This is a genomic window from uncultured Desulfovibrio sp. (assembly GCF_910584445.1).
Classification (GTDB): domain Bacteria; phylum Desulfobacterota; class Desulfovibrionia; order Desulfovibrionales; family Desulfovibrionaceae; genus Desulfovibrio.
Genome location: NZ_CAJUBO010000018.1, coordinates 1 through 56975 on the forward strand (window position 1 = coordinate 1; position 56975 = coordinate 56975).

General features: G+C 69.6%; 51 protein-coding genes (1 of these 51 running past the window's edge). 27 read left to right on the forward strand and 24 right to left on the reverse strand.

Going from position 1 to position 56975, the window contains the following annotated elements:
• Positions 1–83: 83 nt before the first annotated feature.
• Complete coding sequence (locus QZ294_RS08725) at positions 84–719, reverse strand: serine/threonine protein phosphatase (protein WP_297049060.1); 636 nt, start codon at positions 717–719, stop codon at positions 84–86.
• A 22-nt stretch (positions 720–741) separates the two neighbouring features.
• Complete coding sequence (gene glpX, locus QZ294_RS08730) at positions 742–1725, reverse strand: class II fructose-bisphosphatase (protein ID WP_297049062.1); 984 nt, start codon at positions 1723–1725, stop codon at positions 742–744.
• Positions 1726–1740: 15 nt separating this feature from the next.
• On the opposite strand from glpX, the gene ilvC reads away from it, so the two are divergent.
• Positions 1741–2964 carry a ketol-acid reductoisomerase gene (gene ilvC, locus QZ294_RS08735; protein WP_297049065.1) on the forward strand — a complete coding sequence of 408 codons (1224 nt, stop codon included), beginning with the start codon at positions 1741–1743 and terminating at the stop codon, positions 2962–2964.
• A gap of 105 nt (positions 2965–3069) precedes the next feature.
• On the opposite strand, the gene QZ294_RS08740 is transcribed toward ilvC, so the two are convergent.
• The 10 genes from QZ294_RS08740 to QZ294_RS08785 all read right to left on the reverse strand — a co-directional run bounded on the left by QZ294_RS08740 (position 3070) and on the right by QZ294_RS08785 (position 12368).
• Positions 3070–3639 (reverse strand): DapH/DapD/GlmU-related protein, encoded by a 570-nt coding sequence (locus tag QZ294_RS08740; protein WP_297049067.1) that lies wholly within the window; start codon positions 3637–3639, stop codon positions 3070–3072.
• Positions 3640–3818: 179 nt separating this feature from the next.
• A complete protein-coding gene (locus QZ294_RS08745; RefSeq protein WP_297049070.1) occupies positions 3819–4817 on the reverse strand; it encodes an ABC transporter ATP-binding protein in 999 nt (332 codons plus the stop codon).
• Entirely contained in the window at positions 4798–5700 is a 903-nt protein-coding gene (locus QZ294_RS08750) for a VacJ family lipoprotein (RefSeq protein WP_297049072.1), read from the reverse strand. The genes QZ294_RS08745 and QZ294_RS08750 overlap by 20 nt, the downstream gene beginning before the upstream one ends.
• A 106-nt stretch (positions 5701–5806) precedes the next feature.
• Positions 5807–6457, reverse strand: a complete 651-nt coding sequence (locus QZ294_RS08755) for a phospholipid-binding protein MlaC (protein WP_297049074.1) — start codon at positions 6455–6457, stop codon at positions 5807–5809.
• On the reverse strand, positions 6454–6906 hold the full coding sequence (gene mlaD, locus QZ294_RS08760) for an outer membrane lipid asymmetry maintenance protein MlaD (protein WP_297049076.1): 453 nt from the start codon (positions 6904–6906) through the stop codon (positions 6454–6456). Before mlaD ends, QZ294_RS08755 begins: the two co-directional genes overlap by 4 nt.
• A gap of 84 nt (positions 6907–6990) precedes the next feature.
• The gene (locus QZ294_RS08765) at positions 6991–7806 is read right to left on the reverse strand and encodes an ABC transporter ATP-binding protein (RefSeq protein WP_297049078.1); all 816 of its coding nucleotides are present in this window, start codon (positions 7804–7806) and stop codon (positions 6991–6993) included.
• Positions 7807–7819: 13 nt separating this feature from the next.
• Positions 7820–8632 (reverse strand): ABC transporter permease, encoded by an 813-nt coding sequence (locus tag QZ294_RS08770; RefSeq protein ID WP_297049165.1) that lies wholly within the window; start codon positions 8630–8632, stop codon positions 7820–7822.
• 9 nt (positions 8633–8641) lie between these two features.
• Positions 8642–9643: an SPOR domain-containing protein gene (locus tag QZ294_RS08775; RefSeq protein WP_297049080.1), complete on the reverse strand. Its 1002-nt coding sequence runs from the start codon at positions 9641–9643 to the stop codon at positions 8642–8644.
• Positions 9644–9654: 11 nt separating this feature from the next.
• Positions 9655–11310: an arginine--tRNA ligase gene (gene argS / locus QZ294_RS08780; protein ID WP_297049082.1), complete on the reverse strand. Its 1656-nt coding sequence runs from the start codon at positions 11308–11310 to the stop codon at positions 9655–9657.
• Positions 11311–11354: 44 nt separating this feature from the next.
• Positions 11355–12368, reverse strand: a complete 1014-nt coding sequence (locus QZ294_RS08785) for an ACP S-malonyltransferase (RefSeq protein WP_297049084.1) — start codon at positions 12366–12368, stop codon at positions 11355–11357.
• Between the two features lie 149 nt (positions 12369–12517).
• Here QZ294_RS08785 and QZ294_RS08790 point away from each other — a divergent pair, with 149 nt between their 5' ends.
• Both QZ294_RS08790 and QZ294_RS08795 read left to right on the forward strand, forming a co-directional pair.
• Positions 12518–13294: an RsmG family class I SAM-dependent methyltransferase gene (locus tag QZ294_RS08790; RefSeq protein WP_297049086.1), complete on the forward strand. Its 777-nt coding sequence runs from the start codon at positions 12518–12520 to the stop codon at positions 13292–13294.
• Complete coding sequence (locus QZ294_RS08795; RefSeq protein WP_297049088.1) at positions 13287–15608, forward strand: STT3 domain-containing protein; 2322 nt, start codon at positions 13287–13289, stop codon at positions 15606–15608. Before QZ294_RS08790 ends, QZ294_RS08795 begins: the two co-directional genes overlap by 8 nt.
• Here the strand turns inward: QZ294_RS08795 and QZ294_RS08800 are convergent.
• Positions 15602–16072 carry a 23S rRNA (pseudouridine(1915)-N(3))-methyltransferase RlmH gene (locus QZ294_RS08800; protein WP_297049090.1) on the reverse strand — a complete coding sequence of 157 codons (471 nt, stop codon included), beginning with the start codon at positions 16070–16072 and terminating at the stop codon, positions 15602–15604. The two genes, QZ294_RS08795 and QZ294_RS08800, sit on opposite strands and share 7 nt — an antisense overlap.
• On the opposite strand from QZ294_RS08800, the gene QZ294_RS08805 reads away from it, so the two are divergent.
• The 4 genes from QZ294_RS08805 (at position 16071) to nadE (ending at position 21174) form a co-directional block, all read left to right on the forward strand.
• A complete protein-coding gene (locus QZ294_RS08805) occupies positions 16071–16775 on the forward strand; it encodes a Sua5/YciO/YrdC/YwlC family protein (protein WP_297049092.1) in 705 nt (234 codons plus the stop codon). The two genes, QZ294_RS08800 and QZ294_RS08805, sit on opposite strands and share 2 nt — an antisense overlap.
• A 97-nt stretch (positions 16776–16872) precedes the next feature.
• A complete protein-coding gene (locus QZ294_RS08810) occupies positions 16873–17361 on the forward strand; it encodes an NUDIX hydrolase (protein ID WP_297049094.1) in 489 nt (162 codons plus the stop codon).
• A gap of 2 nt (positions 17362–17363) precedes the next feature.
• Positions 17364–19226, forward strand: coding sequence for a UbiD family decarboxylase (locus QZ294_RS08815; RefSeq protein ID WP_297049096.1), 1863 nt, complete (start codon positions 17364–17366; stop codon positions 19224–19226).
• Positions 19227–19407: 181 nt separating this feature from the next.
• The gene (gene nadE, locus QZ294_RS08820; RefSeq protein ID WP_297049098.1) at positions 19408–21174 is read left to right on the forward strand and encodes an NAD(+) synthase; all 1767 of its coding nucleotides are present in this window, start codon (positions 19408–19410) and stop codon (positions 21172–21174) included.
• Positions 21175–21191: 17 nt separating this feature from the next.
• Here the strand turns inward: nadE and QZ294_RS08825 are convergent, their stop codons facing one another.
• The 7 genes from QZ294_RS08825 to QZ294_RS08855 form a co-directional block, all read right to left on the reverse strand.
• Complete coding sequence (locus QZ294_RS08825; protein WP_297049100.1) at positions 21192–22325, reverse strand: methyltransferase; 1134 nt, start codon at positions 22323–22325, stop codon at positions 21192–21194.
• A 17-nt stretch (positions 22326–22342) separates the two neighbouring features.
• Entirely contained in the window at positions 22343–22834 is a 492-nt protein-coding gene (ilvN, locus tag QZ294_RS08830; RefSeq protein WP_297049103.1) for an acetolactate synthase small subunit, read from the reverse strand.
• A gap of 169 nt (positions 22835–23003) precedes the next feature.
• On the reverse strand, positions 23004–24704 hold the full coding sequence (gene ilvB / locus QZ294_RS08835; protein WP_297049105.1) for a biosynthetic-type acetolactate synthase large subunit: 1701 nt from the start codon (positions 24702–24704) through the stop codon (positions 23004–23006).
• Positions 24705–24932: 228 nt separating this feature from the next.
• Positions 24933–25163: a DUF465 domain-containing protein gene (locus tag QZ294_RS08840; RefSeq protein ID WP_297049107.1), complete on the reverse strand. Its 231-nt coding sequence runs from the start codon at positions 25161–25163 to the stop codon at positions 24933–24935.
• A gap of 65 nt (positions 25164–25228) precedes the next feature.
• A complete protein-coding gene (locus QZ294_RS08845; protein WP_297049108.1) occupies positions 25229–25531 on the reverse strand; it encodes a YggT family protein in 303 nt (100 codons plus the stop codon).
• A gap of 57 nt (positions 25532–25588) precedes the next feature.
• Positions 25589–26242: an HAD family hydrolase gene (locus tag QZ294_RS08850; RefSeq protein WP_297049110.1), complete on the reverse strand. Its 654-nt coding sequence runs from the start codon at positions 26240–26242 to the stop codon at positions 25589–25591.
• Positions 26242–27114, reverse strand: a complete 873-nt coding sequence (locus QZ294_RS08855) for a hypothetical protein (RefSeq protein WP_297049112.1) — start codon at positions 27112–27114, stop codon at positions 26242–26244. The genes QZ294_RS08850 and QZ294_RS08855 overlap by 1 nt, the downstream gene beginning before the upstream one ends.
• Before the next feature lie 364 nt (positions 27115–27478).
• On the opposite strand from QZ294_RS08855, the gene ilvD reads away from it, so the two are divergent.
• The 15 genes from ilvD to QZ294_RS08930 all read left to right on the forward strand — a co-directional run bounded on the left by ilvD (position 27479) and on the right by QZ294_RS08930 (position 46581).
• Entirely contained in the window at positions 27479–29161 is a 1683-nt protein-coding gene (gene ilvD, locus QZ294_RS08860) for a dihydroxy-acid dehydratase (protein ID WP_297049114.1), read from the forward strand.
• Positions 29162–29193: 32 nt separating this feature from the next.
• Positions 29194–31359 carry a ribonuclease catalytic domain-containing protein gene (locus tag QZ294_RS08865; RefSeq protein WP_297049117.1) on the forward strand — a complete coding sequence of 722 codons (2166 nt, stop codon included), beginning with the start codon at positions 29194–29196 and terminating at the stop codon, positions 31357–31359.
• Positions 31360–31386: 27 nt separating this feature from the next.
• On the forward strand, positions 31387–31986 hold the full coding sequence (gene plsY, locus QZ294_RS08870; RefSeq protein ID WP_297049119.1) for a glycerol-3-phosphate 1-O-acyltransferase PlsY: 600 nt from the start codon (positions 31387–31389) through the stop codon (positions 31984–31986).
• A 140-nt stretch (positions 31987–32126) separates the two neighbouring features.
• Entirely contained in the window at positions 32127–33581 is a 1455-nt protein-coding gene (locus tag QZ294_RS08875) for a pyridoxal-phosphate dependent enzyme (protein WP_297049121.1), read from the forward strand.
• 458 nt (positions 33582–34039) lie between these two features.
• Complete coding sequence (locus tag QZ294_RS08880) at positions 34040–35101, forward strand: N-acetylneuraminate synthase family protein (protein WP_297049123.1); 1062 nt, start codon at positions 34040–34042, stop codon at positions 35099–35101.
• Complete coding sequence (locus QZ294_RS08885; RefSeq protein ID WP_297049125.1) at positions 35077–36906, forward strand: LIC12162 family protein; 1830 nt, start codon at positions 35077–35079, stop codon at positions 36904–36906. The genes QZ294_RS08880 and QZ294_RS08885 overlap by 25 nt, the downstream gene beginning before the upstream one ends.
• Entirely contained in the window at positions 36903–37982 is a 1080-nt protein-coding gene (locus QZ294_RS08890; protein ID WP_297049127.1) for a tetratricopeptide repeat protein, read from the forward strand. The genes QZ294_RS08885 and QZ294_RS08890 overlap by 4 nt, the downstream gene beginning before the upstream one ends.
• A 318-nt stretch (positions 37983–38300) precedes the next feature.
• A complete protein-coding gene (rplM, locus tag QZ294_RS08895) occupies positions 38301–38735 on the forward strand; it encodes a 50S ribosomal protein L13 (protein ID WP_297049129.1) in 435 nt (144 codons plus the stop codon).
• 20 nt (positions 38736–38755) lie between these two features.
• Complete coding sequence (gene rpsI / locus QZ294_RS08900; protein ID WP_297049131.1) at positions 38756–39148, forward strand: 30S ribosomal protein S9; 393 nt, start codon at positions 38756–38758, stop codon at positions 39146–39148.
• Positions 39149–39265: 117 nt separating this feature from the next.
• Positions 39266–41140, forward strand: coding sequence for a YcaO-like family protein (locus tag QZ294_RS08905; protein WP_297049134.1), 1875 nt, complete (start codon positions 39266–39268; stop codon positions 41138–41140).
• Positions 41141–41189: 49 nt separating this feature from the next.
• Complete coding sequence (ilvA, locus tag QZ294_RS08910) at positions 41190–42785, forward strand: threonine ammonia-lyase, biosynthetic (RefSeq protein ID WP_297049136.1); 1596 nt, start codon at positions 41190–41192, stop codon at positions 42783–42785.
• 243 nt (positions 42786–43028) lie between these two features.
• The gene (locus QZ294_RS08915) at positions 43029–43430 is read left to right on the forward strand and encodes a cytochrome c3 family protein (protein WP_297049138.1); all 402 of its coding nucleotides are present in this window, start codon (positions 43029–43031) and stop codon (positions 43428–43430) included.
• A 287-nt stretch (positions 43431–43717) separates the two neighbouring features.
• On the forward strand, positions 43718–45283 hold the full coding sequence (locus QZ294_RS08920; protein WP_297049140.1) for a hypothetical protein: 1566 nt from the start codon (positions 43718–43720) through the stop codon (positions 45281–45283).
• A gap of 378 nt (positions 45284–45661) precedes the next feature.
• Positions 45662–45853: a hypothetical protein gene (locus QZ294_RS08925; RefSeq protein ID WP_297049142.1), complete on the forward strand. Its 192-nt coding sequence runs from the start codon at positions 45662–45664 to the stop codon at positions 45851–45853.
• Positions 45850–46581 (forward strand): ubiquinone/menaquinone biosynthesis methyltransferase, encoded by a 732-nt coding sequence (locus QZ294_RS08930; RefSeq protein ID WP_297049145.1) that lies wholly within the window; start codon positions 45850–45852, stop codon positions 46579–46581. Before QZ294_RS08925 ends, QZ294_RS08930 begins: the two co-directional genes overlap by 4 nt.
• A gap of 8 nt (positions 46582–46589) precedes the next feature.
• Here the strand turns inward: QZ294_RS08930 and QZ294_RS08935 are convergent, their stop codons facing one another.
• Positions 46590–46784, reverse strand: coding sequence for a DUF2065 domain-containing protein (locus QZ294_RS08935; protein WP_297049147.1), 195 nt, complete (start codon positions 46782–46784; stop codon positions 46590–46592).
• A gap of 70 nt (positions 46785–46854) precedes the next feature.
• Here QZ294_RS08935 and QZ294_RS08940 point away from each other — a divergent pair, with 70 nt between their 5' ends.
• From QZ294_RS08940 to QZ294_RS08955, 4 genes are read left to right on the forward strand one after another with little or no spacing between them, the layout of a single operon-like run.
• Positions 46855–48168 (forward strand): nucleotide sugar dehydrogenase, encoded by a 1314-nt coding sequence (locus tag QZ294_RS08940; protein ID WP_297049149.1) that lies wholly within the window; start codon positions 46855–46857, stop codon positions 48166–48168.
• A gap of 1 nt (position 48169) precedes the next feature.
• Entirely contained in the window at positions 48170–48934 is a 765-nt protein-coding gene (gene mqnB / locus QZ294_RS08945) for a futalosine hydrolase (RefSeq protein ID WP_297049151.1), read from the forward strand.
• A 39-nt stretch (positions 48935–48973) separates the two neighbouring features.
• Positions 48974–49945, forward strand: a complete 972-nt coding sequence (locus QZ294_RS08950) for a polyprenyl synthetase family protein (RefSeq protein WP_297049154.1) — start codon at positions 48974–48976, stop codon at positions 49943–49945.
• Positions 49946–49991: 46 nt separating this feature from the next.
• Positions 49992–52994, forward strand: a complete 3003-nt coding sequence (locus QZ294_RS08955) for an AIR synthase-related protein (RefSeq protein ID WP_297049156.1) — start codon at positions 49992–49994, stop codon at positions 52992–52994.
• Between the two features lie 82 nt (positions 52995–53076).
• On the opposite strand, the gene QZ294_RS08960 is transcribed toward QZ294_RS08955, so the two are convergent.
• From QZ294_RS08960 to QZ294_RS08970, 3 genes are all read right to left on the reverse strand, one after another.
• Positions 53077–53544 (reverse strand): methionine-R-sulfoxide reductase, encoded by a 468-nt coding sequence (locus tag QZ294_RS08960; RefSeq protein ID WP_297049157.1) that lies wholly within the window; start codon positions 53542–53544, stop codon positions 53077–53079.
• A complete protein-coding gene (gene galE, locus QZ294_RS08965) occupies positions 53528–54514 on the reverse strand; it encodes a UDP-glucose 4-epimerase GalE (protein WP_297049159.1) in 987 nt (328 codons plus the stop codon). The genes QZ294_RS08960 and galE overlap by 17 nt, the downstream gene beginning before the upstream one ends.
• 102 nt (positions 54515–54616) lie before the next feature.
• Positions 54617–55288: an adenylate kinase gene (locus QZ294_RS08970; RefSeq protein ID WP_297049161.1), complete on the reverse strand. Its 672-nt coding sequence runs from the start codon at positions 55286–55288 to the stop codon at positions 54617–54619.
• 280 nt (positions 55289–55568) lie between these two features.
• Between QZ294_RS08970 and QZ294_RS08975 the strand changes: the two genes are divergently transcribed.
• Positions 55569–56975, forward strand: partial view of a class I SAM-dependent RNA methyltransferase gene (locus QZ294_RS08975; protein WP_297049163.1) — the 5' portion only. The gene runs 222 nt beyond the window's last position; 1407 of the gene's 1629 nt are visible here — the first part of the coding sequence; it begins with the start codon at positions 55569–55571; the stop codon falls past the right edge of the window.

A 56975-nucleotide genomic window follows, 5' to 3' on the forward strand; every position in this document is an offset into this window, starting at 1 on the left:
CCTTCGCTCCGCTTCGGGCGGCCAGCGGAAAAACCTCTTTTCCTCGCTGAAAAAACCATAACGGGGTTTAATGAAGCCTGAGCCTAGGGCCGGATGGGCGGGGCATCGCCCCCGGCCGTCAGCAGGATGCCGAGATGCCTGCGTACCAGGGCCAGTTCCTCCGGCGTGACGGAGGGCATGTCCGCCGGGCGCGTGCCGCGCATGTCATTGCCTTCCTCCACGATGACCAGGGCCGCCGCCAGGCGCCCCATGACGCAGAAAAAGCGCGCGGGCTGCCAGCCCTGGCTGGTGACCCATTCCGCCGCCCGCGGGGAATACAGAAAGTCCGCCTTGCCGCCGCGCACCACGGGATGCGCCTCCTCGTGGCCGTCTCTCGCCCAGGCGCGGAAGCGGGGCAGGATCTCCGCAAAGGCGAGCACTTCCTTTTCCGTCACGGCGGGCTGCCCGGCATAGACAGTGGACGCCGCCGCGCCCTTGCGCGAGCGCGGGGCTTTGGCCTTCGTCCTCTTCCGGACGGCGGGCGCGGACTCCCGGGGCGCCGTGGCCGCCGCGCCGCTCACGCCCGCGCCCTCTCTGGCCGCCTCCATCTGGGGCGTATCCGCCGAAAGCGCGGAAAGGGGGGACCCCACACCGAACAGAAGGACCACAGCGGCGCACAGCCCGGCGAGCCGACGCGCCGGGGCATCCGGCATTCCGCGCAGGAAGGACATCACCGGCATCGCAGTATCCGCCCGCGCCGGCTCAATAGCGCACCGCGCTGATCTTGCCGAGCCGTTCCATATTGTGGAAGGACTCCACATAGCGGATGGTGCCGGTCTTGCCGCGCATGACCATGGAGTGCGTCACCGTGTGCCGGGCGCTGTAGCGCACGCCATGGAGAAAGTCGCCGCCGGAAATGCCCGTGGCCGCGAAAAAGCAGTCGTCGCTGCGGACAAGGTCGTTGACCGTGAGCACCTCGCGCAGGTCGATGCCCGCCTCGTTGATGGCTTCCTTTTCCACATAGGACTGCGGATCCAGCCTGGCGAGGATCTGGCCGCCCATGGCCTTGATGGCGCAGGCGGAGAGCACGCCTTCGGGGGTGCCGCCGGTGCCCATCATCATGTCCACCTCGGAACGCGGGTCCACAGCCATGAGGGCGCCGGCCACGTCGCCGTCGGTCTGGAGCTGGATGCGCGCCCCGGCCGCGCGGACCTCCTCGATGAGCCGCTGGTGGCGCGGCTTGTCGAGCACGAAGATGACAAGATCCTGGACGCTCTTGCCGAGCGCGCGCGCCACATTGTTGCAGTTGTCGCGCACGGGGGCGTCCAGGTCCACCACGTCGCGGGCCTCGGCGGGCACCACGAGCTTCTGCATGTAATAGCTCGGCCCGGGGTTGAACATGCTGCCCTCCGGCGCCACGGCCACCACCGAGATGGCGTTGGGCCGGCCATATGCCAGGAGATTGGTGCCCTCCACGGGGTCCACCGCCACATCCAGGCGCGGCCCGGCGCCCTGGCCCACCTTTTCGCCGTTGTAGAGCATGGGGGCGTGATCCTTCTCGCCCTCGCCGATGATGACGGTGCCGTCGATATGCAGGCTTGCGAAGCTGACGCGCATGGCATCCACCGCCGCGCCGTCGCCGGCCTCCTTGTTGCCGCGTCCGAGCCAGCGCGCGGAGGCGAGGGCGGCAGCCTCGGTGATGCGGACAATGTCCAGGGCCAGGTTTCGTTCCGGTGCTTCAGGCATGATGCTCTCCTCGGCGTGGGATATGCGCGGATACGCGGCGGAAACCGCCGCTTTGCCCACCATAGCCCACTGCGCGGACCCGTTCAAGCAAAAAGCCGGTCGGCGCCGTTCCTCCCCCGGATCCGGCCGCAGCGGCGGCAGGCCGCGTCAGGCTTGACAAAAGGTTGCGCCGGGGCAAAAAAGAAAGACCCGTCGCGGCGGTACCGCGCAGTCAATGCAGCAAAGGACAGAACCATGAAAGTGTACTACGATCAGGATGCGGATCTCAACGTTCTCAAGGGGAAGACCGTCGCCGTCATCGGCTACGGCAGCCAGGGCCACGCCCACGCGCAGAACCTGCGCGACTCCGGCGTCAAGGTGGTGGTGGGCCAGCGCCCGGGCAGCGCCAACTACGAGCTTGCCAGGGAGCACGGCTTCACGCCCGTCTCCGCCGCCGAAGCCGCGGCCCAGGCCGACCTGATCATGGTTCTCCTGCCCGACGAAGTGCAGGCCCAGGTCTACGAGCAGGACATCAAGCCCCATCTCACCAAGGGCAAGGCCCTGCTTTTCGCCCATGGTTTCAATATCCATTTCAGCCAGATCCAGCCGCCCAAGGATGTGGATGTCTTCCTCATCGCGCCCAAGGGGCCGGGCCATCTCGTGCGCCGCACCTTCACCGAGGGCGGCGGCGTGCCCTGCCTGGTTGCCATCGAGCAGGACGCCACGGGCAGCGCCCTCAAGACGGCCCTGGCCTATGCCAAGGGCATCGGCGGCACGCGCTCCGGCGTCATCGAGACGACCTTCCGCGAAGAGACGGAGACCGACCTCTTCGGCGAGCAGGCCGTGCTCTGCGGCGGCCTTTCCGCGCTCATCCAGGCCGGTTTCGAGACCCTGGTCGAGGCCGGCTACCAGCCGGAAATGGCGTATTTTGAATGCCTGCACGAAATGAAGCTCATTGTGGACCTCATCTACGAGGGCGGACTCTCGCGCATGCGCTATTCCATCAGCAATACCGCCGAATACGGCGATTACGTCTCCGGCCCGCGCCTCATCAACGACAGCGTGAAAAAGGAAATGAAGGGCGTCCTCAAGGACATCCAGAGCGGCAAGTTCGCGCGCGACTTCATCCTTGAGGCCCGCGCCCGCTACCCCATGTTCCTCACCACGCGCCGCAACGAGTCGCAGAAGCAGATCGAAAAGGTCGGCAAGGAACTGCGCGGCATGATGACCTGGCTCAAGAAGGACGGCAAGAAAGACTAGCGCCTCTCCCGCGCGCCGGCGCGGGCGGGCCACGAAAAAGGGGCGTCGAAAGACGCCCCTTTTTTCGTGACCGTTCACTGGCGGCCTGCGGGCCGCCGCGCGGCCTCACTCTATCTCTTTGAGCAGGCGCGCGGGCACGCCCCCGGCCACGGTGCCGGGCGCCACATCGCCGCGCACCACAGCCCCGGCGGCCACCACGGCCCCGGCGCCGATACGCACGCCCGGCAGGAGGATGGCCCCTGAGCCGATCCAGACGTCATCCTCCACCACGATGGGCGCAAGCTCGTGGGTCAGCCGGTCTTCCCGGCGCAGGCCGTGATTGATGGTCGCCATGAGCACATTGTGCCCCACAAAGACGCCATCGCCCAGGGTGATGCCGCCCTGGTCCTGAAAGCAGCAGCAGGCATTGATGAAAACGCGCCGCCCCAGACGGATGTTCTTGCCGAAATCCGAATAGAACGGCGGGAAAAGGCGGAAGCTTTCATCCACGGGACAGCCCGTGAGGCGCTCCATGAGGGCGCGGATCTCTTCCATGGGGCGATAGCCATTGTTGAGTTCCGCCGTGATGCGGCGCGCCTCTTCCGAATAGTGGTGCATGCACTGGTAGGCGTCTGTTCCGGCCACCAGATCGTGCCCGGCCTCCAGGTGGGCGAGCAGTTCCTGCAATTCCATCATGGCGTGGCCCTCCTTCAGATAGAGCATTCTGCTGTGGAAAATATCCGCACGACAGAGATCTTCAGCGGGTTTCACCGCCGTCATTCCGGCGAAAAAGCGTGATTTTCCGCCGTATCACGGCGCGGGCGCCCGCTCCCGCATCCGCCGGACCATCCGCGCGATCCCCTTGCGAAAACGCTCTACGGCGCGACCCGCCAGCAGGCCACGCCATGCGTCCCTTCCGTCACCAGGGGGGGCGCCGCTTCGGCGCAGCGCGGCATGGACTCGGCGCAGCGCGGTGCGAACGGACAGCCCGGCGGCATGGCGGTCAGCGCGGGCACGCTGCCGGGGATGGTCGTCAGCCGGGGCAGCCCCATGGACGCCCGGCCGGGTGCCGCGGCCATAAGGCCGCGCGTATAGGGATGGAGAGGACGGGAAAAGAATTCCCGCGCGGGCGCCCGCTCCACGAGCATGCCCGCGTACATGACGCCCACGATGTCCGCCATTTCCGCCACCACGCCCAGATCATGGGTGATGAGCAGGACGGCCATGCCCCGTTCCCGGCTGCGGGCGCGGATGAGGCGCAGGATCTGCCCCTGGATGGTGGCGTCAAGGGCCGTGGTGGGTTCGTCCGCCAGCAGCAGCTCCGGGCCGCAGGCCAGGGCCATGGCGATCATCACCCGCTGGCGCATGCCGCCGGAAAGCTGATGCGGATACTCGTCGTACCGGCTTTCCGGCGAGGGGATGCCCACCTCGCCGAAGAGGCGCACGGCCTCGCGCCGGGACTCGGCGCGGCCCATGCCCAGATGGAGGCGCAGGGGTTCGGCGGTCTGCACGCCCACGCGCACCACGGGGTTGAGCGAGGTCATGGGTTCCTGGAAGATCATGCCCACGCGGCGCCCGCGGATGCTCCGCAACGCCCGCTCCGGCAGGGCGAGCAGGTCTTCGCCCCGAAGCAGGACACGGCCGCCGAGCACGGCATCCTCCGGCGTGAGCCGCAGGATGGAGCGCGCCGCAAGGCTTTTGCCGCACCCGGATTCGCCCACCAGGCAGGTGATGCCGCCGGCCGGCACCTCCAGGTCGATGCCGCGCACGGCCGGGAGCAGGCGCCCCTCCGCGACGAAATGGACGGAAAGCTCCTCCAGCCGCAGCAGCGGGTGGGCGACGTCCTCCGCGCCGTCAGCGCCTGACCTGGGCATTGCGGAACGTGGCGTAGGCTTCGCGCATGGCAAGATAGGGGTCCACCGCGATGCTTTTCAGGTCTTCATAGGTGGGCAGCACATCGTTCAGGGCATTGAAGCGGAAGCCCAGCTCCGCGCCGGTGGCGAGTTCCCACGGGCGGACATAGAAGAGCGGATCGGTGAAGCAGTCCCCCACGCGGCCGATGGTATCGCGCAGCGAACTGGGACCGATGAAGGGCCAGACCACATAGAAGCCCTGCCCAATGCCCCAGCGGCCCAGGGTCTGGCCGAAATCCTCGCCCGAGGGGTCCACCGGGACGATGGTCTTCTTGCCGCGCGCCACATCCGCGAAGCCCGCGCTCGACATGGTGTTCATCATAAAGCGGCCAAATTCCACCCCGGCCTCGAAAAAACGGAACTGGAGGAGATTGTTGATGAATCTCGTGGGGAAGAGCAGGTTGGAAAAGAAGTTGTTCAGCCCGGTGCGGATGCATTCCGGCATGATCCAGGTCCAGCCGGTATAGGCGGGCTTGGCGATGTACATATAAAAGATATCGTTGAAATGGAACCAGAAGCGGTTCCACGGCTCGATGGGGTCGGCGATGGCCGCCACCGGCTCGTCGTCATAATCGTCAAGGCTGTCCGAAGCCTTCATGGACGAGTACGGATGCACGGTGATGGACCCGGCGGGCAGCGTCGCGCCCCCGGCATACACGGCCGAGGGCGCCAGCGGGCCATCGGCCGCGCCGGCGGCCGCCCGTTCCAGCCCCGGCGCCAGCGCGGCCGCACGGGCCGTGGGCGCGGACGCCACGCCGGCATCGTCGGTCCCCGGCGCAACGGCGACAGGCCGGATGCCCGCCTCGGGAGCGGTGGCGGATGCCGGGGCATTGCCCAGTGTCACGCCGCCCCCGCCGTCGGCCCGGATGGCATCCGGCAAAAGGCAAAGACTCAACAGGCATGCCGCCGTCAGAAGGAAGACATGCCCCCGCGCGGCCGGGCGCGGGCCGCTATTTCGACTGCTGTTCGCGCACTTCATTGGCTTTTTCGAGCACCTTGGCGGTGAGCTGGTCCGGCGTGGCGGTATTGAGGATGCCCTGGAACTGGGTGCGATAGTTCTTGACCAGGCTGATGTTCTCGATGATCACGTCATAGACGCGCCAGGAACCGTCCTTGGGCAGCATGCGGTAGTTGACGGGCGTCTTCTTGCCGTCCTTCATGGTGATGACGGTCTGCACCTCCACGCGCCTGCCGTCGGGCGCGGCCATCTCGCCGACATACGCCACCTGTTCGCCGTTATAGCCCGTGACCTTGTTCAGATAGGTATTGAGCAGCAGCTCGGCAAAGGCGTCGCTGAAGCGCTTTTTCTGCTCCGGCGTGAACGACCGCCAGCGAGGCCCCACGGTGCGCGAGGAAAATTCGCCGAAATCAAAGACGTGGAAGACCTCGTCCTCGACCTTCCGGCGCAGGGGTCCGCGCGTGGCCGGGTTCACCCAGTCGGGATTCTTGATGTTGTCCAGCACGCGGCTGATGGCCGTTTCCAGGGTCTGGCGCGGCCCGGGGGCGGCGGCCACGGCCGGGGAGGTCGCCGCCAGCAGAAGCGCCGCCACAAGGCAGGCGGGCAGGAAGAGGCCGGAACGCGACACGGGGACCAGTCTCATTTCACACCTCCAAAGGCATATTTGCTGATCAGCGATTCCAGGTCCATGGGCGATTCCGTCTCGGTGATGACACCGCCTGGACCCAGAAGCGTCTCCGAGCCGCCCCGCGACAGGCTGACGTACTTGTCACCGATGAGACCGCTTGTCTTGATGGAGGCGATGCTGTCATCCGAAAGGTGCAGGTCATGGTCAAGCCGAAGCTCCACAATGGCCTGCGTACGCATGGGGTCCGGGTCGAGCCTGATATTCACCACGCGGCCCACGGGCACGCCCGCAAGCTCCACATCGGCGCCGGCGCGCAGGCCGGTGGCGGAATCGAAGCGCGCGGAAAGCTCGAAACCCTTTTGCGAAAACAGTTCCATGCGGCCGAGCTTGATGGCGAGGTAGCCCACGCACACAAGGCCGAGAATGACGAAGATGCCCACTGCGGTTTCACGGATGCTGTTCATGCGGCGCAGGTTCTCCATGGGCGCCGGAAGGCGCGAATCGATATACGTTATCGGCGCGAACGGCGGGTGTCAATCGGCGCCCGCTCACGAACGCAGCCATTTTTCCAGCGCGGCCCGCACCTCGGGGTCGGGCGGCTGGCGCAGGTCCAGCTCCTCCGCGCCCGCCTCGCGGCGCAGGAACTGACGCAGATATGCGTCCCCGCTCGCCTCCAGTTCGGCCAGGGTGCCCGCGAACACGGCCCCCCCATCGCGCAGCACGAGCACATAGTCCGCGATGCGGCGCAGGCTGGCGAGGTCATGGCTCACCACCACGAGCGTCATGTCCGCATACTCCGCATGCAACGAAAGGAGCAGATCATCCATGCGCGCGGCGGTGATGGGGTCGAGTCCCGAGGTCGGCTCGTCGCACAGGAGGATGCGCGGCTCGGCGATGATGGCCCGCGCCAGGCCCGCGCGCTTTCGCATGCCGCCGGAAAGCTGGTTGGGATAATACTCGGCGAAGCCGTCCAGCCCCACCATCCGCAGGACGCGCAGGGCCGCCTCGCGCAGCAGCCGCCGCGGCAGGCGCACATGCTCGCTCAACGGCAGCGTCACGTTCTGCGCCAGGGTGAGCGCGCCCAGCAGCGCGCCATCCTGGAACAGGACGCCCATGCGGCGCCGGATGCGGCGAAACTCTTTGCGGTCGAGCCTGAACAGGTCCTGCCCGCCGATGCGGATCTGCCCGCTGATGGGACGCGCGAGGCCGATGATGTGGCGCAGCAGCGTGGACTTCCCGCAGCCGGAGCCGCCCAGGATGACCGAGACCTTGCCCGCCGGCAGGGTCGCGGTGATGCCGCTCAGGACGGCTGTCGTGCCGTAGCCCACGGCAAGGTCGTGAAACTCGATGTCCCAGGCGTCCATACTTCCGACTCCCTTACAGCAGGAAGGAGGTCAGCACATAATCGGCAGCGAGGATGAGCACGCAGGAAATGACCACCGCCGAGGTGGTGGCGTTGCCCACGGCCTCGGGTCCGACGCTGTCGCGGCGCAGATGCGCGTAGTACCCCTGATGGCAGCAGACCGTGGCGACCAGAAGCCCGAAGACCAGGGCCTTGATGAAGCCGCCGGAAACGTCGTTCATGGTCACGGCATGGGAGATCTTGTAAAAATACACGCCCTCGTTGATGCCGAGCATGCACACGCCCGTGAGATAGCCGCCCACGATGCCGATGACGTCAAAAATGGCCGTGAGCAGCGGAAAGGAAATGAGCGCGGCCGCAAGGCGCGGGCTGACCAGATAGCCCATGGAATTGATGTCCATGACATCCAGGGCGTCCACCTGGTCCGTGATCCGCATGACGCCGATCTCGGCCGCCATGGCCGACCCGGCCCTGCCCGTGAGCATGATGGCCGTGAGCACCGGCCCGAGTTCGCGGATGAGCGTCAGCGAAACGGCGGAGCCGAGCAGGCCCACGGAACCGAACTGGACCAGGGTGTAATAGCCCTGAAGCCCCAGCACCATGCCGCAGAAAATGCCGATGAGCAGGATGACGAACAGCGACTGGTAGCCGATGACGTAGATCTGGCGCACCGTACGCGGGAAAATGCGGATATTGGCAAAAATCTGCCCCAGCCCGGAAAGCATGAAGAGCGTCATGCCGCCCACGGCGTCCACGCCGCGCAGGCACCGGCGCCCCAGGGCGCGCGGGAACCGGGCAAGCCCGGTGGCACTCGCAGTCGATGTCATGTCCGGCATTTAAGGCGCACTCCTGCGGCGGCCCTTGCCGCCCGTTTTTTCCGCCACCGGCTTCTTTTCCAGCAGAATGGGCCTGCCAAGCCCCATGGCCGCCAGTTCCCCGCGCACACGGTCGGCATCGCGCACGCTCCCGCGCACGGAAACGAGCACCAGCCGCACCTTGCCGCTCTGGCGCACGCGCGCGCGCAGCCCCGCCTCTTCCAGACGGCCGCGCAGGCGCTCCGCATCGGCGGGTCCACGGAAGGCCGCCGCCTGAAAGACATGGTCAAAACGCGGCTCGTCCGGCTGCCGGACGGGCGCCGCTGCGGCGGCCCGGGCGGGCGCAGCGGGAGCCGCGGCCTGCCGCGGCGCGTTCCCCTCGCGGATGCCCCAGGCCGCCAGGCTCTCGCCCTGCGGCCGGCTGAAGGGATAGGCGGGCGCGGACGGAGGGACGGGAGCCGCAGGCGCGGGCTGTCCCGCATTGGCGCCGGTGGGGGCGTTCCCGGGCGCGCCGGCAGCCGTCACGGGCGGCTCCCCGTCAGGGACGGGGGCGCCTGCGGCCGCGCGCGCTTCCGCCCCCGGAGCCGTCGGCGGGAGCGGGGGCGCACCGTCCCCGGACGCGGCGCCCTCCGGCGCGGGAGACAGGGCCTCCGCCCCGGGCAGGGGCGCGGCGGCGTCCGCGGCGCCAACGGTCGGGGAGGAGCCGGGCAGAAGCAGCCCGGCCACACTTTCCACGCCGCGTTCCGGGTCTTCGCCGCGCCCCACCATGTAGCCCATGAAAAACGACCAGCCCACCGCGGCCGCCAGGGCAAGGCCCAGGGCCGCCGTGGCGGCGGCCGAAAGATCGAGCGTCCGGCGCGGGCCGTCGGAAGGCCGGGCATCGCGCGGACCCCGGCGGTTTTCCGCCGGGCGGCGGCCGGAAGCTTCCGCGCGGACGGAGCGCTCGCGCCGTCCCTGCGGCGCGGAGGCGTCCGCGCCCGAGAGCAGGTTCTTCTGAAAGATCTTGCGCAGGGGCTGGGCCATGCCGTCCGCCGCTACATGCTTTCCGGCGCGCTCACGCCCAGGAGGAAAAGACCGTTGCGCAGGGTCTGGCCCACGGCCCGCAGCAGGGCGAGCCGGGCCACGGCGCGAGGCTCGTCATCGGGCAGAAGTATCTGGTGACGCGCGTAGTAGGCGTGCAGCGATCCCGCCAGGTCCATGAGGTAGCGGCTCACATGGTGCGGCGCCAGGTTCTGCGCCGCCTGGGCGAGCATGTCCTCAAAGGCGGCCATCTGCCGCAGCAGGGCCATGTCCTCCGGGGTGTCCAGCGGCGCCAGGGCCGCCTCGTCCGTGCGCTCCGGCAGGGTCAGGCCCTGCGCGGCCGCGCGCCGCAACAGCGAGCTGATGCGCGCATGGGCATACTGGACATAGTAGACCGGATTGTCGAGATTGCGCTGCTTGGCAAGCTCCAGATCGAAATCCAGCGGGCTGTCGCTCTTGCGCGAGAGGAACAGGAAGCGCGCCGCATCCGGTCCCACTTCGCGCAGGACCTCCTCCAGCGTCACGAACTCGCCCGCGCGCGTGGACATGCTGACCAGCTTGCCGTCGCGCAGCAGGTTGACAAGCTGGATGAGCACCACGTCGAAGCTCTCCCGGGCTTCGCCCATGGCCGCCACGGCCGCGCGCATGCGCGGGATGTAGCCGTGGTGGTCGGCGCCCCAGACATCCACGAGCCAGTCATGGCCGCGCCGGTACTTGTCGTGATGATAGGCGATGTCCGAGGCGAAATAGGTCAGGCTGCCGTCGGACTTCCGCAGGACGCGGTCCTTGTCGTCCCCGAGGCGCGTGGTGGCGAACCACAGGGCGCCGTCCCGCTCATAGGTGTATCCGGCCTTTTCCAGGGCGGCAAAGGCCGCGTCCACCGCGCCGCCGTCCACCAGGCTCTTTTCGGAAAAATACCGGCCGTGCTCCACGCGAAAGGCCGCCAGGTCCGCCCTGATGCCGCCCAGGATCTGCTCCACCGCATAGGCGCCGCAGCGCGCGCGGGACTCGTCCTCGGGGAGGTCCGCAAGCGCCGGTTCCCGCCGGAGCAGATCCGCCGCCAGATCGCGGATGTAGTCGCCCCGGTACCAGTCTTCGGGAAATTCCACGGCCCGGCCCGCCAGCTCCTGCAGGCGCAGCCAGACGGAAAGCCCGAGCAGGCGCATCTGCCGCCCGGCGTCATTGAGATAATACTCCGTCTCCACGGCATAGCCGGTCTTGCGGAGCAGGCGCGCCAGGCTGTCGCCCACGGCCGCGCCCCGGCCATGGCCCACATGGAGCGGCCCTGTGGGATTGGCGGATACATATTCCACCAGCACCTTGCGCCCCTTGCCGGCATCGCTCTCGCCGTACGCCGCGCCCGCGGACTCCACCTCCGCCACGGCGCGCCGCCAGAAGGACGGACGGAACGTGACGTTGCAAAAGCCCGGACCCGCCACTTCCGCATGCTCGATATCCGCGCAGAGCGCGGGCAGGCGGGCGGCAAGCTCCTGCCCCAGTTCGCGCGGATTGCGCTTCGCCGCGCGGGCGAGGAGCATGGCCGCGTTGGTGGAAAGATCCCCGTGCTTCGCCTCGCGCGGCGGTTCCACCACGAGCTTGTCGGGCCAGGGAAGATCCAGTTCCTTCAGCGCCGCCGCGAGGGCGGCGCGCAACGTGTCAGCGGCGCGCATGGCATGGTCCCGGAGAAAAGGCTTCCCGCTGTGCCGGGAAGGTATTACATGGCATAGTTGAGGATACCCGAAAGCGAATCCACGAGGTCCACGCGCAGGTGGTCGCTCTGGGCGGCAATGGCCGCGAGCGACGGACCCACCATCTTGCCGAGCACGGCCTTGGGGCTGATCTCCAGCCACCAGCGCACGCCCGCGAGGTACAGGTTGCGGAGCAGGTCCACCCAGAACACCGGCGTGACCATCTGCCGCAACAGGCTTTTTCTGGCGCTTTCCCCGTCGTGGACGGGCCTGCCGTCCACATTGCAATAGACGGGAAAGCGCGGCGCGTTCCACACGGTCTTTTCCAGCAGCGGCGCGAGTTCCCTGTTGGCCTCGGCCATCATGGGGCTGTGAAAGGCGCCGCTCACTTTAAGCTCCACGCCGCGCCCCTTGCGCTCCTTCGCCTTTTGCACGGCCAGGGCCACGGCTTCCCTGGCGCCGCTGACCACGGTCTGCTGCGGGGTGTTGCGGTTGGCGGCCACAAGGAGCGCGCCGCTTTCCGCCGCCGCCTCTTCCACGATGGCGGCCACGGCGTCCATGTCCAGCTTGACGATGGCGGCCATGGCGCCCCTGCCCTCGGGGTCCGCCTCGGCCATGAGCCGCCCGCGCAGGGACGTGATCTCAAGGACGCTTCTGGGCGAAAGCACTCCGGCGGCGGCCAGGGCGCTGAATTCGCCCAGGCTGTGCCCGGCGGCGGCAAACGGCGCGAGGGACGCCCCGAAGCGCTCCGAAAGCGCGCGCCAGAGATTGCAGTTGACCACCGTGAGCGCGGGCTGCAGGGCGCGGGTGTCGCTCATGGCGGACTCGTCGCCCTCCCAGAAAATCTCCCGCAGGGGCAGGCCGCTGATGCGTTCGGCCTGCTTCCAGAAGTCCATGGCCTCGGAGGAGGCTTCGGCGAGGTCGCGGCCCATGCCCGCCACCTGCGAACCCTGACCGGAAAAGATCAGGGCCGGACGGCCACAATCGGGCGCGGGGGAAAGTTCCGTGTGCATTTCGGGCTGTGTGCTGGCGTGCGTCATTTCATCTCCGAAAACGGGCGCTTGGTCCGCGTGCAAAGCTCTTTTTTCTACGCTATCGGGCCGGGGCTTGCAAGCGCTCTCTCGCCGGGCTATCACAGCCCCGGAACGCCGCTCCCGGGCAGGGGGCGGAGACAGGTTCCGGAGGCTCCATGACGGAACGTCGCGCGCACCAGAAAAGCAGTCCGGGCCGCCCCCGAGGGGGCGCGGCGAGGGTTTCCGGCGGTCCCGTGCGGGACGCCGTGGAACGCCTGCCGCCGGGCCTTGCCGCCCAGACGCCCGCGGCCCTGCTCGCGGCGCTGCCGGAACGCCTTGGCCGGTATGTGGACATGCTCTGCGCCTGGAACGATGCCGTCAATCTTACCGGCGGCAGGGACCGGGAGGACGTCCTTGCGCGTCTCGTGCCGGACAGCTTCCATCTGGCGGCCTTCCTGCGCGGCCCCGCGCTGGCGGCGGCCGCCGACGCCGCCGGGCCGGACGGTCCCCGCGTCTGGGACCTGGGCGCGGGCGGCGGCCTGCCCGGCATTCCCCTGCGTATGGTCTGGGAGCGCGGGACATACACCCTGGTGGAAGTGCGCCAGAAACGCGCCCTTTTTCTCGCCAATGCGCTCGCCGCGCTGCGGCTCGCGCGCACCCGCGTTTTCCGCGGACCGGCGGAACAGCTTTTCGCCGAACAGCGGGAAGGCGCGGACGTGATCCTCTCCCGCGCCTTCCTGCCGTGGCCGAAGCTGCTGGAGTTCTGCCGTCCGGCCCTCCGGCCCGGCGGCGTGCTCCTCATCTTCGCCGCCGCGCCCTGCGGCGAACTTCCCGCCCCGTGGCGGCCACTGGCCCAGACGTCCTATGCGGCAGGCGCGAGCCGCCGCTGGCTCTGGGCCGTGCAGGCGCCGTCCCGCGCGGAGGAAACCTGCGCGGAGGGCAGCCATGCCTGAGCCTGCGCGTTCCATGTCCCCGGTCCTGCGGCACTGGGGCGGCGGCCTGGCCTGCTTCCTCCTCACCGTGGGCCTCGCCTTCGGCCTGCGGATGCTGGAATGGCCCTCGTGGCAGAACCCCGAATACCGCCTTGGCGGGGAAATGCTCCTCGCCACGCACGACGCCTATCACTGGGTGGCCGGGGCCGAGGGCTTCGGCCTGGCGGTGGACCATCCCATGGCGCGCATGCTGCGCCTCATGGCCGACGCGAGCGGCCTGGCGCCCGCTGTGGTGGCATTCTGGTTTCCCCCTGCGCTGGCGAGCCTGGTGGCGGGGATCGTCTTTCTGTGGGCCTGGGCGCTGGGCAGCATGCAGGCGGGGGTGGCCGCCGGGCTTGTGGCAAGCATGGCGCCCGGCTTTCTGGGCCGCACCCTGCTCGGCTATTACGACACGGACCTCGTCACCCTGTTCTTCCCCCTGCTCATGACGCTCGCCCCGGCCTGCTGGGCCATGCGCTACATGCTCCTGCCGCAGATGGTGCTGCGGCGGCTGCGCGCGCCCGCCGGGCTTGCGGCCCTGCCCGGCGCGCTCCTGCCCGCGCGTCTTCGGCGGCGCCGCGCCGCTCCCGCCGGGGGGGCGCCCCTCCTCCGGGAGGCGCCGCGGCCCGGCGATCCGCTGCGTCCCGTGTGGATCGTCCTTCTCGGGCTTTCCGGACTCCTGTCCTGGTGGGCGCAGGAATGGCATTCGGTCTTCCCCTACCTTCTGCGCTACAACGTGGCCCTGCTGGGCTGCATGGCGCTGGTCCTCGGCCCGGGGGGACGGCGCGGCCCGCTCTTTCTCGGCGCGCTCGCCTACGCCCTGCCCGCGCTCGGCGGCCTCGCGGGCTGCGTCTTCGACCTCATCCTGCTTGCCACGCACGCGCCCGAGGGCCGGGTCCTGCGGCGCTTTCTCCTGCACCCGCGCACCGTGGCCCTGCTCTGGCTCTGCGTGGGCCTGCTCCTGATGCGCGGCGAGATCCTGACCACGCTCCTCACCCATGCCGACGCCTACCTCAAGCACAGCGGCGACACGCGCGGCGCCGGCCCGGCGGCGCTTGTCTATCCGTCGGTGGCGCAGTCCATCATTGAGGTCCAAGACCTGAGCTTCGCCGCGCTCTTCCCGTATTTCCACCCCTGGGCGGAAGCGGCCATCGCGGGCCTTGCGGGCTTTCTCCTCCTGCTCTTCCGGCGCCCCGGCGCGCTCTTTCTGCTGCCCCTGGCGGCCCTGGCCCTGCTGAGCACGCGGCTCGGCGGCAGAATGGTCATGTTCGGCGCGCCCGTGGTGGCCCTGGGGCTGACCGTGCCGCTCGCCTGGCTGACGCGCCGCCTCCTGCCGCGCGCCCTGCCGGGCGCGGCATCCGCCTGGATCGCCGCCGTCATCGCTGTGGCGCTGTTCGTGGCGCCCTTTGCGCCCATGATCCCGACTCTTTCCCAGGGACCGATCATCAACCGCCGCCACGCGGCGGCCCTGGCCCAGGCCCGCGCCATCACGCCCGAAGACGCGCGCCTCTGGCTCTGGTGGGACTGGGGCTACGCGGCCCACTATTTCGCGCGCCGCGCCACCATCGCGGACGGCGCGCAGCACGCGGGTCCTTCGCTCTATCTGCCCGCGGCGGTCTTTGCCACGGACAACGCCCGCTTTGCCCGTCAGATCATCCGCGAGACCTCGCGGCAGGGCAACGAGCCGGGCCGCGTCTTCGCCGGGCTGGACAGCGCCGGGGCGCAGGCGCTCATGGACAGGCTGCGCTCGCCGGGAACGCCGCTGGTGCCCGGCCGCGGGCGCCAGTTCATCATCGCCAGCTTCGAGATGCTCCGGCTCGGCTTCTGGATCAGCAATTTCGGCAACTGGAACTTCGTCACCCGCCACGGCGAGGGCGGCGCGCTCTCCATCGTGCCCCAGGCGCTCGCCTACCGCCTCAGGACGGGCGAAGTGCGCCTCATGGACAGCGGCAGCATCATCTACCCGGCCTCCATCGCCGTGTTCGACGAGACCGGCGTCACGCGGCGCAACTATGTGCAGGAGTGGTTCGACGCCCACCCCGACGCCAGCGCCCGCGCGCAGCAGGCGTTCCTCGCCGGGCGGCGCAACGTGCATTTTCTCTTCAACCGCGTGACGGACGAAAAACTCGCCATGGACGAGGGCATCTTCAGTTCGCTCATGGTCAGGCTCCTGCTCTGCGACCCGCAGGACCCGCGCATCTCGCCGTACTTCAAGCTCGTGTACGACAACGTGTTCGCGCGCATCTACGAAGTGCTGCCCGCGGACGGGGATGCTCCCCGCGCGCCCGCTCAATGATGGTAGGGGACCTTGCGCAGGATGCACTCGGCCCGGTACAGCTGCTCGAGCAGAAGGACGCGGGCGAGTTCATGCGGCCAGGTCATGGCCGAAAGGCTGAGGCAATGGGCGCAGGCGTCCCGCACCCCGGGGGACAGGCCGAACGCGCCGCCCACCACGAAACAGGGGCGCAGCGCCGCCTCGTCAAAACGGCGCAGCAGGGCCGCCAGGCTGGGCGAATCCAGGGGCCGCCCCCCCTCGTCCAGCGCCACGGCCGCCGCTTCGCGGCCCAGGGCCTCCACGAGGCGGCGCCCTTCCTGCGCCATGCGCTGCCCCGGGGCAAGCGCGGCATCGCCGTCGCGCACCTCGACCATTTCCACACGCCGCCAGCGATCGAGGCGGTGCTGATAGTGGGCCGCCGCCTCGCGCCAGAACGGCGTTTTCAGCCTGCCCACACACAGGAGCCGCACCATTTTGCCAGCCATGCCGTCACTTCCTCACGCCCGCGCGCCGCGCGGGGAACTCCGCAGCCTCAGCCTTGAGGAGGCCGCCCGCCGCCTCGCCGCGGGCGGCATCGTCATCTTTCCCACCGAAACCTTGTACGCCATCGGCTGCCGGGCAGACAAGCCCGATGCCTGCGCCCGCCTCTGCGCGCTCAAGGGGCGCCCCGCCGGCTCCCCCCTCCCCCTGCTGGCCGCCGATGCGGCCCAGGCCGCCCGCGCCGTCCGGCTGGAGGCGGCGCCCCTGCCGCTTTTGCGGCGCTTCTGGCCCGGACCGCTGAGCCTTCTGCTCCCCGCCCTGCCGGAGCTGGCGCCGCAGGTCCGCAATGCCGCCGGCCTGGCCGCCCTGCGCGTCACCCCGCACCCCCTGGCCGCGCGCCTCGCCGCGCTGGCGGGCGGCGCGCTCACCGCGAGCAGCGCCAACTTCAGCGGCGGAACGCCGGCGGCCCGCGCCCGGGACCTGGATGCGGCCCTGCTGGCGGCCCTGGCGGCACCGGAAGCCGCGGCGCACGGCCCCGCCGGCGGACTGCTCGTGGCCCGCGCGCCGGAAGAGGAACCCCGGGGGGGGCTACCCTCCACGCTCGCGCTGCCGCTTTCCGGCTCCGGGGGGCCACGGCTGCGCCTGCTCCGGCAGGGAGCCGTCAGCGCCCAGGCCCTCATGGCGGCGGGCTTCCGGCTGGAAGCCTGAAGGACCAGACGGCGCGCCTGCCCGCATGCCGGCCGCCGGGGCGCCCCGCTTGCGGAAGACGCGTCACTGACATACCATCGGCCCGCAGGAGCGTTCCATGAAAAAAACCGTCCTCTGCCCGCATTGCGGCAAGCCCTACAGCTGCTGGCGCAATCCCTCGCCCACCACGGACGTGGTCATCCACGAGCCGGGACGGGGCGTGGTCATTATCCGCCGCGCCAATGCGCCGCTGGGCTTTGCCCTGCCCGGCGGCTTCATCGAGGAAGGCGAACAGGCCGAAGCCGCCGCCGTGCGCGAGATGCGCGAGGAGACGGGGCTTGATGTGCGCCTCACCGGCCTGCTCGGCGTCTATTCCCGCCCGCATCGGGACCCGCGCCAGCATACCCTGAGCGTGGTCTTCACCGGACGCCCCACCGACCCGGAGGCGCTGCGCGCGGGCGATGACGCGGCGGCGGCGGCCTTTTATCCGCTGGAGGCGCTCCCCTCCCCGCTGGTGTTCGACCACGCGCGCATCCTGGCGGACTTTGCCGAAGCGCTCGCGGGGCGGCGGCGGCTCGCGCCCGTGGAACCGCCGGAGGACGACTAGCCGTGGGCTATGCCGGACTTCAGGAATGCGTGCGCGACCTTGAGGCGCGCGGCGACCTCCTGCGCGTGGACGTTCCCGTGGACCCGCATCTGGAGCTGGCGGCCATCCAGCGCCGCGCCTTCCGCGCCGGCGCGCCGGCGCTGCTGTTCACCCGCGTGGCGGGGACCGGCTTCCCGGTGCTCGCCAACCTGTTCGGCACGCGCGAGCGCCTGCGCTTCCTGTTCCGCGAGGGTCTGGCCGCCACCGAGGCCGTGCTGGCGGGCAAGGCCGATCCCCTTGGCCTGCTGCGCCGCCCCGGCCGCGCCTTCGCCGCCCTGGGTGGCCTTGCGCGCATGCTGCCGCGCGGCCCCCTGCCCGGGGCGGGATGCGCGCCGGCGCTGCACTGCCGTTCCCCCCTGGCGGCGCTCCCGCGCCTCACCTCCTGGCCCATGGACGGCGGTCCCTTCATCACCCTGCCTCTGGTCTACAGCGAAGATCCGGCCCGGCCCGGCGTCAATGCCTCCAATCTCGGCATGTACCGCATCCAGATGGCGGGGAACGACTATGCCGACGATGAGGTGGGACTCCATTACCAGATCCACCGCGGCATCGGCGTTCATCACGCCCACGCGCTGGCGGCCGGACGACCGCTTCCGGTCCGCATCCATGTGGGCGGCCCCCCGGCCCTGACGGTGGCCGCGGTCATGCCGCTGCCGGAAGGGCTTTCCGAACTGCGCTTCGCGGGCCTGCTGGGCGCCCGGCGCGTGCGCCTCGCCCGCGGTGACGACGGCCTGCCCCTGCCGGTCCTGGCCGAAGCGGATTTCTGCATCTCCGGCTATGTCCTCCCCGAAACGCGGCCGGAAGGACCCTTCGGGGACCATGTGGGCTATTACAGCCTGCGCCATGACTTTCCGGCGTTGCGCGTGGTCTCCGTGCGGCACCGGGCCGATGCCGTCTGGCCCTTCACCTCCGTGGGGCGGCCGCCGCAGGAGGACACGGTGTTCGGGGAGTTCATCCACGAACTCACCGGACCGCTGGTGCCGCAGGTCTTCGCGGGCGTGCGCGAGGTGCATGCCGTGGACGCGGCGGGCGTGCATCCGCTCCTCCTGGCCCTGGGCAGCGAACGCTATACGGCCTGGGAGGCGGCGCGCCGTCCGCGCGAACTGCTCACCCAGGCCTTCCACCTGCTCGGCGCCACCCAGACCGCCCTGGCAAAATATGTGCTCATGGCCGCGCAGGAAGACGCCCCCGGACTCTCCTGCCGCCAGGTGGGCGCCTTTCTCGGCCACATGCTCGAACGCGCGGACTTCAGCCGGGACCTGCACTTCATCACGCGGAGCACCAACGACACGCTGGACTACACGGGAACGGCCCTGCACGAGGGTTCCAAGCTCATCTGGGCCTCCGCCGGCGAACCGCGCCGCAGGCTTGCCGCCGGCGCCGACGGCCTGGGCGTCCTGCCGGACCTGCCGCCCGGCTTCGGCGATCCGCATGCGGCCGCCCCCGGCATCCTCGCGCTCGGCGGTCCGCGCCACGCGCGCGGACGCGGCGAACCCGACCCGGCCATGGAAGAGCTGGCGCGGCGCCTCGAAGCCTGGGACCGGCGCGAGGCTTTCCCCCTTGTGGTGGTCGCCGATGACGCCGCCTTTTGCGCGGCCGCGCTGGACAACCTGCTCTGGGTCACGTTCACGCGTTCCGACCCGGCGACGGACTGTTACGGCGCGCATGCGCGCATCACGGCGCGGCACTGGGCCTGCGAAGCGCCGCTCATCATCGACGCCCGCATCAAGCCCTTCCATGCGCCGCCCATGGAGGAAGATCCCGCGCTCGTCGCCCGCGTGGAGGCGCTGGCCGCGCCGGGCGGCCCGTTCCACGGCCTCTGGTAGGCACGAAGCGCCGGACTGACGATGGCAACGGGGGAAGATCCGTTGATGCCGCTTCCAGATTCCGTCCGGAGCGGAGCGACAGACGGATGCTGGTGCCGGAAGAATCCGAAAAAATACGAGCTTTCGGCGCTGGCGTGTCACCAACGCAAAACATGACAACGCCGACAACGGAAAGGACGCCATGAACATCGCCATGATCCAGTGCGACAGCGTTCCCGGCGACGTGGCGGGCAATGCCGCCCTCATTCTGGAACAGGCGCGCAAGGCCCACGGGGCCGCGCTGTGCGTCACGCCGGAGCTGGCGCTGTGCGGCCCGCGCCCCGGAGAATACCTGCACGCCCGCGACTTCGCCAGCGGCTGCCGCGCGGCCCTGGACGACCTTGCCGCCGCCCTCGCGGACGGCCCGGCCCTGCTGCTGGGAGCGCCCGCGCCCAGCCTTTCCCGGCCGGGGGACTTCGCCAATGCGGCCATCCTGCTCCACAGGGGGCAGGTCCACGTGGTATCGCGCAAGGTGCGCCCCAATGTCCGGCGGCACGGCGTTCCGGGCGCCGAGGCCCTGCCCTGGGACGACGGCGTTGCCTGCGGCATCCTCTCGCTGGAGGGCTGGCGCTTCGGCGTCGTCGTCTGCGAGGATGCGGCCGTGCGCGCCGAGGCCTTCTGGCGGCAACCGCCGCCGGGCGCCCATGACCCGCTCGGAGACCTCACGCGCCGCGGCGTGGACGCCATCATCCACATGACGGCCGCGCCCTACCGCCCCGGCGCCCAGGAGGAAGCCGAACGCGTGCTTTCGCATGTGGCCGCGCGCGAGCATGTCCATCTGCTCTCCGTCAACCTGGTGGGCGGGGACGGGGGCATCGTCTACAGCGGCCAGAGCCTCGCCTTTGACCCGGCGGGCCGCATGCTGGCGCGGGGCGCGGCGTTCGCGTCCGACCTCGTTGTGGTGGATACCGCGGCCGATGCCCGGGAGCATGCCGCAACCGACGCGGACGGCCTGCCTGTCGACCGCGTCGCGCCCGCCTGCTCGGGGATCGAGGAAAGCCGCTGGCGCGCCCTTGTCCTGGGCACGCGGGACTATGCGCGCAAAAGCGGCGCGCAACGCGTGCTGCTCGGCCTTTCCGGCGGCATGGACTCCGCCCTTGTGGCCTGCGTGGCGGCCGAAGCCCTGGGTCCCGAAAACGTCACCGGCGTCCTCATGCCCTCGCCACATACCAGCCGGGCCTCGGTGGAGGATGCGGAACAGCTGGCGCGCAACCTGGGCATGGGGACCCTGACCGTGCCCATAGCGGGACTCATGGAGGCATTCACGGCCGCCCTCGCCCCCGGCCTGGAGCGATTTCCCGCAGGGCCGGGCGACGTGACCCTGGAGAATCTCCAGGCCCGCATCCGGGGCACCATCCTCGCCTCGCTCGCCAACCGGGCCGGGGCGCTCGTGCTCAATACGGGCAACAAGAGCGAGATCGCCATGGGTTACTGCACGCTCTATGGCGACGCCGTGGGCGCGCTCGCCGTCATCGGCGACATCACCAAGACCGAAGTGTACGCTCTGGGGCGCTGGCTCAATGCCTGGAAAGGGCGCGAACTCATCCCGGAGGCGGTCTTCATCAAGGCGCCGAGCGCGGAACTGCGCCCCGGACAGAAGGATACCGACTCCCTGCCGCCCTATGACCTGCTCGATCCGCTGCTGGAGCGCCTTCTGGCCGCATCCGGCTGCGCGGACGCCCTGCGGCCCGATGCGCTTTGCTGTGATGGGGAAACGCGGGAAGGACCGGCCCGCGACACGGGTCCGGACGGCGAGGACTGCTCGGGACTCTGCGCCGAAGTGCGCGGGCGCCTGTTCGCGGCGGAATTCAAGCGGCGCCAGTTGCCGCCCGCGCTCAGGGTGAGCCGCATCCCCTTCGGGCAGGGCGGTTGGCAGGTCCCGGCGGTGGGCCGGTACCGCATGCCCTGAGCGGGAGTGGCCGCGGCTCAGCGCCGCCGCTTGCGCACGGCCGCACAGGCGCTGAGGAAAAGCTGGTATTTGCGGCTCTCCACCCGCGCCCGGCACGAAAGTTCGTTGGGCGAACAGGTGGGGGCGGGCGTCTCCAGCGGCAGGGGAAGATAGCCGAGCGCCTCAAAGGCTCCTGCAAAACGCTCGCGACAGTCGGCGGGAATATAGCCGTCAAAGACCAGATCGTGCCCCCCGGCCTCGCGCACGGCAAGGGCGGCGTAGTCACGCCAGAGGTCACTCTCAAAAATGCGGCGCGTCAGTTGGTCCAGGCGCAGCCAGTCGGTCTGGCTCGCGGCCAGGGCGTGGAGCGACGGGGCAGCTGCCGCCGAGGCCCGCGCCAGCGCCCAGAGTCCGTCGCCGCTCACCACCCGCACCCCCGGAAACAGCCTGCGCGCTGCCGTGGACTTGCCCGACCCCGGCGCACCCATCAGCAAAACCGCAAAGGGGCGCGTCGGACGCACATGAACGACCTCGCGCCGCACCGGGTCTCCGATCTGGGACACGCCGGACCCCATGTGCTTCCAGGCATAGGGCGCGAGCATGGCGCTCACGCCGGCCCACGTGGGAAAACGGCGCGTGTCGATGCTGCGCCGCACGGAGACCCAGCCGCTGCCCGCGCTTCCGTCAGACCCGGTCTCCTGTCCGGCGTCCGCGCAAATTTCGGGGCTGGCGACGCCTATCTCCAGGATCAGGACACCGCCGGGCTGCAGCCGCGACATCATGGACGCCACCAGCGCCGGCTGATCCGCAGCGTAATGCAGGGCGGACGCGCACAGGATCACATCAAAACGCCTATCGGCTCCGAGAGGGGAAGCCGCGGCGTCCGCTCCGCCATCGCCGTCCGCGCGGGAGGGATCAAGGATGCCCCAGTCACACGCGAAAAAATCGCAGTAGGGGAAGCGTTCCCGCGCACGGGCCACGGCCTCGGGGTCCCTGTCGATGCCCACCACGCGCACGGCCGCGTCGAACGAGGCATAGCCGCAAAAAAAGCCCTCATTGCAGCCGACATCGAGAAAGGACAGTCCAGACAGCGGCGGCAGCGCAAGCGACGCGAGCTTCGCAAACGACGCGGAATCGCCCGGCTGGTCGGGAAAACTCTGGTAGGCCGCCATCGACGCCGGACCGCCGCTCAGTTTTCGCCCTGGCGCGAACGGCGCATGGCTACGGAGCCGGTGCGCGCAATCTCCTTGATGCCGAAGCGCTGGAGCAGGCTGAGGATGGCCTCGAGCTTTTCGTGATCGCCGGTGGCCTCGATGGTCATCTCGTTGTGGCTCACGTCCACCACCTTGCAGCGGAAGATCTCCACCGTACGCAGGATCTCGCCACGGGCCGGCCCTTCGGCCTGCACCTTGACGAACATCATCTCCCGCTCCACGGCCTGAAGCTCGGAAAAATCCACCACCTTGATGACCGAGACGATCTTGTGGAGCTGCTTCATGATCTGCTCAAGGATCATGCTGTCGCCATAGGTGGTGATGGTCATGTGGGAGGTGCCGTCCTCAAGGGCCGGGGCCACATTGAGCGAGTCGATATTGAAACCGCGCCCGCTGAACAGGCCCACCACGCGCGAAAGCACGCCCGGCTCGTTCTCCACGAGGACGGAAAGCACATGCCGCTGCATTGCGTTTCTCCTTACCTGCCTGAACCCCTTCCCCGCTCCGGCCCCGGGCCGAAGCGGGAGGATCATCCGCCAAAAAAACAGGAACTCCGCCGCATTCCCTGCGCCACGCGCGCCGTGCCGGCGCCGCGTCCGACGGGAAGCGTCCTTTCACATGACCATGAAAGGGATCCTACACCAGAAGCATCTCGTCCAGGGCCGCGCCCGCCGGAACGATGGGATAGACGTTCTCTTCCCGCTCCACGCGCACATCCACAAAGGCGGGATTGGGGGTGGAGAGGGCCTTTTCCAGCTCGGGGAGCAGGTCGCAGGCGCGTTCGATGCGGTAGCCCTCGGCGCCGTAGGCCTCTGCCAGGCGCACGAAGTCGGGCTGCGCCTCCATGTTGGTGGAGCTGTAGTTGCCGCTGTAGAACAGTTCCTGCCACTGGCGCACCATGCCCAGATGCTGATTGTTGAGGATGACCACCTTGACCGGCAGCCGGTTGGCGACGGCGGTGGCAAGCTCCTGAATATTCATCTGGAGGGAGCCGTCGCCCGCCACGGCGATGACCATCCTGTCCGGCAGGGCCAGCTGCGCGCCGATGGCGGCGGGAAAGCCGTAGCCCATGGTGCCGAGGCCGCCGCTGGTGAGCAGGGTGCGCGGCTTGGTGAAGGCATAATACTGGGCGGCCCACATCTGGTGCTGGCCCACCTCGGTGGCGATGATGGCGTCGCCCCGCGTGAGTTCGCGCAGGGCCTCGATGACCTGCTGCGGCTTGATGGCGCCGTCGGGTCCGGAGGGCTGGTAGGAAAGGGGCTTGCTCTTTTTCCAGCCGGTCACGTCCTTGAGCCACAGGGCATGCAGGGTGGCCCAGTCGGTATCGGCGTGTCTGGTGCGGCAGATGTCGAGGATGCCGGCCAGCGCCAGCTTGCAGTCGCCCACCACCGGGATGTCCACCTCCACATTCTTGCGGATGGAGGTGGGGTCGATGTCGATATGGACGATGCGCGCCTTGGGCGCGAACGCCGCGATCTTGCCGGTGACGCGGTCGTCGAAGCGCGCGCCCGCGCAGATGAGCAGATCCGCGTTGTTGATGGCGAGATTGGCGGCATAGGTGCCGTGCATGCCCACCATGCCGAGAAAAAGCTCGTCCGTGGCGGGAAAGCCGCCCAGCCCCATGAGCGTGGCCGTGACCGGGATGCGCAGCTCGCGCGCGAGCGCGGCCACTTCCTCCGCCGCATCGGCCATGACGACGCCGCCGCCGCAGATGAGCACGGGCCGCTGCGATTCCGCGATGACCTCGGCCGTGCGCCGGAGCTGGTTGAGATTGGGCTTGTAGGTCGGATTGTAGCTGCGCATGGAGATCTCGTCCGGCCAGAGGAACTCCGTGGTGGCCTGGACGACATCCTTGGGCAGGTCCACAAGGACCGGCCCGGGACGGCCCGAACGGGCGAGGTAGAACGCCTGGCGGATGGTGAGCGCCAGCTTTTTCACGTCCTTCACCAGAAAATTGTGCTTGGTGCAGGGCCGCGTGATGCCGACGATGTCCACCTCCTGGAAGGCGTCGTTGCCGATGAGCTGGGTGGGCACCTGCCCGGTGACGACCACCAGCGGGATGGAATCCGCGTAGGCCGTGGCGATGCCCGTAACGGTATTGGTGGCGCCCGGGCCGGAGGTCACGAGGCATGCCCCCACCTTGCCCGAGGCGCGGGCGTAGCCATCGGCCGCGTGGACGGCCCCCTGTTCATGGCGGGTGAGCACATGGCGGATCTCGGGGTGGCGGGGAAGTTCGTCATAGATGTCGATGACCGCGCCGCCGGGATAGCCGAACAGGATATCCACGCCCTCGCGTTTCAGGGATTCCAGGAGGATAAAGGCGCCGGTGCGTTCCATGAGCGAATGTCCTTTTGCTCTGGACAGAGCGTTTTCATGATGCCCGGTCGTCCGCCGGGCGGACGACCACCACAGCGCCGACGCGCAAGGATCGTGCGCGGGGCGGATGCGGGTCTTGAACTTCCGCGAACCGAAGCTCCCACGAGTGCGGCGCCTGACGGGACCGATGTCCCGAAGCCCGGAAACCGGGCGCGGACCCGGCACTGCCGCGTCGTCGGGAGAAGGCGCCTAGCGGCCTTCCTTCTTCAGGCGGTCAAGGATGTCCATGAGCTGGGTCTTGTTCTCCAGCTTCTGCTTCTTGAGCTGCTTGAGGGTCTGCTCCTCGGTGGGGGTACGGTAGCCCTTGCCCTCCAGCTTTTCCACCTGCTTTTCATACAGCACATGATCGTCCCACAGGGATTTCAGGTCGGGGTCCGTGGGGGCGTACTTTTCCAGAAGGTCGAGTTCATGCTGGTCCATGACGGCTCTCCAGGGTTAGAAGGTCGGCGCGAGGTCCGCTCGCGAAACAGGGGCGGCGGCCCGGCTCAGGGCAGGCCGGCGGCATACTGGGCCAGCGACCGCACCACGATGCGGTTGCACAGCTCAATGGCGAGCAGGACAATGATCGGGGAAAAGTCCAGCCCGCTCGAATAGGTGAAGGGCAGCCACTTGCGTACCCGGTAAAAGACCGGCTCCGTGAGCAGGCGCAAGGTCCGCACGATGGGGTTGTACGGGTCGGGGCGCACCCAGGTGATGACCGCCGCGATGATGACGATCCAGAAATAGAGGTTGAGCAGCGTGCCCAGCACCATGGCAACGGCGCTCAGGGTATTGGCAAGAACGATCATGCGCTCTCCGAAAGCGGTGTTTTCCGGCCGGCGCGGCGGGACCAGCGCCGAGGGTGTTCATGCGCGTCCAAGACCGAGGATGTCGGCCAGGGCCGGGAAATCCCGGGCGGTCACGTCTCCGGCGAGGCCGCCGAAACCGGCGAAGACCATGCCCGCGCCGCGCGCGGCCTCCCGGTCATTTTCGCTGTCGCCCACAAAAAGGGCCTGCCCCGGTTCCGCGCCCCAGGCCCTCAGGATGGCTTCCGCGCCCGCGGGCGACGGCTTGGGCCGGGCGCATGACACCGAGATTACCGGATCAAAATAGGGAGGAAGGGAAAAAAAGTCCAGAACCCTCTGGATGCCCTCGCCCGTGCGATTGGTGTCGATGGCAAGGCGCACGCCCCGCGCGTGCAGACGCTCGATGAACGGCACAAAGCCGGGCATGAGCCGCACCAGGGGCAGGATGTGGCGCGCGTAGTCCACCCTGGCGGCGGCGCGGCCGATCTCGCCGTGCAGCCGTGGGGGCACCATGCGGCGCAGGGCCTCGGCCGCGGTAGCCATGAAGGCGTAGCGCTCTTCCTCCCTGCCCATGGGCGGCAGGCCGAGCGCCGCCAGGACCCGGTCATAAAACGCCCGGTTGGCCTCGCGCGAGTCGATCATGACGCCGTCGCAGTCAAAGACAAGTCCCGCGAGGCCGTTGGGGAACAGGGCCGGGGCAATGCGCGGAAACATCAGGGGCGCCCCCACGTCAGCCAGACGCGCGCCTGGGGATCGCCCCAGGGACGCTCTCTCCCGAGCGCCCGCCAGAGCGGGGCCTCGGCCGCCACCAGACGCTCCGCGTCCTCCGGGCGGCAGCCGAGCCGCGCCCCCCATTCCGGCGCGGGCCGGAAATCCAGGGCGGCCAGCAGCTCCCCGCGCATGGGACCTTCCACGAAAAACGCCGTTCCGGCGGCCACGAACAGGGCCGCGCCGACGGCCGCCGGCCGCCACGGCGGCACGAGTCCGGGATGGAGCGGAAACGGCGCGTCTTCCGCCTCCGCGCCGGCGGAGACGCCGCAGGTCCCGTCGCCGAAGTCCGCCGCAAGCCTGTGCAGGCCCCTGGCGCACCCCGCCGCCAGTTCCGCCAGTTCCGCCAGCCGCTCTTCCTGAAGCCAGAGCCAGAGCAGAAGTTTCTGCGCCTGCTCGGCGGCCACGCGCGCGCTCCTGTCCGGCGCCGCGCGTCCCGGCGCCAGGGGGGCGTCAGGGTCCGCGGCGAAGGCCGCCAGATCGGCCAGTTCGCCCAGTTCCCGCGCCCGCCGCTCCTGTTGCGCCCTGTCGGCGGCGTCACGCGCGCCGGCGAGGTCGCGGGCGTCCAGCGCGCCAAAGGCCGCGAGGCAGGCCGCGGACTCGTCCGGCCCGAAAGGATACCCGTCCGGCATATGCCAGCCTTCGGGCACGGCGCCGCCAGGGGGCGTGTGCCCGGGCCAGAGCCGGAGCGCGCGCGGGACCGCGGGCATATGGGCCAACGCCCCGTCCAGCTCCGGCGGCAACGGCCCGCGCAAAAACGGGAGCCGGATGCAGACGGGCGCGGAAACGGCAAAAAACTCTGTGCTCGGAACAGGCATGGCGCTTCCTTGAAAATGTGGAAAGAATGAGGAAGATACCCGTGCGCGCGCCCGAGCGCAACGGGGAATTTGGACCTGCGCCCGCCGGAAGGAGATGCCGCACGCCGCCGCGCCCCGGCGTTTTTCGCGGCCGGGACAGGACACAGCCGCCCGCGCGGCCAAAGGCCGGGGGACGGAACGCGGGAGGAACGCCGCGGCGAAAGGTCGAGGACCCCGTGTTTACGGCCGGGCGATTTTGGCGTAGAGGTAAGCCCTGTCTCCACTCCCCGGTTCCGGGCGCCCCGACGCCCGCAGGGCTGCCCGTACGGGAGACCTGGCCCGGCAGGCCCCGCCACCGGAACCCGACGCAGCACAAGGAACATCCATGAACGATGAACGCAGCGGCCGCATGAAACACGGTCTGGAAAAGGCCCCCCACCGTTCCCTGCTCTACGCCCTCGGCCTGACCAGGGAAGAAATGGAACGCCCCTTTGTGGGCGTGGTCAATGCCGCGAGCGAAGTGGTGCCCGGGCACCTGCATCTGGACGCGCTCGCCCAGGCCGTCAAGGCCGGGGTGCGCCTGGCCGGGGGCACCCCGCTGGAATTTCCGGCCATCGCGGTCTGCGACGGCATCGCCATGAACCACGAAGGCATGCGCTTTTCCCTCCCCTCGCGGGAGTTCATCGCGGATTCCATCGAGATCATGGCCCGCGCGCACGCCTTTGACGCCCTGGTCTTCATCCCCAACTGCGACAAGTGCGTGCCCGGCATGCTCATGGCGATGCTCCGCCTCAACCTGCCGTCGGTGCTCATCTCGGGCGGTCCCATGCTGCCGGGCAATCTCGGCCCGGACAGGCGCGGCGACCTCATCACGGTCTTCGAGGCCGTGGGCAAGGTGCGCTCCGGGCAACTCGACGAGGCAGGCCTTGAACGCATGGCCGAACGCGCCTGCCCCGGCTGCGGCGCGTGCGCGGGCATGTTCACGGCCAATTCCATGAACTGCCTTGCCGAGACCATCGGCGTGGCCCTGCCCGGCAACGGGACCATCCCCGCGGTGGGGGCCGCGCGCGTGCGCCTGGCGAAAACCGCGGGCATGAAGGTCATGGAACTGCTGGAGAAAAATATCCGCCCGCGCGACATCGTCACCCCCGATGCGGTCGCCAATGCCGTGGCCGTGGACATGGCCCTCGGCTGTTCCACCAATACCGTCCTCCATCTCCCGGCGGTCTTCGGCGAGGCCGGGCTTGACATGGGGCTTGAGGTCTTCGACGAGGTGAGCCGCAAAAGCCCCAACCTCTGCAAGCTCTCCCCGGCGGGCAGGCATTTCATGGTGGATCTGGACAACGCGGGCGGCATCCCGGCCGTCATGAGCGAGCTGGACAAGCTCGGCCTCATCCACAAGAACTGCCTCACCGTCACGGGCAAGACCGTGGGCGAGAACCTGCGCGAACGGGATGCCCGCATCCTCGACCCGGACGTCATCCATCCCGTGGGGCAGGCCTATTCGCGGGAAGGCGGCATCGCCATCCTGCGCGGCAGCCTTGCGCCCGAGGGCGCGGTGGTCAAGCAGTCGGCCGTGGCGCCGGAAATGATGCGCCGGGAAGTGCGGGCGCGGGTCTTCGATTCCGAGGAGGACGCCATGCAGGCCATCCTCGGCGGCAAGATCAAGGCCGGGGACGCCGTGGTCATCCGCTACGAGGGGCCGCGCGGCGGCCCGGGCATGCGCGAGATGCTCTCGCCCACCGCGGCCATCACCGGCATGGGGCTTGGCAGGGACGTGGCCCTGCTCACGGACGGCCGCTTCTCCGGGGGCACCAACGGCGCGGCCATCGGCCACATCTCGCCCGAAGCCGCGGACGGCGGCGTCATCGCCCTGGTGCAGGAGGGGGATGTCATCAGCATCGACATCCCCGCCCGCAAGCTCGACCTGCTCGTGGACGAGGCGGAGCTGGAGCGGCGCCGCGCCCGGCTGCGCCACCCGGAAAAGGAGAATCCCTATCCCGTGCTGCGCCGCTACGCGCGGCTGGTGAGTTCGGCGGCCAACGGCGGCCGCTACAAGGAAATCTGAAGCCCGTCGTCCCCGGCGGCAAAGGGCCGACCATGCAGGAAAGCGTGCGCTACCCCGCGCCGGGTTGCATAGTGGAATATCTGGAGGGCAATGCCGTCCAGATCGCCATGGTCCTGGAAGAGGCGGGCGGCAAGCTGCGCCTCTTCCTGCCCAATCGCCGCGAGACGCGGCTGGCGGCGGGGCGCCTCCTGCCGTGGCTCGGCCCGGTCCATGACGGGACGCCGGGCAAGGACGAAATGGCGCGCCTGCTCGAGTCCCACAAGGCCCGGCGCGAGGCCGCGGCGGCGGCCGTGCCCGTGGACGAGCTTTGGGAACTGGCCCAGGGCGAGGTGCAGGCCGCCCCGGCCCGCTGGTTCGCGGAACTCAGGGAAAATGCCCCCGGCCCGGACGAGGTGGCCGCCTACGGCCGCGCCCTGCTCGCCTGCAAAAGCCGGTTCCGCTTCCAGCCGCCGGAATTTCAGGTCTATGACGCGGCAACCGTGGAACGCCGCCTGACCGAGCAGAAAGCCCGCCAGGAGCGCGAAGCCCTGGTGGCGGGCGGCGCGGCGTTTCTGCGCCTGCTCTGGGAGGTGGCCTGCGGGCGGCGGGAATTGCCGCCGCAGGGGGACGGTGCCTTCGCCGCCGAAGGGGTGCCGTGGCCCGCGCCGGAAACGGCCGCCCGGCTCAAGGCGCTCCTGCGCGCGCGCATGATCGACCCGGAATGCCAGGAGGACGACGCCCTGTGGCGGCTGCTCGCCAAGGGGCTGCCGGATGTGCCGCATCTGCCGCTCCAGCTGCTCGTGGCCTGGGGCGAGCTTGCGCCGCACCACAATTTCTGGCTGGACCGCGCGGGCTACGAGCCGGGGGACGCCTGGTGGCATCCCTTCCGCGACGAGGTCGCCCGTCTGGCGGCCCTCGGCCGGGGCGGACACGCCGACGCGGCCGGCCAGCCCCTCCCCTTCTGCGACCTGCCTTTCATCAGCATCGACAGCGCCACCACGCGCGACGTGGACGACGCCTTTTTCGTGGAGGAACTGCCGGACGGCGCCGGCTGGATGGTGACCGTGGCGCTCGCCTGCCCGGCCCTGGCCTGGCCCTTCGGCTCACCGCTGGACCGGGCCGTCCTGCGCCGCGCCACCAGCATCTACCTCCCCGAAGGCGACTGCCACATGCTGCCGGAACAGCTAGGCACTGACGCCTGGTCACTGCGCGCCGGGGAACCGCGGCCGGTTTTCTGCGTGCGCGTGGTCGTGGATGGCGACGGGGAACCCGGACCCTGCGAACTGTTCGCGGCAACGGCGCGCATCGCGGCCAACCTCGCCTATCCCGACGCCCAGGCCGTCCTCGACGCCACGGCGGAAGCACCGGCCAACCCCGCGGCCGCCCATGCCGCCCTGCTGCGCCCGGGCCTGGCCCTGGCCCGACGCCGCCAGGCCGCGCGCCTTCGCGCCGGGGCCGTGGTCATGGAACGGCCGGAGCCGCAGCTCGCCCTGGAGGGCGCGGGCCGGGAGGTCACGGTGCGCCTTTCCCTCGCGGAGCCGGCGCCCGATGCCCAGATGCTCGTTGCGGAACTCATGATCCTCGCCAGCGCGGCCCTTGCCGAATGGGGCGCGGCCCACGGCGTGCCCCTGCTCCACCGGACGCAGGACGTGGCCGTGCCGCGCGAATACGCGGGCATCTGGAGCGAGCCTCAGGATCTCGCCCGCGTCCTGCGCGCGCTCATCCCCTCCTCGCTGGAAGTGCAGGCCCGGCCGCACGCGGCCCTGGCGCTCCCGCGCTATGCGCCGGTGACGTCGCCGCTCAGGCGCTATCCCGATCTTGTCAACGAGGCCCAGACGCTGCACATGCTCGCCACGGGCAGCCCCCGCTGGGACGCGGCGGCCCTCGGCGCCCTGCTGGAACAGCTGTCCCCGGCGCTGGAAGCGGCCGGCCAGGTGCAGCGCTTCCGCCCGCGCTACTGGAAGCTCCTCCATTTCCGGCAACAGGGCGACAAGGTATGGTGGCCGGGCGTCATCACGGAAGAAAACGAGGCGTTCGCCACGGTGAGCCTGCCGGAGCAGGGCCTGTTCGTGCGCGGCAGGCGCAGGCTCTTCGATGAGCGCGCGGCGCCCGGCATGCGGGTACGCGTGCGCCTCGGCAAGGTGCAGCCGCTCTATAACGAGATCCAGATCCTTGAAGCCGTTCCCGCGGAACAGGAGCTTCCGGATCTTTCGTCCTGACCGGCGCGGCCCGCAAGGAGGATGCCCATGCTCGTCAAGTCCGTCCTGATCCTGTTCGCCTATCTGCTCGGTTCCGTGCCCTGGGGCGTGGTCATCGCCAGGACCTGTTGCGGCATCGACCCGCGCACGGACGGCAGCCGGAGCACCGGCGCCACCAATGTCTCGCGCCTGTGTGGCTTCGGCTACGGCGTGGCAACCCTGGCCTGCGACCTGCTCAAGGGCGCCGTGCCCGTATGGATCGCCCTGAAGATCGGCCCGGCGCCGCTCTTTGTCAGCCTGGTGGCCGTGGCCGCCGTTCTCGGGCATGTCTTTTCCTGCTTCATGCGCTTCAGGGGCGGCAAGGCCGTTGCCACGAGCATCGGCGTTTTCCTGCCGCTCGCCTTCTGGCCGCTGCTCGGCTCCTGCGCGCTGTGCATGCTCGTCATCTGGCGCAGCGGCTTTGTCTCGCTCGGCTCGCTCAGTCTGCTCGGCTCCCTGCCGGTCTTTCTCGCCATGGCGGGCGCCTGGCAGTGGCTGCCCCTGAGCCTGTGCCTCTGTGTCATCGTTTTCGTCAAGCACAGGGAAAACATCGCGCGTCTGCGCGCGGGCACGGAAAAGCCCTGGCTCAAGAGCAAAACCAAGGCCTGAAAACGCCCCCCGGCCCTCCCGGCGGCCCGCTTCGCCACGGCGCCGCCGGCGGGGGCGTCCGCTCCTCCCCGCTCGACAAAGGCGCGGCGGAAGGCTACAACTGCCCTGCCGCGCCCATGCCGCGCGCAAGGAGCCATCCCATGACCGACCTGTTTCCCACCTGGCGCGGACGTCTGGAATACGTCTGTCTTGACTGCGGCGCCCGCTACCCGGCGGACGACCTGCTCTACACCTGCCCGGCCTGCGGCGGCGTCTTCCTGCTGGAAAATCTGGACTTTGACGCCCTCAGGACGCGGACAGGCACCCAGTGGCGCGACACCTTCGACGCCCGCGCCGCCAGCCGCGTCACCGCCCTGCGCGGCATCTTCCGTTTCTATGAGCTGCTCGCGCCGGTGCTGGACGAGGAGGACATCGTCTATCTCGGCGAGGGGCAGACGCCCCTGGTGGACGCGGCGCCCCGCTTTCGCGCGGAAGTGGGCTGCCATTTCGCCTTCAAGAACGACGGCCAGAATCCCAGCGCCTCCTTCAAGGACAGGGGCATGGCCTGCGCCTTCAGCTACCTGAAATGGCTCTGCCGCCGCCATGACTGGGACGAGGTACTCACGGTCTGCGCCTCCACGGGCGACACGTCCGCCGCCGCCGCGCTGTACGCCGCCTATGTGGGTCCGCCGCTCACCTCGGTGGTCCTGCTCCCGCACGGACGCGTCACGCCGCAGCAGCTCTCGCAGCCGCTCGGCAGCGGCGCCATCGTGCTGGAACTGCCCGGGGTTTTCGACGACTGCATGAAGGTGGTGGAGATTCTGGCCGAACGCTACCGCGTGGCCCTGCTCAACTCCAAGAACAGCTGGCGCATCCTCGGGCAGGAAAGCTACGCCTGCGAAGTGGCGCAATGGCACGGCTGGGACGTGTCCGGACTCTGCCTCTTCGTGCCCGTGGGCAACGCGGGCAATATCACGGCCATCATGTCCGGCATGCTCAAGCTCAGGGAACTGGGCATCATCACGGCGCTGCCGCGTATTTTCGGCGTCCAGTCCGAACATGCGGACCCGGTCTGGCGCTACTATGCCGCGCCCGCGGGCGAGCGCGTCTGGCGCCCGGTGGACGTGCGGCCCAGCGTCGCCCAGGCCGCCATGATCGGCAACCCCGTCTCCTTCCCGCGCGTGCGCGCCCTGGCGCAGCGCTACGCCGACGCCTTCGGCGACGGCGCCGACCGCGCCTTCCAGGTGGTCCGCGTCACCGAGCAGGAGATCATGGATGCCATGATCCAGGCCAATCGCCACGGGCATATCGCCTGCACCCAGGGCGGCGAATGCCTCGCGGGCCTGCGCGCGGCGCTCGCCGCCGGACTGGTGGACAAGGACGAGCGCGCCGTGCTCGATTCCACGGCGCACAGCCTCAAGTTCGCCGGTTTTCAGGAGCTGTATTTCACCAACGGCTTTCCGCCGGAATACGGCGTCACGCCGGACGCGAGCCTTGCCAACCGGCCCGAGCTGCTCTTGCCGCCCGCCGAGCGGGAGGGGCGCGATGTGGCCGCCTTTGCCCGCATGGGCGCCGAAGCCGTCGCGCAACGGCTCGGCCTGCGCCCGCGTGACTAGGGTCAGGCCTCATTAAAAAATTACGTTATGGTTTTTTCAGCGAGAAAAGGAGATTTTTCCGCTGGCCGCCCGAAGCGGAGCGAAGGGCGGGAGCTGTCGCCGCAAGGATCCGAAAAAATAAGATTTTTTTGCGCTGGCAAGGAAGTGGACGATTTTGGGAGGGAGTGTACTTAAGTACATGACCGACAAAAATCGTCCAGTGACGCCGCCAGCGCAAAAAGGGCTGTTTTTGACGGATGATTGTGGCATCGCACAAGCTGCCACACCCCAAGCCAGCAGTCACAAATAGGTCCAGACCCTAGTATCTGATTGCAAAAATCCCGTGCAGAGTTTTTTGCGGGATCGTTCGCGAAAAAACGTGGTTTTTCGCTCACTCACGGCGGCTGCGCCGCCGCAAATCCCTTGCGGGTTTTGTCGTGTCTGCCTTTGCAAGCAGACACTGGCCCAAGGAGCATGCCATGACCCTGGCAGAACTGTTTGCCCTTCCCGCGCCCGAAACGCGCATCCCCATGCCCTGCGTCATCGCCGAGGCCGGCGTGAACCATGAAGGCAGGATGGACATCGCCCGCCGCCTCATCGACGAGGCCGCCGAAGGCGGCGCCGATGCCATCAAGTTCCAGACCTACAGGGCCGAGACCCTGGCCTCCAGGGATTCGCCCGCCTACTGGGACACCAGCAAGGAACCCACGCAAAGCCAGTACGAACTTTTCAAGCGCCACGATTCCTTCTGGAAAAACGAGTTCGAGGCCCTGAAAAAGCACTGCGACGCCGCGGGCATCGCCTTCCTCTCCACGCCGTTCGACGTGGAATCCGCGCGCTTTCTCAATGATCTCATGGATGTGTTCAAGATCTCTTCCTCGGACATCACCAACAAGCCCTTCATCGACATCCTCTGCGGCTACGGCAAGCCCATCCTCCTCTCCACGGGCGCGGCCCACCTGCACGAGATCGCCGAGGCGGTGGAGTGGATCGAAGCCAGGGGCAACAAACTCGCCCTGCTGCACTGCGTGCTCAACTACCCCACCGCCGACGAAAACGCGGCCCTCGGCATGATCCCGGCGCTCAAACGCATCTTCCCCACGCATGTCATCGGCTATTCCGACCACACGCTGCCCAGGGACATGCATACGCTGGAGATCGCCACCCTCCTGGGCGCCCGCGTGCTGGAAAAGCACTTCAGCCACGACAAGACCCTGCCCGGCAACGACCACTACCACGCCATGGACAAGGAAGACCTCAGGCATTTCTTCCGGCGCATGCGCGCCACCCTTGCCAGCGTGGGCGACCTCGAGGTGCGCGCCCTGCCGGAGGAGGAACCCGCCCGCAGGCATGCGCGCCGCTCCCTGGTCACGGCCAGGGCCGTGCGAAAGGGGCAGCCGCTCACCGCGGCCGACCTGACCTGGAAACGCCCGGCGCACGGCATTTCGCCCCGGTGTTATGACGAAGTGCTCGGTCTGGCGGCGCGCCGCGACCTTGCGGAAGACACGGTGCTCCAGTGGACAGATCTGGAACGGTCCTGAGCGCCAAGGCCTTTCTGCCGCAGGGTCCCGGCTCTCCGGCTCCCGTTCCCCGGGAACTCGTCCTGGGCGCCATGCCGCACGGGGCGGACCCCGCGCGCTTCCTGGCGGCCGGGCCTTCGTGCTTCGCGGGCCGGGAAGAGTTTTTCCCGGATTGGGAAACGGCGTTCACTTTCGCGCCCGAGCCGCTGCGTGACCCGGCCGTCGCCCGGCGGGCCGCGCGGGCGGCCCAGGCGCTGGCGGCGGACACCATCCCGCGCCTGGCGGCGTGGCTCTGCCCTCATGCCGATGCCCTGCCCGCCGCCTACTGGCAGACACTGCTGGCGCCCTGGGCCGTGGACATGGCCCGCCAGCTGGTGGAACGCGACCTGCGCGCCGACGCCATGACGCGCGCCTGGGGGCACCTGCCGCTGGAGGTTGAACTGCTCCCGGCGGACCACGCCTTCCGGTTCCAGGACGAGCATGACTTCACCCTGCGCGGCGCCCTGGGGACGGACTTCAACCACTGGCTCCTTTCGCGCCTGCTGGAGGCGCGCTGGCCCGAGGCGTGGACGCGCCGCTTCCCCGCGCCGGAGGTCCCCGCCACGGCAGCGGATGCCGGCTCCGGACAGGACGAAGGCGACGCCTGCGACGACATGGGCGAGCCGCCCTTCCGGCAGTGGCTGCGGCGCATGGCGCGCGCGCTCCTGCTGGCGCTGCCCTTTCCCCGGCTCAAGGGCATGGGCGCAATCCAGACGCTTCGCTTTTCCCTCGCGCTGTGCCACCCCTGCCACGGTCCCGACCACAGTCTGGACCTTGCGGCCGCCTTCGGCAGCCGGGGGGAGGGTCCGCGCGCCGCGCAGGACGGCGCCCCGCCGCTCGATCCGCTGCCGCTCTTCCAGGCGGCTTGCCCGCAGAGCCTGCGCGCGCTGGAGCATCCGGAAAAACTCGCGCGGACAGGGCGCCCCCGCCTGCGCGTGGCAAGCATCCTCGCCTATGAGGACGCGGCCTACCGCCAGCGGCTGGCCCGCTGGCGCGGACGCGGGCACCGTCTGGCCTGCGTCCAGCACGGCGGCAACTACGGCATGGAGGCCGTGGCCTGCGAAACGGCCTTTGTGGAATACAGCCAGGACGTGTTCTTCACCTGGGGCTGGCGGCGCCATGGCGGAGAGCGGGGCAATTTCCTGCCCCTGCCCTCGCCGCAGCTGACGCGTCTGGCGGGCAAATGGCACGGCCACGACGGCGGGCACCTGCTCTTCGTGGGCGCGGAAATGGCCGCCTGGGGCTACCGTCTCGATTCCCACCCCACGCCCCTGCAACTGGTGGAGTACCGTCAGGACAAGGAATGGTTCTTCGAGGCCCTGGGCCGCGATCTTCAGGAAAAGACCCTGTACCGCCCCTACTTTCCCCTGCCCGGCTGTCTGGAAGACGCGGCCTGGCTTTTGCCGCGCATGCCCCGGCTCAAGCTCTGCACCGGGCCGCTCACGCCGCAGCTGCTCGGCTGCCGCCTGCTGGTGCTGGACCACCACGGCACCACCCTGCTGGAGGCCATGGCCGCCGATGTGCCCATGGTGCTCTACTGGAACCGCGCCCACTGGCCGCTCACCGACGAGGCCGACGCCCTGCTTGACCGGCTGGCCGCGGCGGGCATCTGGTTCCCCACGGCGGAAGAGGCCGCCGCCAGGGCGCGCGCGGTCTGGCGCGACCCCGCCGCCTGGTGGCAAAGCCCCGGCATCCAGGCCGCGCGGCGCAGTTTCTGCGAACGGCAGGCCCTGTTCGGGAACGGCAGTGAAACTCCCCTCTGGACGCAAACGCTGAAGGCGCTATGAACACCATTCTCCGCATGTCGCACTGGACGCGCGCGGCCCGCGCGCTGGCTCTGGGCCTGGCCCTCGCCCTGCCTTTCGCCGCCCCGGCGCCGGCTGCCGCCCCCGACCCGGCAAACGGCCTTCAGGCCGCCCAGGCCGCGCTGGACAAGGGCGACTACGAGTCCGCCGTCTCCCTGCTCACCCCGCTGGCCGAGTCCGGAAATGCCGAAGCCCTGTATGTGCTCGGGCGCCTGCGCCTTGAAGGCAGGGGCGTGAAAAAAAACGAGCAGCGCGCGGCGCAACTGTTCAGCCAGGCCGCGGAAAAGGGCGACATCAGCGCCCAGAACGCCTGGGCCACGGCGCTCGCGCGCGGCCAGGGCACGCGCCGCAACTACCGCGAGGCGGCGCGCTGGTTCCGCAAGGCCGCCGAACAGGGGCTGGCCGAAGCGCAGTACAATCTCGGCTATCTCTATGCCCATGGCCGGGGCGTGCCCAAAGACGAAAACGCCGCCCTTGACTGGTACGGACGCGCGGCCAACCAGGGCCTGGCCGATGCCCAGTATTCCCTGGGCTGGACCTACCTCAACGCCAAGGGCGAGAACCAGAGCGACACCAAGGCCGCGCACTGGTTCGCCAAGGCCGCGGAACAGGATCACCTCAAGGCGCAAAACAACCTCGCCTTCATGTACGCCGAAGGGCGGGGCTTCGCGCAGGACCCGGCCAGGGCCGTCCAGTGGTACACGCGCGCGGCCGAGCGCGGCTCGCCGGAGGCGCAGTACAACCTCGGCTTCATGTACGAGCAGGGACGCGGCGTGCCGCAGGACTACGCCAAAGCCGTGGAATGGTACCGCAAGGCCGCGGAGCAGAACGAGGCCGCGGCCCAGTTCAGCCTCGGGCTCATGTATGACCAGGGCACCGGCGTGGAGCGCAATCTCACCGAGGCCACGCGCTGGTACCGCCTGGCCGCCAAAAACGGCGATCCGGACGCCAGGGCCGTGCTTCGCGCCCAGAGCGCCGCGGCCGCGCCGGTGGTCAAGTCCGGCGCCAGGGGCGCCAGGGAAAAGGCCCCCCGCAAGGAAGCCGCCAAAAAACCGTGAATCACGGGCCGCGGCGGCGCCGTGGCCGCGCGCTCCCGGCATGCCGTCACGCTTCATGCCGGGCGGTTGGGGACCGTCCGGCATTTTCGTGGCAGGGACGCCCCTGTTCCCTTTTCCCCGCTGTCGCCTCTCCACGCCCCCTTGACAGGAAAGCGGCGGCGGCGTATCAAAACTCCCCTTGCGGCGTAACGCAGTTTCGGTGCGCGCTTTTTTGTCCCCGTCCGGCCTTCCCCGTTGGCCCGGCGCGGATGTCGATTTTCCTGCCGCCGAAGCCGTCGCCGCCCCAATGGCTGCATATCCACCGAGGAGTTCCTTCCGATGAAGACCTTTACCCCAACGCCCAAGGACATAGACCGCCAATGGTTCGTGGTCGATGCCGAAAACCAGGTGCTCGGCCGCCTGGCAAGCCAGATAGCCAACCGCCTGCGCGGCAAGTACAAGCCCGAATTCTCCCCGCACATGGATAACGGCGACTTCATCGTCGTCATCAACTGCGAAAAGATCCGCGTCACGGGCAAGAAGCTCGAGGACAAGAAATACTACCGCCATTCCGGCTGGGTGGGCAGCCTCAAGACCACCACCCTCGCGGACATGCTCGCCACCCATCCCGACCGGGCCATCACCCTGGCCGTGCGCGGCATGCTGCCCAAGAACCGGCTTGGCCGGGCCATGCTCAAGAAGCTCAAGGTCTGCGTCGGTCCCGAGCATCCGTACAAGGCCCAGAAACCCCAGCCCCTGACCCTGCCCTACTGAACCCGCAAGGAGCGCACGCCATGAGCGACAAATTCGAATACGGCACCGGACGCCGCAAGACCGCCACGGCCCGCACCCGCATCTATGCCGGTTCGGGCAGTATCCTGGTCAATGGCCGTCCCTATGAGGAATACTTTCCGCGCAAGACCCTCCAGATGATCATCCGCCAGCCGCTCACCCTCTGCAAGGTGGCCGACAAGGTGGAAGTGCGCGTCAACGTGGCCGGCGGCGGCGTGAGCGGCCAGGCGGAGGCCGTGCGTCACGGCATTTCCCGCGCCCTTCTTCTGGTGGACCCGGCCCTGCGCCCCGTTCTCAAGAAGGCGGGCTTCCTCACGCGCGACGCGCGCAAGAAGGAACGCAAAAAGTACGGTCTGCGCGCTGCCCGCGCCCGGTACCAGTATTCCAAGCGCTGATCCCGAAGACCACGCCGGCGCGGCGGCTCCGCGTCGCCGTGCCGGGGTCTTTGCGCGCGGCCAGTCGCGGCTCCTCTCTCAGGGGTCCGCGGCTGGCCGTCCGCGTTGCACCCCCGCATGTCCGCTTTTTCCTCCTTTCGCATGACCGCCGACGACCTGCCATCCCCGCCCGCGCCCCGCGCGGCCCGCGCCACGGCTTCCCCGCCCCTGCGGGAATATGCCTATGTGCATGCGCGCACCGTCGGCTCCACCGGCTATTTTTCCTGCGAACCCGCCGAAACGCTCCCGCTCGACACGGCGCTGGCCGCCCTTGAAGCCACGCCGTTCGACGATTTTCTCCGCGAGCACCTTCTGCGGCGCCTGGGGGAGATGGATGCCGCCGCCCTGACCGGTCTGGCGGAGCGCTGCCTCGCCGCCGCGCGCGCGGCCCGCCCCCTGCCGGCGCTGGCCGCGCTCCTTGCTGAATGCGCCCAGATCTTTCCCGAAGCCCGGACGGTCCTCGCCCCGGCCGCAGCGGAGCTGCGGCAGTACGCCGCGCCCCCGGCGGCCACCGGCTCCGGTCCGTGCCGTGCGGCGGCGCCCGACCATGCGGCGCTTGCGTGGGGGCGGCTTTTCCATGCCAACCTGACGGAACACCGCCCCCTGCCGCGCCTGGAGGAAAGCGGCCTGCCCCTGCCCTACGACGCGGCCGCCCTGGCGCGGGCCATGGCCCAGGTGGCGCAGGCGCCGGGCGAAAGCCCCCTTGCCGCCGAACATGCCCGCCTTGCCGCCCGGGAATGGACGGGAGGCGGCCGCCCGCCCGCCAGGGAGACTTTCGCCCGCGCCATGAGCGCCCTGGAAGGCGCGGATGTGCCGGCCGGCCCGGAAATGCGCCACGAGGCCTCCCTTTCGCCCATTGCCCTGCTGCGAGACTGGCGGATCTGCATCAGCGTCCGCAACGGTCGCCACGCCCACCGCCTGCGCGGCACGGCCACGGCCTACGGGCGCGGTCTCTCCCTGGCGGGCGCCCGCGCCTCCTGCGCCATGGAAATGGTGGAACGCGCCAGCGCCTACGCCTCCATCGGCGAGGGGGGCGCCCACGGCGACGGGGAGGTCCTCGACCGCCGCGCTCCCCTGCCCCTGCGCCGGGCCACGGCGGCGGACCTGGCGCGGGCCGGATTGCGGCCCGGTCTGCGGGCCGTTGCGCCGGTCGCCCTGCCGGCAGAGGCGCCGCTCTTCTGGGTCATGGCCCGCCATACGCGCGGAGATGCCGTTCCCGTTCCCGCGCAGGATGTCCTGCTCTTCTGCAATCTGGACGAACCCCGGCTCGCGCGCGTTCCAGGCTCCACGGGACTCGCCTCGGGCAATACCCCGGACGAGGCGCGCCTCGCCGCGCTCATGGAGGTCATCGAGCGCGATGCGGACGCCACCACGCCCTTCTGCCGCCATACCTGTTTTACCCTGTGCAGCCGTGACCCGCGCATCCAGGGGCTGCTGGACGACTACGCGGCGCGCGGCATCCGCGTCCAGTTTCAGGACATCACCAGCGAATTCGGCGTGCCCGTGTACCGCTGTTTCGTCACGGCCCGCGACGGCTCGGTTGCCACGGCCACGGGCGCCGGGCTGCGCGGCTCCGATGCCGCGCTGTCGGCGCTGACGGAAACGCCGTGGCCCTATTCCTGGGCCACGCCCGCGCCCCACGGCGTGGCTTCCGGGCCGGGGCTTGCCGGGCTTGCGCGGCGCGCGCTCGAAGACCTGCCGGACTGGAGCCTGCCCACGGCCGAAGCCTCGCTGCGGCTGCTCGAAAACGTGCTTGCCGCGCATGGCCGGGAAGTTTTGCATGTGGACCTCACCCGGGCGGACCTGGACATCCCCGTGGCGCGCGTCCTTGTCCCCGGTCTTGAGCCGCATGCGGATTTCGACGCCCTCACGCGCCCGGCCCCGCGGCTCTTCGCGCGGCAGGCGCTGCTCAACGAGGGCGCGTCCGCCGGCCATCCCCTTTTCCGCGTCTGACGGCGCAGGCGCTGCCCCGGACGCGTCCCCTCAAGCAAAGGTTTTCCCCATGCACGACCCCACCCATCATCAGGACCGCACCCCCCATGCCGGCCATGCGGCCGCCCCCGACCATTCCGACTACCTCCGGCGCATCCTTCTGAGCCGCGTCTATGATGTGGCGCTGGAGACGCCGCTGGACGAGGCGGACAGCCTCTCGCGCCGCCTCGGCAACCGCGTCCTGCTCAAGCGGGAGGACGCGCAGCCCGTCTTTTCCTTCAAGCTGCGCGGCGCCTACAACAAGATGGCCCGGCTCACCCCCGAGGAGCTGGGGCGCGGCGTCATCGCCGCCTCGGCGGGCAACCACGCCCAGGGCGTGGCCCTGGCCGCGCGCAAGCTCGGCTGCGAGGCGACCATCGTCATGCCCGTGACCACCCCGGCCATCAAGATCGCGGCCGTACGCCGCCTGGGCGGCCAGGTGGTGCTTTCGGGCGAATCCTTCAGCGACGCGGGGCGGCACGCCGCCGAGCTTGTGCGCCAGACCGGCGCGGTCTTCATCCCCCCCTTTGACGACCCGGACGTCATCGCGGGCCAGGGCACCATCGGCATGGAGATCCTTCGCCAGCACCCGGGCGCCATCGGCGCGGTCTTCATGCCCATCGGCGGCGGCGGCCTGGCGGCGGGCGTGGCGGCCTACATCCGTCATCTGCGGCCGGAGATCAGGCTCATCGGCGTGGAACCCACGGATTCGGACGCCATGCGCCGCTCCATCGAGTCCGGCAGCCCGGTGGAGCTTTCCGAAGTGGGCCTGTTCGCGGACGGCGTGGCCGTCAAGCGCGTGGGCGACGAGACCTTCGCCCTCTGCCGCGACCTGCTGGACGAAATCATCACCGTGGACACGGACGCCATCTGCGGCGCCATCAAGGATATTTTCGAGGCCACGCGCGTGGTGGCCGAGCCGGCGGGGGCGCTCTCCCTGGCCGGGCTGAGGGCCTGGGCGACCCGCGGGGAAGTGCGCGATACCACCCTGGTAGCCATCGTCAGCGGCGCCAACATGAATTTCGACCGTCTGGGGCATGTGGTGGACCGCTCGGAGATCGGCTCCGAACGCGAGGCGCTGCTGGCCGTGACCATTCCCGAGCAGGTGGGCAGCTTCCGCCGCCTCTGCGCCGCCATCGGCAACCGCAACATCACCGAACTCTGCACCCGCTTCGCCGATCCGGAAAACGGCCGCGTCCTCGTGGGCATCAAGACCCAGGGCAAGGCCGATGTGGCGGATGCCATGGCCGAACTGCGCGCGCAGGGCTTTACGGTCATGGACCTGAGCGACAACGAGCTTGCCAAGCTCCACCTGCGGCACATGGTGGGCGGCAACGCGCCGCAGCTCGAGCATGAGCGCCTGCTCCGCTTCACCTTCCCCGAACGGCCCGGCGCCCTGCGCAACCTCATGGACGCCATGCGTATGGAATTCAGCATCACGCTCTTCCAGTACAGGTATCATGGCGCGGACTACGGCCGCGTGCTCATGGGCTTTGACGTGCCGGACGAAAAGCGCGAGGATTTCGCGGAATTTCTCGCGCGCGTGGCCGCCATGGGCTACCCGCACGCGGACGAGACGGAAAACCCGGCCTACCGCATGTTCCTCGGCTGGCACGGCGCCGCGTGAGGCATGCCGGGAGGGGCATTTTCGCTCGACCTTCCGGCCGGCCTCTGGCATGCTGAAAACAGCGCGGATCCGCTTCAGGAGATGCCCGCGCCTGAGGATGGCGCAGGCGGAAACGGCCGCCGCCGGACACGCGGGGGACCGCGTGACACCTTTGTGGCGGCAGCCCGTATTGGCAGCCAGGAGGGCATTCCCCACGGGAAACGCCCCGGCATACCGGGCGCCACGGCGCCCACGGAGAAGCATATGCGAAACCATCTCGTTCCGGTCCTCCTTTCCCTCTGCATCCTCGGCCTCGCCGGCGCCGCCCTTGCCGCGCAGCAGCCCGCCGCGCCCACGGCGCCCCTGGAATTCAAGGGCGCCAAAAAAACCGTCATGTTCCCCCATGCGCCCCATGCCAAGGTGGAATGCGTGGTCTGCCACCATATGGTCAATGGCGAAGCCAGTTTCCAGAAATGCGCCACCGCCGGCTGCCATGACGACCTCACCGGGAGAAAGGGCGAAAAAAGCCTCTATTTCGTCGTCCACAACAAGGGCGAGGGCCTGCGCCACCAGACCTGCCTCGCCTGCCATGCCAGGGTGGCCGAACAGACGCCGGACCTGAAAAAGGCGCTCACGGGCTGCTCCAAGTCCAAGTGCCATCCATAGGACATCGCGGCGCCCTCCCCGGCACGGGCAGGACCGGGGAGACGCCGCCTTCCTTTGCGCCGCGCATCCAGAGGACCGGGGGGCCTGTCCCGGATGCGCGGCGGTCGTTCCCGCGCGCCGGGTCTTTCAACAAAACAGGGCATGCAGTTCTTCGCAGTGCCCCATTTGCGTCTTGCGGCATAAACTGATAGTTTTTCTTGCCGTTTCTTAATGCATGCGAACGGTCGTCCGCGCGCGTTCCGTAACGCGCGGGTGGTCCGCGTCCTCCCGCAAACCGCGAGGTTGTCATGGCTGCCGATACCCCCCCCGTTCCCGAAGAGAACGCGGAAGAGATCATTGACCTCACCGAACTGATCGAACGCGGCGCCAGCGCTCCCGCGCCGGACCTCGACGCCCACATCCAGAACCTCAACGCCCAGCCGGAAGGTGAAGACGCGGAGATCGAGGCGCTGCTCGCCCAGATGGATGCCGGCGACGGCAGCGCGGTCTCGCCGGGACCGGCGGCCCCGCTGGACGGACCCGCGGCCCCGGCCCCCTCCGGCACCGTGGACCCGCACGAACAGCTCGACATGTCCGACATGGGCGATATCGACGACCTCCTCGCCTCCCTGGATATTCCGCCCCAGCCGCGCGAGAGCGCCCCTGCGGACGCCTCCCCAAGCGCGCCGGAATCCCCCGCGCCGGGTCCCGCGGACGAAGACATATCGCAGAGTCTGGACAAGGCCATGGATGAACTGCTTGGCGGCACCCCCCCGCGGACGCCCCAGCCTGCGGCGGCACCGGCAGCGGCGGCCGCGCCCGCCGCTGGCGCCGGTCCCAGCGTGGAAGAGCTGCTCGCCGCGGCCACAGCGCCGGCGGCGTCAGTGCCCGACCTGGACGCCGATCTGGACGCCCTGCTCAACGAAACGGCGACCGCCGCGCCCGCGCCCGCCGCTTCGGGCGCTCCCGACCTTGACGCCGATCTGGACGCCCTGCTCAACGAGACGACAGCCGCCACGCCCGACGCGCCCGACCCCGACAGTCTTCTGAACGCGCCGGACGCCGATGTCCCGGCTCCCGGCGAGCCGGCGGAGTCCGCCCCCGAGGCGCCCGCCGCGATGGCTGCGGAAGCTCCGGCTCCTGACGCCGCGCCTGTGCCGGACATGGACTCCGCCCTGACGGAAGCCATGGCCCGGCCCGCCGCCGCGCCCGAGGACGATGCCGTTCCCCCGGCGGATGCCATGCCGCCCGTTGCGGAAGCCGCGCCGGAACCCGAACCGGCCATGGAGGCGCCCGCACAGCCCGATGCGCCAGCCGCCGCCGGGGAACAGGACATGGCGGATGCCCCGGAGAACGCCGCGGAGCCGGCGCCGGAGGATGCGCCGGACCCCGTGGACTCCCCCGTGGATGCACCCGTGGACGCCCCCGCGCCGGCCGCGAGCTTTTCCGCCGAGGCGGAATCTCTCGCCGCCCTGGCCGGGACCCTCGGCGAACGCCTGCGCCAGTGCGAGGCGGACCTGGCCGCGGCCCGCGCGCGCATCGAGGCGCTGGAGCATTCCACGGCCGATTCCATTTCCCTGGGCGATCTGCTGCGCGAAGGCAGCCCGCTGCACAACGGGTTTGCCGCGCTCATTGCCTCCTCCGTGGGGCAGGCGCTCAAGGACACGCCGCTGCCCGCCTGCCTGCCGGGAAGCGTCGAGGAGCGCCTCAACGCCCTTGAAGCGCACGACAAAAGCCTGCTGGCACGGATGGATGCGCTGGAAAGCCGCCTTGACGGCCTGGAACCCCGCTTCAATGAGGAGGTGGGCAAGGCCGCTGCCGGCGCCGTGGCGCGCATCCTGCGCGAAGAGATCAGCCGCCTGGCCGGGGGCTAGGCGGCGGGGCGGCCGTTTCCGGGGCGCCGGCCGCGGACGGACGGCAGCGCCTCCCCCGCTTCCCCGCCGGAACGGGGCGGCCCCGCCTGTCTCCCGACCGCCAGAAACGACGGCTGTTCCCCGCCGCGCCTCGCCACTCGCTTGCCAATCCCTCCCTGAACGCATATACTCCGCCGATTCAGGGAGATCCCGTAACCGAATCGTTCTGAGCGCCGCGTCCATTCGTCGGCATGAAAACAACAAAAAGGGCGGGGGCTTTCCGTTTCCGTTCTTTTCCCCGTCCAGGCGCGCGACCCGCTGTGGGTTCGGCGGCCATTCCCCAAGGGACGGGTTTTTTTCTCCGGCAGACGGGCAACGCCGGGAGGGTACGCAAACGCCGTGGACAAGGACAGCAGGGAAGCCCTTCAGGTCGCCAAGGAACTGACCGCCAAGTTCATTGAGACCCGCACCGTTTCGCCGGGAAATTTCGCGGAGATCTTTCCCGCCGTCTATGGGGTGGTGGTCAGGGCCATCGCGCAGTACGCGCCGCGCGCGGACGGCGCCCCGCGCGATGCCGGAGGCGGGGAATGACAGCCGCCCCCCCCCTGCCGCAGCCCGGCGGCGGTCCCGGCCACGATGCGGCCGTGGCGGGCATGTTCGGCCGTATCGCCGGCTGGTATGACTTTCTCAACCGCCTGCTCAGCCTGGGCATAGACCAGCACTGGCGCCGCGTGCTCGCGCGCGCGGCATGCCCGGGGGACGGTCTTGCCCTGGACCTGGCCGCAGGCACGCTGGATGTTTCCCTGGCCCTGCGCCGCGAAGCGCCGGACGCGCTGGTGGCCGCCATGGACTTTTGCCCGCCCATGCTCGCCCACGGGCGGCGCAAGCTGAAGGGCGGCAACGCCCGGCATATCCTGCCTGTGGCCGCCGACGCGCGGCGCCTGCCCCTGCGGGCGGACTCGGCCGCATGCATCACCATGGCCTTCGGCATCCGCAATATCGCGCCCAGGCCGGCCGCCTTCGCGGAAATGCTCCGCGTGCTCCGGCCCGGCGGCCGCGCCTGCATCCTGGAGTTCGGCTCCGGCCGCGAGCGTATCTGGGGCGGTCTCTACAACGTCTATCTTGACCATATCCTGCCCCTGGTGGGCAGGGCCATTTCCCGCGACGGGGCCTACGGCTATCTTGCCGACAGCATCCGCGCCTTTCCCACGGCGACGGAACTGGAAGAGGAGATGCGCGCCGCAGGATTTGCGCGGGTGTGGCACAAAAAGCTGACGTCAGGCATCGTCTGCCTGCATGTGGGGGAAAAGGCGGCCTGAACGCGGCATCAGACGGCAAGCCAGACCAGGCACAGGCCGGCCGCCATGGCAAAAAGCCCGGCCGCGCGCACGGCGCCGTCCGGTTCGCGCATGAGGCGGCGCATGGCACGGCGCATGGCGCCGGGCGCCAGCGCCCAGCACAGGCCCTCCAGAACAAGGGCCAGGCCCGCGGCGCGGAGCAGAAGGGGCACATCGAGATGCATGCCCCCTTGGTGCGGGAAAATTCCGGTTTTGTAAAGCCCGGGCGCCGGATGCCCGGCAAAAGGACTCTCCATGATCACATTTGAGGAACTGGAAGCGCGGCAGCGCCCCCTGGCCGTAGTGGGGCTGGGCTATGTGGGCCTGCCGCTGGCCGTGGCGCTCTCGCGCCATATGGATGTCATCGGTTTCGACATCAATGCCGCCCGCGTGGCCGAGCTGAGCGCCGGGCATGACCATACCCGCGAGGTGGACGACGCCGCGCTGGCCGCCGCCCGCGTGCGCTACACCGCCGACCCGGCCGCCCTGGCCGAGGCCGCGGTCATCATCGTGGCCGTGCCCACGCCCATCGACCGCCACCGTTCCCCGGACCTCACGCCCGTGGTGGGCGCCAGCGCCACCGTCGGCAGGCACATGAGCAAGGGCTGCGTGGTGGTGTATGAGTCCACGGTCTATCCCGGCCTCACCGAAGAGATCTGCGTGCCCATCCTGGAGCGGGAATCCGGCCTTGCGTTCGGCAGCGGCTTCACCGTCGGCTATTCGCCGGAGCGCATCAATCCCGGCGACAAGGTGCATACCCTCGCCACCATCACCAAGATCGTTTCCGGTTCCGACGCGGCCACCACGGACCTGCTGGCGAAGATCTACGGCTCCGTGGTGACGGCCGGCATCCACCGCGCCTCGAGCATCAAGGTGGCCGAGGCGGCCAAGGTCATCGAAAATACCCAGCGCGACCTCAACATCGCGCTGATGAACGAGCTTGCCATCATCTTCGACCGGATGGGCATCGACACCCTGGAGGTCCTGGAGGCGGCGGGCAGCAAGTGGAACTTCCTGCCGTTCCGGCCCGGCCTTGTGGGCGGCCACTGCATCGGCGTGGACCCCTACTATCTCACCTTCAAGGCCGAGGAGCTGGGCTTCCATCCCGAGGTCATCCTGGCCGGGCGCCGCATCAATGACAACATGGGCAAATATGTGGCCGAATGCGCGGTCAAGCAGCTCATCCGGCGCGGAACGCGGGTGAACGGCGCGCGCGTGGGCATCCTCGGCTTCACCTTCAAGGAAAACGTCCCCGACCTGCGCAACACCCGCGTGGTGGACGTTATCCGCGAGCTTGAGGACTACGGCGTCACCACCCTCGTCACCGATGCCGAGGCAGACCCCGCCGAAGCCCTGCGCGAATACGGGCAGCGGCTGGTGCCGCTGGAGGAACTGCGCGACCTGGACGCCATCGTGGTGGCCGTGCCGCACGCCGCCTATGCGGCGCTCACGCCCGAAGACCTGCGCGGCCGCCTGGCCGACCCGGCGCGCGGCGTGGTGCTCGACGTCAAGGCGCTGTACGACCCGGCCACCCTGCGCCGGGCCGGGCTGGAGCACTGGAGACTCTAGGGTGGCGGACCCGGCGGCGCTGCTCGTCTGCGCGGCCACCGCGCGCGAACTGGCCGCGGCCGCGCCCGCGCTGGTGCCCGAACCGGAACGCCTGGCGGAACTCAGGCCCGTGCCGGCACGCCTGAAGGACCGTCCGGCGCTTCTGTGCGTGACCGGCGTGGGACCGGTCAACGCGGCCCTGGCGATGGGGTTTTGCTTTGGCCTCACCAGCAGGGGGGATGGCGCCGGACCGGAAACGGGAAGCGCGGGCCTTCGCATCGGCGCGGTGCTCAACGTGGGCCTGGCAGGCGCCTTCGACCTCCGCGAAACGCCCCTGCGCGCCCTGTGCGCGGTGCGCGAGGAGATCTGGCCCGAGTACGGACTCAACGACGGCGTCACCGTCACGGCGCGGGCCTTCAGTTTTCCGCTGTGGAGCAGGAACGACGGCGCCCCCGGTGACGTCCATGACCGCCTGCCCCTTGCGGAAACGGCGCAGGTGGCCCGGCGCGGGGCGGCGCCGGAAGCGTTTCTCCCCCGGCGCTCCCTGACCGTCGCCGGGGTGAGCGCCAGTTTTGCGCGGGCGCGCGACCTGGCGAACCGCTACAGGGCGGAGCTGGAAAACATGGAAGGCTTTGCCGTGGCCTATGCCTGCGCCAGGGCCGGGGTGCCCTGCGTGGAGATCCGCGCGGTCTCCAACAAAGTGGGTCCGCGCGCCCCGGAGGAAAAGGATTTTCCCGGCGCGCTGGCGGCGCTTGGCGGCGTCCTGCCCGCGCTCGGCCTTGCCTGACATCATCCGGGCACCCGCAAAGGAGAACAGTGAACGACCATGCCTGACACGCTTTTGCACCAGCGGCTCGCGCAGGAACTTGCGCCCGTGAACGCGGCGCTCGGCCGCGCGGCGCAGCGGCTGCCGGAACCCGTGCGCCCGGTGGCGCGCCACATCCTCGAAGCCGGGGGCAAGCGGCTCAGGCCCTTCCTCACCGTGCTCATGGCCCGGCTTCTGGGCGACCGGGGGCAACGCATCTATGACCTGGCCGTGACCATGGAGATGCTCCACGCGGCCACACTGCTCCACGACGATGTGCTCGACGACGCGGCCAACCGGCGCGGCAAGCCCGCCGCGCACACGCGGTTCGGCGTGGCGCAGACCATCCTGGCGGGCGACGCGCTCCTGGCCGGGGCCAATGCCCAGGTGGCGGACTTTGGCGACCCGCGCCTCTGCCGCTGCTTCTCCACCGCCACCAGCGAGACCGCGGCGGGCGAGATCCTCGAGATCGCGGCCCAGCACCGCGTGGATGTGAGCGCCGAGGAATACGCGGCCATCGTGCGCGGCAAGACGGCGGCCCTCATCGCCGCTTCCTGCGAACTGGGGGCGCTGGCCGCGGGCGCCGCGCCCGACGCGGTGGCCGCCGCCGCCGCATACGGCGAAAACCTCGGCATGGCCTTCCAGATCGTGGACGACGCCCTGGATTTCGCCCCCGAAGCGGAGACTGGCAAGCCCACGGGCGGCGACGTGCGCGAAGGCAAACTCACGCCGCCCCTGCGCCTCTACCGCCTTCAGCTTTCCGAAAACGAGCGCGCGGCCTTTGACGCGGCCTTTGTGTGCGGCATGATGAGCGAGGCGGACGCCAGCGGCATCTCCGCGCGCGTGCGCGCGGGCGGCTTTGACCGCCAGGCGCGCGAGGAGGCCGGCACCTATCTGGAAACGGCGCGCGCCGCCCTCCTGCGCCTCCCGGATGCGCCCGAGCGACGCGTGCTCCAGGAAATGACGGACTATGTCCGCGACCGCAGTCACTGAGACAACACCCATCCCGGCCCGGCGCCGGAGCAGAAAAGGAGAGGTCATGCTCTACCGTCTGGAAGCAGGCCCGAGGCCCGACCTGGAAGACGTTCAGGGACGCAAGGTCGCGGAACGCGTCCGCGCGGCCCTGGGCATCGCCGTGGGCAGTATCCGTCTGGTCAAGGTCTTCACCGCCGACGGTCTGGACGAGACCCAGGCGCGCCGCCTTCTTGACGACGGCGTCTGGCATGACCCCATCCTCCAGCGCGCCGCCCTGGGGACCCTGCCGCCGCTGGCGCCCCCGCCGGACTGGTATGTGGAAGTGGGCTTCCGCCCCGGCGTCACGGACAACGAGGGCCGCACCGCGCGCGACACCGCCGCCATGGTGCTCGGCATCCCGCGCGAGCGCCTTGCCGTCTATACGGCGCTCCAGTACCGCATCCGCAATGATCCCGCCGCGCCCCTGAGCCACGGGCAGGTGGAGACCATGGCCCGCGACCTTTTGTGCAACACCCTTATCCAGCGCTTCCGCATCAAGAGCGCCGCCGAGTGGGAGGCCGAAGCGGACTTTCCCGCCCAGGCCGCGCGCGTCACCGGCGAAGCGCGCGCCGATGTGGCCGTGATCCCGCTTTCGACCATGAACGACGCGGAGCTTGCGGCCGCCAGCCGCGCCAATACCTGGGCGCTCAACCTGGACGAACTCCACGCCATCCGCGACCACTTTGCCCGGCCCGACATCGCCGCCGCCCGCGCGGCGCGGGGCCTCCCCGCCGACCCCACGGATGTGGAGATGGAAGCCCTGGCCCAGACCTGGTCCGAGCATTGCAAGCACAAGATCTTCGCCTCGGCCATCGACTATGCGAACAAGGAGACCGGACGCCGCGAGCGCGTGGACAACCTCTACAAGACCTGCATCCGCGATGCCACGGCCATCCTGCGCGCGCGCCGGGGCGAGAGGGATTACTGCAAGTCCGTCTTCAAGGACAATGCGGGCGTCATCGCCTTCATCAACGGCTATGACGCCTGCATCAAGGTGGAGACGCACAACAGCCCGTCGGCGCTGGACCCTTACGGCGGCGCGCTCACCGGCATCGTGGGCGTCAACCGCGACCCCATGGGCACGGGCATGGGCGCCGAGCTGGTCTGCAATACGGATGTTTTCTGCTTCGCCTCGCCCTTTTACGCCGAGGAACTGCCGCCGCGCCTGCTCCATCCGCGCCGCGTGCTGGAAGGCGTGCGCGAGGGGGTGGAACACGGCGGCAACAAGTCCGGCATCCCCACGGTCAACGGCTCCCTGGTCTTTGACGAGCGCTATCTCGGCAAGCCCCTGGTCTTTTGCGGCACGGTGGGCCTCCTGCCCACCAGCGTCTGCGGCCGCCCCGGCTGGGAAAAGAAGGCCGAACCCGGCGATGCCGTGGTCATGGTGGGCGGCCGCATCGGCAAGGACGGCATCCATGGCGCCACCTTCTCCTCCGAGGAGCTGCACGAAGGCTCCCCGGCAACCGCCGTCCAGATCGGCGACCCCATCACCCAGCGCAAGATGTACGACTTTCTCCTGGTGGCGCGGGACAAGGGGCTGTACAACGCCATCACGGACAACGGCGCGGGCGGCCTTTCCTCCTCGGTGGGCGAGATGGCCGAGGACACGGGCGGCTGCGTGCTGCATATCGACCGCGCGCCGCTCAAGTACGACGGACTCCTGCCGTGGGAGATCCTGCTTTCAGAGGCGCAGGAGCGCATGACCGTGGCCGTGCCGCGGGCGAAACTCGACGAATTCCTGGCGCTTGCCCGGCGCATGGACGTGGAGGCCACGGATCTGGGCGAATTCACCGGATCCGGCGTTTTCGAGGTGCGCTGCGCGGACCGCACGGTGGCCCTGCTGGACATGGGCTTTCTCCATGACGGCGTGCCGCAGCTCCATCTGGAGGCCGTGTGGAAGCGTCCCGCCTTCCCGGACATCCGCATGGAAAGCCCCGCGCCCGACGATGAGGGCGCCTTCCTCAGGCGCATGCTCGGGCGCCTCAATATCTGCTCCAAGGAATACATCATCCGCCAGTATGACCACGAGGTGCGCGGCGGCAGCGTCATCAAGCCGCTGGTGGGCGCCCTGCGCGACGGTCCCGGCGACGCGGCCGTGCTGCGGCCCCTGCTGGAATCCGATGCCGGGCTTGTGCTCAGCCACGGCATCTGCCCCAAGTTCAGCGATTACGACACCTACTGGATGATGGCGAACGCCATGGACGAAGCCATCCGCAACGCCGTGGCCGTGGGCGGCGACCCCGACGCCCTCGCCGGCATCGACAACTTCTGCTGGTGCGACCCGGTCTGGAGCGAGTCCAATGCCGAGGGCCGCTACAAGCTCGCCCAGCTGGTGCGCGCCTGCCGCGCCCTGCGCCAGTTCTCCCTGGCCTTCGGCCTGCCCTGCATCTCCGGCAAGGACTCCATGAAGAACGACTACCTGGGCGGCGGGGAGCGGATCTCCATCCCGCCCACGGTGCTCTTCTCCGTCATGGGCGTCATCCGCAATGTGACGGCGGCCCAAAGCTCGGACTTCAAGCGCGAGGGCGACGTCATCTACCTGCTGGGCGGCACCTGGCGCGAAATGGCCGGCAGCGAGGCCGCCACGGAGCTGGGCCTTTCGGGCGGCCGCGTGCCCCGGGTGGATGCGGCAAGCGCCCTTGCCCGCTACCGGGGCGTCCATGCGCTCATGGGCCAGCGCGCCCTCACCGCCTGCCACGACTGCTCGGACGGCGGCCTGGCCGTGGCCCTGGCGGAAATGTGCATCGGCGGCCGCCTCGGCGCGGATATCGACCTTGACGCCGTGCCCGCCCTGGAGTCCATGAGCCGTTTCGAGCTGCTCTACAGCGAGAGCGCCAGCCGCCTCATCGTGAGCGTGCGGCCCGACCTGGCAACGCTGCTGGAGGCGCTTGGCATGTGGCAGCTCTGCCGCCGCATCGGCACGGTGACAGGCACGGGCGAGCTGGTCCTCCGCAGCGGGGACAGCGTGCTCCTGCGCGAAGGGGTGGACGGCCTGGCCCGGGCCTTCAAGGCCACGCTCGACTGGTAACGCGCGAAACGAAAAAAGCCCCCGGGGGCGCCAGCTGCCGCTGTTGCCAGTGCGGTTTGGATGCCTTCCGTGCCAGACCGCGCTATACGCCTTGGCGTGTCTTCTTTCGCGCGTCGGCGTCAGACCCGGTGACGGAAGCCTGCTCCGCCTCCGGGACAAAACTCAGGGAGCGCGAGTTGACGCAATGCCGCACATTGCGCGGCGTGAGTCCCTCGCCCGTGAACACATGGCCGAGATGGCCGCCGCAACGCGCGCACACGATCTCGGTACGGCGGCCGTCCACATCCGGCAGGCGCCGCACCGCGCCGGGGACTTCCGCGTCAAAGGCCGGCCAGCCGCACCCGGCATCGAACTTGTCCCGCGAGTGATAGAGGGGCGCGCCGCACTGGCGGCAGCGGTACAGCCCGGCGCGGCGCTCCTGGAGCAACGGGCCGGAAAACGGCGCTTCCGTGCCCTTGCGGAGGAGGATGTCCGCCTCTTCCCGGCTCAGGGGCGGCATGGCGCCCGCGGCCTCCGGGGAAACGAACGGTCCGTCAGGCGGCATAGCCATGCGGATGCCTCCTGTGCCATTCCCAGGCGGAAGCGATGATGGCTTCGATATCCCGCGCGGGGCGCCAGCCGAGCGCGCGCCCGGCCAGCTCCGCGGAAGCCACGAGCCGGGCCGGATCGCCGGGCCGGCGGGGAGCCTCGCGCACGGGGATGGGATGCCCGGTGACGCGGCGCGCGGCCGCGATCATCTCCCGCACGGAAAAGCCCCGGCCATTGCCGAGATTGCAGACCAGGCTCCCGCCGCCGCGCTCCAGATGGTCAAGCGCGCGCAGATGGGCATCGGCCAGATCCATAACGTCGAGGTAATCGCGCACGCAGGTGCCGTCCGGCGTGGGATAGTCGCTCCCGAAGATGGCGATCTCGGGGCGCAGGCCCAGCGGCACCTGGAGGATGAGCGGGATGAGATGGCTCTCGGGCCGGTGATCCTCGCCGATGGCGCCGCCGGGCCACGCGCCGCCCACATTGAAATAGCGCAGACTGACAAAGCGCATGCCATGGGCCAGGGCCGCCCAGTGCATGATGCGCTCCATGATGCGCTTGCTCTCCCCATAGGGATTGGTGGGCCGCAGGGGCGCATCCTCCGGGATGGGCACGGCGTCCGGCTCGCCATAGACGGCGGCCGAGGAGGAAAAGACGATCCGCTCCACGCCGTGGCGCTCCATGGTCTCCAGCAGACACTGCATGCCCAGGACATTGTTGTTGAAATAGGCGAGGGGGCGCTCCATGCTCTCGCCCACCAGGGAACTGGCGGCAAAATGCAGCACAGCGTCGATGGAATGGGCCGCAAACACGGCGTCCAGCGCGGCCGCATCGCGGATATCCACCTCATGGAGCGCGGCGCCGGGCGCCACGGCCCCGCGGTGGCCCGTGAGAAAATTGTCGGCCACCACCACTTCGCGCCCGGCATCGAGCAGGGCGCGGACATTGTGCGAACCGATATATCCGGCTCCGCCGCAGACGAGCACGGCCATGGCATCCTCCCAAGACGGCGCGCCGCGCCGCTCTGCCCCTGGCGGGTTCGCGGCGCGGCGCGCAATTCCGGCACATCAGCGCATTTTCATGACAAAAATGCGCTAATCCAGTTGCGCGAGCAGCGCCTCCCGAATGGAATCGATGCTGCCCTCGCCGTCAAGAACGATGTATTTCGTCTTGCCGTCACCCGCGAGATCGCGGAAGAAGTACGCAGCGGCCAGGGTGCCGTCCGTGGTGTTGTAGTAGATGTCGTGGCGCTTGTTGATGGCGGCCTCGTCCTGGTCGTCATTCCGCAGGGTCAGTTCACCACCGCAAACGCGGCACCTGTCGCCCGCGGGCTTGATGGCCTCGATATAGATATTGTTGGGATGGTTGTTATTGACCTTGCACAGGCGGCGCCCCATGATGCGCTGCCTGGCGATTTCGCGCGGCAGCTGGATCTCCACCACATAGTCGAGCGGCATGCCTTCCTTCTGCAGGGCCTCCCAAAGCTTGCGGGCCTGCACCATGTTGCGCGGGAAGCCGTCCAGCAGCCAGCCCTTGGCGCCCTTGGTACGCAGGGTCTCCAGCACCATGGGAATGGTGATGTCGTCGGGCACGAGATCGCCCCGGTCGATATAGGCCTTGGCCTTCTTGCCCAGCTCCGTGCCGCCGCCGATATGCTCGCGGAAGATGGCGCCGGACTCGATGTGCGCCAGATCATACTTCTGCTTGAGCAGTTCGCCCTGAGTCCCCTTGCCGCTGCCGTTGGGGCCGAAAATGAGAATGTTCACCGGAATCTCCTCGGCAATTGATGTGGAGGCGAAACCGCATTCCGTGCGGCTTCGCGGCTGATCGCCGGGTCCAGGGACGGACCCGCAATATCGTCTACCGCTAGCCTGAAAGATACGTCCTGTCAATGCCTCGCGCGCGCCGGGATACGCGGCTTGCGGCCGGAACGGCGCATCCCGCGAGGCCCGCGGGGATTTTCGGCGCAAGGGCGCGATGTCCGCCCCGCACCCCGCGCGCGTGGCCCACGGGCGCCCGCACTGGCGGAGAACGCGCCGACCTGCTATGCTTTCCCTCATGTGCGAGTGCCTGGATCTTGTGCTTGACGGGCTTTCCCATGACGGACGCGGCATCGGCCACCTCGGGGACACAGGCCGCCCCCATGGGCGCGGCCTGACGGTCTTTGTGGAGGGCGCCCTGCCCGGCCAGACCGTGCGCTGCCGGATCATCGCGCGCAGACCGCGCTTTCTTGAGGCCGCGCTGCTGGAAGTCCTGCGCCCGGCGCCGGACGCGATCCCCCCGCTGTGTCCGCATGCGGGCGGAGACGCCGCGCCGCAAACGCCGGCGTGCGGCGGCTGCGCGCTCCAGCCCATGCCCTATGCCCGCCAGCTCGAGTGGAAGGCGCGCCTTGCGCGCGATGCGCTGCTGCGTATCGGCGGCCTGAAGGCCGAAAACCTGGAGCGGGCGTGGGGCGGCCTGCTCCCCTCGCCCGGCCTTGCCGGCTTCCGCAACCGCATGACCCTTGCCTTTGGCACGAGCGCGGCGGGCGCCCTTCTCCTCGGCCAGAGGAGCCGGGGCGACGCCGAGGTGGTGGCTACCCCCTCCTGCGCCCTCCTGCCGGCAGGCGGCCGGGAGCTGCTGGAGGAGGCGCGCGCGGCCGCGGCGGAAAGCGGATTCACAGCCTGGCGCGCGCCAGAACGACGCCGCAGGGACAGCGGCGGCGCGCGTGGCTTCTGGCGCTTCCTCTCGCTCCGCCAGGGCTGGCTGCCCGGCGAGGAACTCCCCCGCTGGTGGGCGCTCTGCCTGACCAGCCCGGGGAACCGGCGGGAACGCGCCGCCGTTCGCGCTCTCGGCGAACGCCTGCTCGGCATGGGTCCGTCATGCCGCCTTGGCGGCTTCATCCACGAGGAACGCAGCCAGCGGGATGCTCTCGCGGCAGGTGAGCGCCGCGTTTTCTGTCTGGACGCGACAGGCGCCGAGACCCCGGACGCCGCGACGCTCCATCTGCCCCTGGGCGGCCGGAACTTCGCCCTTGATGCGGCCTCGTTCTTCCAGGTCAATACCGGGGGCGCGGAACTCCTTGCCCGCACGGTTACGGACATGGCGGCCACGGCGGCGGGCCGGGGCCTGCTGGATGTCTACTGCGGCGTGGGCGCGCCCGGACAGTTGCTGGCCGCGCGCTTCGAGGCGGTCCTGGGCATGGAGAGCGACCGCCGCGCCGTCGCCATGGCACGGCGCAACGCGGAAAGCGCGGGACTGAACGACTGCCGCTATGAGTCCGGCGACGCGGGCGCGCTGCTGGGCCGGCTGGCTGCCGGCATGCCCCTGCCCGGCGCCGCCAAAGGGCATGCGGTGCCGCCGTGGGACATGGCCCTGGTTGACCCGCCCCGGGGCGGCCTTGCGCCGGCCGCTCTTGACGCCCTGCTCCAGATCGCGCCGGAACACCTCCTGTATGTCTCCTGCGACCCGGCA

Coding starts and splice junctions, on each gene's coding strand:
- QZ294_RS08960 (WP_297049157.1), bottom strand. CDS start 53,544: ATGGCTATGCCGCCTGACGGACCGTTCGTTTCCCCGGAGGCCGCGGGC.
- QZ294_RS08915 (WP_297049138.1), top strand. CDS start 43,029: ATGCGAAACCATCTCGTTCCGGTCCTCCTTTCCCTCTGCATCCTCGGC.
- QZ294_RS08930 (WP_297049145.1), top strand. CDS start 45,850: ATGACAGCCGCCCCCCCCCTGCCGCAGCCCGGCGGCGGTCCCGGCCAC.
- QZ294_RS08725 (WP_297049060.1), bottom strand. CDS start 719: ATGCCGGTGATGTCCTTCCTGCGCGGAATGCCGGATGCCCCGGCGCGT.
- QZ294_RS08745 (WP_297049070.1), bottom strand. CDS start 4,817: ATGCCCAGGTCAGGCGCTGACGGCGCGGAGGACGTCGCCCACCCGCTG.
- QZ294_RS08755 (WP_297049074.1), bottom strand. CDS start 6,457: ATGAGACTGGTCCCCGTGTCGCGTTCCGGCCTCTTCCTGCCCGCCTGC.
- QZ294_RS08770 (WP_297049165.1), bottom strand. CDS start 8,632: ATGACATCGACTGCGAGTGCCACCGGGCTTGCCCGGTTCCCGCGCGCC.
- QZ294_RS08890 (WP_297049127.1), top strand. CDS start 36,903: ATGAACACCATTCTCCGCATGTCGCACTGGACGCGCGCGGCCCGCGCG.
- ilvD (WP_297049114.1), top strand. CDS start 27,479: ATGAACGATGAACGCAGCGGCCGCATGAAACACGGTCTGGAAAAGGCC.
- mlaD (WP_297049076.1), bottom strand. CDS start 6,906: ATGAACAGCATCCGTGAAACCGCAGTGGGCATCTTCGTCATTCTCGGC.
- QZ294_RS08740 (WP_297049067.1), bottom strand. CDS start 3,639: ATGATGGAATTGCAGGAACTGCTCGCCCACCTGGAGGCCGGGCACGAT.
- QZ294_RS08940 (WP_297049149.1), top strand. CDS start 46,855: ATGATCACATTTGAGGAACTGGAAGCGCGGCAGCGCCCCCTGGCCGTA.
- ilvN (WP_297049103.1), bottom strand. CDS start 22,834: ATGCAGCGGCATGTGCTTTCCGTCCTCGTGGAGAACGAGCCGGGCGTG.
- ilvA (WP_297049136.1), top strand. CDS start 41,190: ATGCACGACCCCACCCATCATCAGGACCGCACCCCCCATGCCGGCCAT.
- QZ294_RS08855 (WP_297049112.1), bottom strand. CDS start 27,114: ATGCCTGTTCCGAGCACAGAGTTTTTTGCCGTTTCCGCGCCCGTCTGC.
- QZ294_RS08825 (WP_297049100.1), bottom strand. CDS start 22,325: ATGGCGGCCTACCAGAGTTTTCCCGACCAGCCGGGCGATTCCGCGTCG.
- QZ294_RS08880 (WP_297049123.1), top strand. CDS start 34,040: ATGACCCTGGCAGAACTGTTTGCCCTTCCCGCGCCCGAAACGCGCATC.
- QZ294_RS08800 (WP_297049090.1), bottom strand. CDS start 16,072: ATGGCTGGCAAAATGGTGCGGCTCCTGTGTGTGGGCAGGCTGAAAACG.
- QZ294_RS08805 (WP_297049092.1), top strand. CDS start 16,071: ATGCCGTCACTTCCTCACGCCCGCGCGCCGCGCGGGGAACTCCGCAGC.
- QZ294_RS08905 (WP_297049134.1), top strand. CDS start 39,266: ATGTCCGCTTTTTCCTCCTTTCGCATGACCGCCGACGACCTGCCATCC.
- QZ294_RS08850 (WP_297049110.1), bottom strand. CDS start 26,242: ATGTTTCCGCGCATTGCCCCGGCCCTGTTCCCCAACGGCCTCGCGGGA.
- ilvB (WP_297049105.1), bottom strand. CDS start 24,704: ATGGAACGCACCGGCGCCTTTATCCTCCTGGAATCCCTGAAACGCGAG.
- argS (WP_297049082.1), bottom strand. CDS start 11,310: ATGCGCGCCGCTGACACGTTGCGCGCCGCCCTCGCGGCGGCGCTGAAG.
- galE (WP_297049159.1), bottom strand. CDS start 54,514: ATGGCCGTGCTCGTCTGCGGCGGAGCCGGATATATCGGTTCGCACAAT.
- nadE (WP_297049098.1), top strand. CDS start 19,408: ATGAACATCGCCATGATCCAGTGCGACAGCGTTCCCGGCGACGTGGCG.
- QZ294_RS08875 (WP_297049121.1), top strand. CDS start 32,127: ATGACCGACCTGTTTCCCACCTGGCGCGGACGTCTGGAATACGTCTGT.
- QZ294_RS08950 (WP_297049154.1), top strand. CDS start 48,974: ATGCCTGACACGCTTTTGCACCAGCGGCTCGCGCAGGAACTTGCGCCC.
- glpX (WP_297049062.1), bottom strand. CDS start 1,725: ATGCCTGAAGCACCGGAACGAAACCTGGCCCTGGACATTGTCCGCATC.
- rplM (WP_297049129.1), top strand. CDS start 38,301: ATGAAGACCTTTACCCCAACGCCCAAGGACATAGACCGCCAATGGTTC.
- QZ294_RS08935 (WP_297049147.1), bottom strand. CDS start 46,784: ATGCATCTCGATGTGCCCCTTCTGCTCCGCGCCGCGGGCCTGGCCCTT.
- QZ294_RS08810 (WP_297049094.1), top strand. CDS start 16,873: ATGAAAAAAACCGTCCTCTGCCCGCATTGCGGCAAGCCCTACAGCTGC.
- QZ294_RS08790 (WP_297049086.1), top strand. CDS start 12,518: ATGACGGAACGTCGCGCGCACCAGAAAAGCAGTCCGGGCCGCCCCCGA.
- QZ294_RS08775 (WP_297049080.1), bottom strand. CDS start 9,643: ATGGCCCAGCCCCTGCGCAAGATCTTTCAGAAGAACCTGCTCTCGGGC.
- rpsI (WP_297049131.1), top strand. CDS start 38,756: ATGAGCGACAAATTCGAATACGGCACCGGACGCCGCAAGACCGCCACG.
- QZ294_RS08865 (WP_297049117.1), top strand. CDS start 29,194: ATGCAGGAAAGCGTGCGCTACCCCGCGCCGGGTTGCATAGTGGAATAT.
- QZ294_RS08795 (WP_297049088.1), top strand. CDS start 13,287: ATGCCTGAGCCTGCGCGTTCCATGTCCCCGGTCCTGCGGCACTGGGGC.
- QZ294_RS08845 (WP_297049108.1), bottom strand. CDS start 25,531: ATGATCGTTCTTGCCAATACCCTGAGCGCCGTTGCCATGGTGCTGGGC.
- QZ294_RS08765 (WP_297049078.1), bottom strand. CDS start 7,806: ATGGACGCCTGGGACATCGAGTTTCACGACCTTGCCGTGGGCTACGGC.
- QZ294_RS08955 (WP_297049156.1), top strand. CDS start 49,992: ATGCTCTACCGTCTGGAAGCAGGCCCGAGGCCCGACCTGGAAGACGTT.
- QZ294_RS08920 (WP_297049140.1), top strand. CDS start 43,718: ATGGCTGCCGATACCCCCCCCGTTCCCGAAGAGAACGCGGAAGAGATC.
- QZ294_RS08840 (WP_297049107.1), bottom strand. CDS start 25,163: ATGGACCAGCATGAACTCGACCTTCTGGAAAAGTACGCCCCCACGGAC.
- QZ294_RS08785 (WP_297049084.1), bottom strand. CDS start 12,368: ATGACGCACGCCAGCACACAGCCCGAAATGCACACGGAACTTTCCCCC.
- plsY (WP_297049119.1), top strand. CDS start 31,387: ATGCTCGTCAAGTCCGTCCTGATCCTGTTCGCCTATCTGCTCGGTTCC.